Genomic DNA, 57,671 nt, shown 5'->3' on the forward strand with positions numbered 1-57,671 from the left:
GGTAATTTAGATGCAATGATTGAGTTGTTTAAGAGTGACAGTCGTTTTCACGTGGTGAGTTCACCCACGTTGAGGGTTAAATCAGCCTCAAAAGGCAATTTTAGTGTCGGCTCAGATGTTCCGGTTTTAGGGAGTGTAAAGTATGATAAGGAGGGACGAGCAGTACAATCCATTGAATACCGAACTTCCGGTGTTATTTTTGACATCACGCCGACAGTAAAGCGTGATGCGATTGATTTAAGAATCCAACAACAGTTATCGAATTTTGTGAAGACTGATACGGGCGTAAACAACTCACCAACACTAATTAAACGAGACATTGTCACGGATATTGCCGTAAAATCTGGAGAGGTTATTGTGTTAGGTGGATTAGCTGAGAATAAACAGACTGAAGGCAATACGGGCTTTTCGTTTTTACCGAAGATATTAACCGGCAAATCAACCCATTCCGAGAAAACGGATATTATTGTATTGTTGCAAGTGAAGGCAATTTAGGGGGTGTCGGGGGATGTAATCCCATGACGTAAGCGTAGCCGAAGGCTTAGCGGAACATGAGCGAAGCATTCGCTCCCTCTGTTAACCTTTAAGGATATTGAATTACCTGATGAGTGTAAATAGACCTTAACAAATCAACATACACCTTACCTTATTTAAAATAACATAATAAAACACCCACTTCGCATAAGAATGATTATGTTAAATATGCACAAAAGGTAATAAACCTCTAAATGATCTTAGAGGTTTATATTAATTCAATTTCAATGTTAATTTAGCGACTACCAAAATACTCGCATGCCAACACCAATTACTTTATCTACATTTTTAGCATTAAAGCTATAAGATTCTTTCTCAAACAGAGTATTACGATGCTCACTTTGCATGACTACATCATCATATTTTTTATTGACTACTTTACCTTCTAAAAATACTAATACGTGTTTATGTAATTGATAATCCGTACCTAATAAGAAACCATGTGATTTCTGGTTTAATGAAGTACTTTTTGAGGTCATTGAAAATAATGACGTATTTTTCACATCCTCTTTATTAAATTTAACACGTTCATATAGATAATTACCATATATTTTAGAAGCCGGTGTTATTTGATATTGAATACCTGGTGCAAAATAATAAGCTTTAAGCGTATCTGCCCCATCTCTAGCATAGCCAAATCAGAAACTAATTTTAATTTATCAATTTGATAGCCTACCGCAGCTTCATAGCCATCTTGGTGATGGTTCGTCTGCTTTTCATCCATTGCTGACTGATAATTTGAACGACCAAATCCCGCATCAATATTTAAGGTATTATCCGCGATTTTTGTTTCATAAGTTAAACCAACAGCAAACGCATTTCTGAATTCGCTAGATAATTCGATATTATTTAACTTACGTAGTTTAGTTATTACCGCAGTTTTAGTATCTTTGTTACCCAAATTATAATTAGCACTTAACACTAATCCTTCAATCGCTTTATAATCATAACGAATTACACGATTTCCTTCAGTTTTAATATATGAAGGAACAAAGCCATTCATAATCTGTTGTTTGATCTTGATCATCAGCAAGCGTTGTTTGGCGACCAAAAGTAATTTGTCCAAATTCTTTTTTTCCAAAACCAACAAAACCACGTTTAACATAAATATCACCGAATTGATCTTTACCGGTATCTTTATCTGCATGTAACTCTAATCTACCTAAAGCATAAAAACCATCATTAAATTCATGTTGGGCTGATAAACCAATACGGCTACCCGCATTACGTATCGCATGTTCTTTATCTTTTTTATCTGTATGGTTTGATTTTTTTATAGCCCCGTAATATGCGCCATTGTTCTTAGCATGAAAATAAGTGTAATCTGAAGTTTTAGTATTCTTGCTTTGTTCAATAACCAATCTAATTGAACCATCCAAATCAATTTTAGTTCCTTCTGCTTCATAAAGCGTAACTGCTGAGGCCGATGTGGCTAGACTCGTTACTGCTAATGCTACAAATGTTTTTTTCATAAAATTCACCTAATCTATAATAAATAATAAAATGCTAATAATAAAAAATGCAAAAACCTGCTTTTTCACATGATTTAATTGCGAGCGAATAGTGTCAAAATAAGCCATCTATGTCAACACGAAGACCCAAAAGTTCAAATTAATAAAAAAACTTATAAAACAAAGGGTTATAAAAAACATAATTGTTACGTAAATTATTCTTTCTATTAGATAATATTGATAATTTATTATTTTATAACCTTTATTTTAGCTATTAAATAAGACATAAAATAAAAATGTAAAATAAATTTGATTTTGTAATCATAAAAAATAAAAAACCACAAACAGTAAAACTATTTGCGGTTTAAGTAATTTAATTACAATTATATAACATTACCAATATATACGAATACCAATACCGATTGATTTTTCAGTTTTGTCGCTATATTCTTTAATTAATTCTTTTTCGTTAATTCTTGTAATTGTATGCGTATCATTATCAAATGTTTGTTCAACAATAGTTTTTGTACTATTACCAACATAATCCGTCTTCATTTGCAACATTTTACCTTCAACGAATAACAAAACATTTTTATGAGGCGTATAATCTATACCCAATAAGAAACCTTTTGATTTGCTCTTACTACTCCAAATATCATCTATATGTGAGTTTTCAAAGAGGTAGTTTCCGTATAATCTTGTTTTCTGAGTGAATTGAAATTGAAGACCAGGCGCAGCATAAAAAGAGGTGGTTTTTACTCTGCGTTCCTCATTTCTAGATTTTTCATTGGCATAACCGAAATCAGATACTAACTTAAAATTACCGATTTTATAGCCAAGCGCCATTTGATAACCGTCCCGATAATGCTTCGCTTTAGTTGATTTAGTTTGCGCTTGAGTTTTATCCGTATTATCATAATTCGAACGACCATAAGCCGTATTTAGATAAAAAGCCTTATTATTTTTCAGATTTGCTTGGTAGGTAAACCCAACACCATAGGCATTTTTCAGCTTATAGTCTAATGCTTCTCCTTTAGCGTTTTGCTTTTCGGATAAATTATAATTCGCACTAAATACTAAACCATCTACCCCAGTATAATCATAACGGATAACGCTATTCCCATCACTAGCAATATAAGATGGAACGATACCAAATTCATAACTATCTGTTTGGTAGCTATCATCGGCAATGGTTAATTGACGGCCAAAGGTCAATTGACCAACATCTTTTTGCCCTAAACCAGCAAATGCGCGTTTAATATATAAACGACCAAATTGGTTTTCATTGTTGGTTTTATTCGCTCTTATTTCTAACCGTCCGAAAGCATAGAAACCATCATCTAAATCTTGAGTAGCAGTAACCCCTAAACGGCTACCCGCATTACGATATCGTTTTGTTTTTTGCTGATTATAATAATTATTTAATTTTTTATAAGATCTTTTAATAACAGTGATAGACTGCTCACCAGTCTGCTGTTTAAGTCTTTTAGAAAAAATCTTTGCTATATTTTCTATTTCTTGAGATTCATCTATTGTTATATTTTGTTCGGCAAGCAACCTAACCGAGCCATCAAATTCGATTTTAGTACCATCGGCTTCATAAACAACTGCCGCTGAAGCTGATACACTAAATGTAGCCACTGCTAACGCAACTAAAGTTTTTTTCATTTTCATAAAGGTTACCTTTTAATATTATACAAAAATTACCTTACAAATACATAAAGCAATCTTGCTGATTGACGTCAACCATTTAACGTCAACTTAAAATTAATTCTGTCAAAATTAGTTGTTTTTGTCAATATTCTTATTGGGCTATAATCAGAATTCAACAGGCGGTTCATTGTTTTGATTTTCTAGCTAAACATCCATAATTGAATTATTACTATAAATTTCGCATAATGATTATTTGATATTAAATAAATGTTAATCCATTTTTAATAGTATTAAATTATTTTGCAAATTAAGTGTAAATACAAAAAGCTTAAATTAAGCAAAACCACTAAATATTTAATTAAATTTGTTCCATAAAATTACAAAAGTAAATTATTTTTGTGACGTACTTCACATTTTTATAATATTTTCTGTTAAACTCTTGTTTTAATTATTAATGTATTAAAATTTTTACTCTATTTATTCCCAATAACCTTAAACAGAGACCAAAATGCATAATTTTGTCAGTCAAATTCAACAAGAATTAGCTATTTTTCTTCCTTATCAGGAACAGTTGGTGACTATAAATAGTGCCTTATTTGCAAAAAAAACACAAAAAGTAACCGATTTTATGCAAGAAATTGAAGCAACTGCATTGTTATTACATCAACAACAAACTGAAGAATATTTAGACGTGTATTCAAGAAAGTTATTCCAACAATTTGAAGCTTTATATAAAGTCATGATCAAATTGAAAGTAAATAATCAAACTGAAAACATGGTATTTTGTTCATCTTTTCGATTTGAAAAAAATATCCATGCTTTACCGCCCGTTAAACGTTTAACCGAATATAAAAAAGCATTACGTGCTTTAAATGAAAAAATCAGTTGGTTAATTAAAATGAGTTACACGAATGGTAACGAGAATATTCAACAGCAGATTCAAGAAACAGAATTTCGTAAGCAGAAATGTTTGAAAGCTATTGATGAGTTAGAGGAAGAGATATTAATATTACACTTAAATAAAAAAGGGGCTTAAACCCCTTTATATTATTTATCATAGGTTTTACAAGCTTTTCGCTAGTTCTTTAATGATTTTTTGGAATTGTTGACCGCATTTTTCGTGACGTAAGCTATACTCCACAAAAACCTCCATATAACCTAATTTATCACCACAATCAAAAGCACGCCCTGTCATATGGAATGCTTCAACAGTTTCTTTTTCGATCAGCATATCAATCGCATCCGTTAATTGAATTTCATCCCCTACCCCTACAGGCGTACGTTCTAATAGATCCCAAATAGTTGCAGAGAAAACATAGCGTCCTACAATGGCAAGATTAGAAGGGGCATTCTCAATAGATGGTTTTTCAACCATTTTAGCGATTTTGGCTGTTTCTCCTGCACGAATGTTATCCGTTGCACAATCAACTATACCATAATTGCTAACATCTTCTTGTGGTACGGGTGCAACCATAATTTGACTACATTGAGTTTCTGAAAAACGTTTAATCATAGCGGCTAAATTTTCTGTTTTAGGGTTAGCGGTAAAATCAGCTAAAATAACGTCCGGTAAAACAACTGCAAATGGCTCTTTACCCACAACCGCTTTACCGCATAAAACAGCATGCCCTAATCCTTTTGCTTGTCCTTGGCGAACATGCATTAACGTAACATCATTCGGTACAATTGAACGAACTTCATCTAACAATTGGCGTTTAACACGTTTTTCCAACATTGTTTCCAATTCAAAAGAAGTGTCGAAATGATTTTCGATCGCATTTTTAGATGAGTGTGTCACGAATACGATTTCTTTAATACCGGCTGCAACACATTCATTGACAATGTATTGAATGAGTGGTTTATCTGCAATAGTTAACATTTCTTTAGGAATGGCTTTAGTAGCCGGAAGCATTCGTGTTCCTAAGCCTGCAACAGGAATAATGACTTTCATTACGTAATCCTTATACTGATTCCGGTATATTATCTGCTAATGCTTTAATTTGGTGATAAATTTCTTCACGATGAACTACAATATTTTTAGGTGCATTGACGCCCAATTTAACTTGATTGCCTCTTACACTAAGCACGGTAATTTCAATATCATCGCCAATTAATAAACTTTCACCAACTTTACGTGTTAGTACAAGCATTATACCACCTTGTTTGTAAAATATAGCAAGATCTTTCCTTGTCTTGCTAATTGAATTAAAGTTTAGAATGAATCCACTGTTTTGCAAAGGCAAGTGCAGTATCTAAATGCTGCGGTTCTGTTCCGCCGGCCATTGCCATATCCGGACGACCTCCACCTTTACCACCAACCTGTTGAGCAATGAGTCCGACAAGTTCTCCTGCATTGACTTTATTGGAAAGATCTTTAGTCACACCAACAATTAAATTAACTTTATCCGCTGATACGCTACCAAAAACAACAATAACGCTACTCAATTGATTTTTTAAATCATCGACCATCGTACGCAATGACTTACTTTCAATACCTTCTAATTTTTGAATAACAACATTAATGCCATTAATTTGAACAACTTGTTTTGCCAATTCAGCACCTGCTTGTGCAGCGAGTTTATCTTTAAAATGTTGTAATTCTTTTTCATTACGTTTTATTTTATCTTGCAATTGATAAATTTTATCTACTAATGAAAGGCTATCTGTTTTAAGTAATTCAGCACTTTGATGAATAATTTTTTGTTGATTGTGTAGCCAATTTATTGCATTTTCTGCCGTTAATGCCTCTACTCGTCTTATACCTGCTGCTACCGCACTTTCAGAAATGAGCTTAAATAAGCCAATTTCACCGGTATGTTTTACATGTGTACCGCCACATAATTCAATTGAAAAATCGGTCATTCCTACTACACGGACAACATCACCATACTTCTCACCAAACAATGCAACAGCACCTTTTTCTTTGGCCGTTTCAATATCCATCCTTTCAATAGTAACCGCGAGGTTTTGGCGAATTTGACGGTTCACAATTCGTTCAATTTCTTCTAACTGGGCTTTACTGACCGCTTGAAATTGTGAAAAATCAAAACGTAATACATTTTCAGAAACCAAAGATCCTTTTTGCACCACATGCTCACCTAATACTTGGCGTAATGCAGAATGTAATAAATGTGTCGCACTATGGTTAGCCGTAATTGCCTGACGACGTGCTATATCAACTTGTGCAGATATAATATCACCGATCGCTAAACTACCCGACACTACTTGCCCAATATGTCCGAATACTTGACCGTATTTTTGTGTATCGGCTACTGCAAATTGGCAAAATGCCGTAGTAATTAAACCACTATCGCCAACTTGTCCGCCCATTTCTGCATAAAATGGGGTTTTATCTAGAACGATAACCGCAGATTCACCTGATTGAACTTTTTCAACCGCTTGTCCGTTGCTAAATAAAGCAATTACTTTTGCTTCAGCGTTAAAGCAATCATAGCCAATAAAGGCTGTTTCAGCCTCAACTTTAATTACACTATTATAATCAGCCCCAAAATTACTGCTCGATTTTGCGCGTTCGCGTTGAGCGGTCATTTCTATTTCAAAACTCGCTTCATCAATGACAATGTCACGCTCACGGCACACATCTGCGGTTAAATCTAATGGGAAGCCATAAGTATCATACAATTTAAATGCTACTTCACCTGAAAGTGTCTGATTTTCCACTTTAGTTAACGCTTCTTCTAATAGCGCAAGGCCTCGCTCAAGTGTCCGTGCAAACTGTTCTTCTTCTGTTTTTAATGTTTTCTGAATATAACTTTGTTTATCCGTTAAAATTTCACCCGCTTGCCCCATTACTTTAGCAAGTGTAGGTACTAATTTATAAAAGAATGCTTCTTTAGCACCTAATAGGTTACCATGCCTTACTGCTCTGCGAATAATCCGGCGCAATACATAACCACGACCTTCATTTGATGGAATCACGCCATCTACAATTAAATAAGAGCACGCTCGGATATGATCTGCAATTACCCGTAATGATTTATTATCTAAATCTGCTACATGTAATAATGTTGCAACTTCTTTAATTAAGGTTTGGAAAATATCTGTTTCATAGTTTGAGTTTACATGCTGCATCACCGCAGTCATACGCTCTAACCCCATACCGGTATCAACAGAAGGTTTAGGTAACTTGGCTAATGTTCCATCTGCTTGACGGTTAAATTGCATAAAAACAATATTCCACACTTCAATGTAGCGATCACCATCTTCTTCAGCAGTGCCAGGCAGCCCTCCACAGAACGATTCGCCATGATCATAGAAGATTTCAGTACAAGGACCACAAGGCCCCGTATCTCCCATTGCCCAAAAATTATCTGAAGCGTAAGGTGCACCTTTATTATCGCCGATCCGAATAATATGTTCTGAAGGTACGCCCACGGTTTGATGCCAAATATCATAAGCCTCATCATCAGTTTCATAAACAGTCACATATAATTTTTCTTTTGGTAAATGTAACCATTTTTCTGAAGTAAGAAATTCCCACGCAAATTGAATTACATCATGTTTAAAATAATCACCAAAACTAAAGTTGCCCATCATTTCAAAAAAAGTATGATGGCGTGCTGTATAACCTACATTTTCAAGATCATTATGTTTTCCACCGGCACGTACACAACGTTGTGCGGTTGTGGCACGCGTATAAGGACGTTTTTCTAAACCGAGAAAAACGTCTTTAAATTGATTCATTCCCGCATTAGTAAAAAGTAATGTTGGATCATTTTCTGGTACTAAAGCACTACTAGGCACAACGGTATGCCCTTTGCTATTAAAAAAATCTAAAAAAGATTGTCTAATCTCTGAAGTTGTTTTCATTTACACTTTACTCTGGATGTATAAAATAAATTGTTAATTTTAACCGACTATTCTACACCTTTTTATTTCTTTTGGTAATATCAGCGCAAAAAAATAACCGCTTAAGATATTTTCATCTTGAGCGGTCAGATAAGTTGATTATTTGGTAGCCAATGAACTTAGTGGCTATTATTCATCAATTAACGGAACGACCAACATATCAACAGTAACATTATTCATTACCTGACGAGTAGAAGACATAAATTTACTCCAAAAATCTTGATGATGCCCTGTAATCAATAAATCAATTTGATGTTTAGCCACCGCTTCTTCTAAAACCTGGCTAAAGTCTCCCGTACCATTTAAACGCTGACTAACCGGATAATCAATTTTTAAGGCAAGTTCATCAAGTGCTTTCGTGGTTTCTTCAATGACACCATCTTGTACAGAAGACATATTTATATCAATTAATCCGGTATAAAGATCAGAAAAATTGACATCTACATGAATAAGTGAAAGTTTAGCACCACATTTCTCAGCCAATCCCGCACCTTTACGAAGTAAAATCAAACTTTCTTCAGAAAGATCAACTGCAACTAGAATATGTTTATACATAAGAAAAACTCCTTAAATTATCCTTGAGCCTTATAAATAGTTGAATAGTAGCATATTTTTTTCAATCAAAACTTGAACTAGATCGCATTTTTTACATAATTTAAAAAAAGAATTATTTTAACTGAATGAATAGTTAACAAATACACCTAACTTTGTTTTATTAAAGTGTATTCCGATCTTTCTTATCCCTAAAAATAGTGCTAAAATTTGCTATAAATCAAACTTTTGTCATAAATGATATCGGTATTGTTATGAAAATTATATCAGATGCAAAAAATGTATGTCGTACAGCCTGCACTATTCATTGTCAAAACTGTAGTATCAGTCAGCTTTGTTTACCATTTACATTAAATGAACATGAATTAACGCAACTTGATAATATCATTGAGCGCAAAAAACCGGTACAAAAGTCACAAATTATTTTCCAATCTGGTGATGAACTTCGTTCGATTTATGCTATTCGTTCAGGCACCATTAAAAGTTATACGATAAGTGAAAGCGGTGAAGAACAAATTACCGCATTTCATCTGCCTGGTGATTTAGTCGGCTTTGATGCTATTACGAATATGAGGCACCTTGGCTTTGCTCAGGCATTAGAAACATCTATGATCTGTGAAATTCCCTTTGATATTTTAGACGATTTAGCGGGCAAAATGCCTAAAATTCGCCATCAAATTATGCGATTAATGAGTAATGAAATTAAAAGCGATCAAGAAATGATTTTATTACTCTCAAAGATGAACGCCGAAGAAAAACTAGCTGCTTTTTTACATAATTTATCACAACGCTATGCTGAGAGGGGCTTCTCTGCACGTGAATTCCGTTTGACAATGACACGTGGCGATATCGGTAATTATTTAGGCTTAACGATAGAAACCATTAGCCGTTTGCTTGGTCGCTTCCAGAAAAGTGGTATGATTACCGTACAAGGGAAATATATCACGATTAACCATATGGATAAATTAACCGATATGGCAGGCGTAACCCGCTCGCAAATTTCTGTTACCCAATCGGCTTAAAAGCGGTCTTTTTTAATTATAAAATAAAAGCCCTTATTATTTATAATAGGGGCTTATTTATTTTCTACCTTACGAAGAATTATTTGACTAATTTTAGGTAAGTGCTTTTCTTTTTAGTATTATTACTAACGTGTACTTTAGTCCGTTCCATATATTCTATTTCACTATAATAAACTTCTTCTTGGAACATAATGCCCTCACCACTTTCCTGAGCATAAATTGCTTCTGTTGCACCAAATGGCACATAAACATCGCGCAACATACCTTGGAAACGAGCATTAAAACAGATTGCTTCATCATTAACAACATATTGACCAATTGAATGCGGTGAAATATTAAGAATAATTTTACCCTCACGAATAAATTCCTTTGGCACATCTACATCAGGATATTCAGCGTTCACCAACAAATACGGTGTATTATCGTTATCTACAATCCAATTATAATATGCGTGATATAAATAAGGACGTAATGGTTTCATTATTCTTTATCGTCCATTAGATGCTTGGGTGCGCTTCCACCAATAGATTGACTAAAACTATCACGTTGAAAAACTTTAGTCATATAGGCTTTAATTGCTTTACCTCCTGCGCCTGTGAATTGAACACCTAGATTATGCATTCGCCATAGCAATGGCGCAATATAGCAATCCACTAGACTGAATTCATCACTCATAAAATAACTAGTTGCAGCAAAAACAGAACCTAGTGCTAGCATTTCTTCCCGTAATTGGCTTAACGCTTTCTTCGCTTCTTTGGATTCGGGATTTTTATTAACAATATCAATTAAGCTATACCAATCTTGCTCAATTCTATGCATGGTCAGGCGAGATTTACCGCGTAATACCGGATAAACTGGCATTAATGGAGGGTGAGGAAAACGTTCATCTAAATATTCCATAATAATACGAGAATTGAATAGCACTAAATCACGATCAACTAATGTTGGAATATTGGCGTATGGGTTTAATTCTAAAAAATCTTCAGAAATCGTATTAGGATCAATATTTTCAAGCTCATAAGGAACACCTTTTTCTGCTAGGACGATGCGTACTTGATGGCTATAAATATCATTTTTATCTGAAAAAAGGCTCATTACTGAACGCTTATTCGCACTAATTGTCATTTTTATGCTATCTCCGATTCTGATTGCAATTTAAAACTATTTTCTAATTATAGCACACTTGCCTAAGCGTATAATAGTACAAAATAGCAGTTATCCACAATAATAAGAGATTTATTATCTCTACTTGTTTTACCTTAAATTTATAAACAATCGTTTGTTTAACATGTTATTATATTGACGTTATTTCGTGAATAATTAAAAGGATAATGAGAAATGTTACAACAAAAAGCAGAAATTGCGGTCGTAATGGGTTCAAAAAGTGACTGGGCAACAATGTCAGAAACAACACAAATCTTAGAACAATTTGATCTTGCCTATCATGTCGAAGTAGTATCGGCACATCGGACCCCCAATAAACTATTTTCGTTTGCTGAATCTGCCGAACAAAATGGCTATAAAGTAATTATTGCAGGTGCAGGTGGCGCGGCGCATTTGCCGGGTATGATTGCTGCAAAAACAATTGTACCGGTATTAGGTGTTCCGGTTAAAAGCTCAATGTTAAATGGCATGGATAGCTTATATTCTATCGTTCAAATGCCAAAAGGTATTCCAGTTGGAACATTAGCGATAGGTCCTACAGGTGCTGCAAATGCGGCACTATTAGCGGTTCAGATTTTAGCTGTTTTTCAACCTGAATTGGCTAAAAGACTTCATGCCTTTCGGCAACAACAAACTCAACTAGTATTAGATAACCCCGATCCACGTGATTAATAACTGTAAAAATATAATTTAGGAATAACCATGCAAAAAAGTGCTATTTACCCTCCAGTTTATGTATTAGGCAACGGTCAGCTTGGCAGAATGCTACGCTATGCGGGTGCTCCTTTAGATATTCAAGTAATACCACTTTCGTTTGATGCTGAACTATTTGATATTGAAGCAAATAGTATTATCACAGCTGAAATAGAGCGCTGGGATGAAACTCCCCTCACTACGCTATTAAGTAATCATAAAAATTTTGCCAATCTAGCGGTCTTTGCTACAACGGCCGATCGTTTTAGCCAAAAATCACTGTTAGATAAGATACAATTGGCAATCTCTCCTTGGCAATTAGTTGAAAGTGCTGAGCAATGGCCGGCTATTTTTGCCAATATTGGGGATAAAGTTGTCGTTAAACGCCGTACAGGTGGCTATGATGGACGGGGGCAATGGATTATTACAGCAGATAATGTTGCACAAATTACGCCTGATTTATATGGGCAAATAATTGCCGAAAAATTCATTCCATTTGATAGTGAAATTTCGATTGTTGGGGCGCGTTTCCGAGATGGCTCTATACGTTGTTATCCAATTACGCATAATTTACAACAGAATGGCATTCTGCGTTACAGTGTTTCGGATATTAATTTACCTAATCACGCTGTTTTCCAAATGCAAGCAGAAAAAATGCTCACTAATGTAATGCACCATTTAAATTATGTTGGGGTAATTGCAATGGAATGTTTTGTGGTAGGCGATAAATTATTAATTAATGAGCTTGCTCCTCGTGTCCATAATAGCGGGCACTGGACACAGTTAGGCTGTTCCATCGGCCAATTTGAATTACACTTGCGTGCGTTACTTGACTTACCAACGCCCGAACTAAAACCCATTGCTCCTAGCGTAATGGTTAATTTAATTGGTATAGCACATTCAAATCAGTGGCTTGATGTACCTTTTTCACAATTACATTGGTATGGAAAACAAGTTCGCTCAGGGCGCAAAGTAGGCCATATTAATGTAATGTATCCTTCTCGACAGATATTAATCCAATCGCTTGAGCAACTTCGACCGACACTGACTGAGGATTTTTATTCAGGACTTGATTGGGCTATTAATAAATTAAGATTTTGATACAAGCTGGCTAATTTACGGCAAATTTGATAAAAAATGCCTATTAAATCGCGAGTCACTTGCGAAAGCGTTTAATTATCCGTATAAATAAACTATTTAACATTAACACAATAACTCAGAGGGCAACAAAATGGCAATGTTCAATCATATCGATGCCGCTCCAACCGATCCAATTTTAGGTTTAAATGATGCCTTCCGAGCAGATAGTCGCAAAACAAAAACTAATTTGGGCATTGGTGTGTATATGAATGCCGATGGTCAGACACCGATTATGAATGCCGTAAAATTAGCAGAAACGCGTTTACTTGCTGAAGAATCACAAAAGAATTACCTTCCGATTGATGGTATCGCACACTTTAATAGTTATACGCAAACCTTATTATTTGGGCAAGATGCAGATGTTATTCAAACGGGACGTGTAAAAACAGCTCAAAGTTTAGGTGGCACAGGCGCATTACGTATAGCAATGGAGTTTATTAAGCGCCAAACTGACGCAAAGACTATTTGGATATCAAACCCAACTTGGCCTAATCATAATGCAATTGCTGAAGCGGTTAGCTTAACGATAAAAAACTACCGCTATTATAATCCCGAAACTAACGGCTTAGATTGGGATAATCTGTTGGCTGACTTGCAACAAGCTGAACGTGGCGATGTAGTGTTATTACACGGTTGTTGCCATAACCCGACCGGTATCGATCCAACAGCAGAACAATGGGATAAACTCGCTACACTTTCAGCTGAAAAAGGCTGGTTACCTTTATTTGATTTCGCTTATCAAGGATTAGCCAATGGCTTAGATGAAGATGCTTACGGTTTACGTGCATTTGCTAAAAACCATAAAGAATTATTAATCGCGAGTTCTTATTCCAAAAATTTTGGTTTATATAATGAACGCGTGGGCGCATTTACTTTATTAGCAGAAAATGCAGAAATCGCAAATAATGCATTTACTCAAATTAAATCAATTATTCGAGTGCTCTATTCTAATCCAGCGGCACACGGTGCTCATACCGTAACCACCGTATTGGCTGATGATCAATTACGCGCAAATTGGATCGCTGAATTAAGTGAGATGCGTGATCGGATTAAAACGATGCGAACTAAAATGGTTCAATTATTAGCTGAAAAAGGCGCGAAAAAAGATTTTTCTTTTATTTCTAATCAGAATGGTATGTTTTCATTCAGCGGTTTAACCGCTACACAAGTCGATCGTTTACGTGATGAATTTGCAATTTATGCGGTTCGTTCTGGGCGAATAAATGTAGCCGGACTTACCGATGATAATATCGAAGCGTTTTGCGATGCCGTAGTAAAAGTGCTCTAGGTAACCAGTTAAAGAACAAACCTGTAGTTGGCAAAATAGCGGTATGCGTTTTTTGCCATTATTTTTGTGCCATAATCGCTTCAATATCAGCAATTTCTTTTGGGCAACTACAGGTTAAATTCTTATTACCATATTCGGTAATTAATAAATCATCTTCAATTCTAACACCGATACCGCGATATTGTGCCGGTACATCCGCATCAATAGGAATATAAATTCCAGGTTCTAATGTCAGCACCATTCCACTTGCAAGTGTTCGATCTTTATCCATACCATAGTCGCCTACATCATGCACATCTAGTCCTAACCAATGCCCTAAACCATGCAGATAATATTGGCGCACTGCTTGTTGTGCTAATAATTCTGTAATATCTCCTTGTAAAATGCCTAAGCGGACTAAGCCTTCTGTCATAACTTGCATAGCGGCCTGATTAGCTGCTTTAAAAGAACCATTTGGCACAAGATATTGCGTTGCTGCTTTCATTGCATCTAAAACTAACTGATAAATCTCACGTTGGGCTGGCGAAAATTTACCATTAATTGGGAATGTGCGGGTAATATCACTAGCATAATAAGCGAACTCTGCTCCCGCATCAATCAACAATAGTTCGCCATCTTTTAACACTTGATTATTTTCATTATAGTGCAAAATACAAGCGTTTTTACCACTGGCAACAATAGAATTATAGGCGGGAAAACGTACACCAAAGCGGCTAAATTCATATTGAATTTCACCTTCAATTTCCATTTCATAGCGATTCGGGCGCGTTTGTTGCATTGCTCTAATATGCGCCAATGAGGAAATATGGCACGCTTGTTGGATTAAGGCTAATTCTGCCGGCGATTTAAATAACCGCATTTCAGATAGCATAGGTTGCCAATTGATGACTTCAGTAAAGACATTATTCACAAGCGGATCGCCCCAACTTTGTATGCCTTCTGCATAGTAACAAGCGGTTAAATTTTGTGTTTTTTCTGCGAAAATAAGTGATAAATCTTCTATATCAAAAGCCTTATCAACATTCAATTGTGCTGCGGCTGCATCAACACCTAGACGATAACCATGCCACGTTTCCATTAACGGATCTTTATTTCGCACAAAAATACTGCTTTCATATTGACCATTTTGCTTAATCAACAATAATGCCGCTTCGGGCTCTGCAAAACCGGTTAAATACCAAAAATAGCTGTCTGGGCGAAATAGATAGTTGCAATCAGCATTGCGACGCTTTTCCGTTTCAGTAAAGACAATAAATGCCGAATTTTTTTGCATCTGTTCAAACACGCGTTGACGGCGTGCAACAAATTCTTCTTTGGGTAACTCCGCTAAATATGAGAGATCCATTTTATTTTCCCTTATAAATTCATATAACTAACATAAGTAATCGATTTAATCTAGTCAATTGACAGGATTCGATTTTAGAATATTTTATAAAAAAGCACTCGTTAAAAAACGAGTGCCATAATTTAATCATTACAATTAACGAGATTTTTTTGATTGCGCTAATACTGAACCGGCTAATGATTTTACAGTATCAGAACAATGTTCCGAAGTAAGCACTTTTGATGCCTTTGATTCTAATTCTTTACTAGTAACTTTATCCGTATTCGTTTGGGACAACACTGAACCCGCTAATTCTTTTTCAATTTTAGAAGCATTAGGATCTTTTAAAATCTTTGCAGCTAACGATCCTAATTCTTTTGAACTATGTTTATTACTCATATATCTATTACTCCTACCTTAATTTTTTCAAGATAAAAAATAACTATTCTTCAGCTAGTTAGTAAGAGTATAGGGTTAGAAATCCTTTTTTCAAGCCTTTAGATATAAATAATTAAACTTCTAATAAAGCCATCTTCAACTGCCCTATTTTATCTCTTACTGCCACCGCTTTTTCAAATTCAAGATCTTTAGCCAATTTTTGCATTTGTTGTGTTAATTGTTTTAATTCTTTTTCTAGAGCCTGCCGTGATTTAGGCGCATTAGGAGTATAACTGGCAGATTGTTCGGCAATTTTTACCGCTTGTTTGCCTTTTTTCTGTTTATCTGTTTGTCCAATATCTAGCAATTCACGAATTTTTTTATTTAATGCTTGAGGAATGATATTATGTTCTTGATTATATTTTTGCTGTTTCTCTCGGCGACGTTCTGTTTCAGTGATCGCTTTTTGCATGGAATGGGTTATTCGATCCGCATAAAGAATGGCTTTACCATTTAAATTACGTGCGGCGCGCCCAATCGTTTGAATAAGTGAACGCTCAGAGCGTAAAAAGCCTTCCTTATCCGCATCAAGAATCGCCACCAAAGCAACTTCTGGCATATCCAATCCCTCACGTAATAAGTTGATGCCAACTAACACATCAAACATACCTATCCGAAGATCATGAATAATTTCGACCCGCTCAACCGTATCAATATCACTGTGTAAATAACGGACTCGAACACCATGCTCATCTAGATAATCGGTCAAATCTTCCGCCATTTTTTTAGTCAATGTAGTAATCAATACTCGCTCATCTAACGCTACGCGTTGCTGAATTTCAGATAACACATCATCTACTTGGCTAACCACCGGCCGTACTTCAATTATCGGATCTAACAGACCTGTTGGGCGCACTACTTGATCGATAATGTCTCCGTTCGATTTTTCTAATTCATAATTGCCCGGTGTTGCTGAAACATAAATGGTTTGCGGAGATAATCGTTCAAATTCTTCAAATTTAAGCGGTCGATTATCTAATGCCGATGGTAAGCGAAAACCATATTGTACTAATGTTTCTTTCCTTGCCCGATCCCCGCGATACATACCACCAATTTGTGGCACGGTTACATGGCTTTCGTCAATAATTAATAAACCATCTGCGGGCATATAATCAAATAATGTTGGTGGTGGTTCACCCTCCTGACGCCCAGATAAATAGCGCGAATAATTTTCAATGCCTGAACAGTAACCTAGTTCATTAATCATCTCAATATCGAATTGTGTGCGTTGTGTAATGCGCTGTTCTTCCAACAATTTATGTTCTTTAATGAAATAATCTTGACGACCCGTTAATTCATTTTTGATCTGATCAATGGCGGTCAAAATACGTTCCCTAGGCGTGACATAGTGTGTTTTAGGGTAAATCGTATAACGTGGGATCTTACCAAAACTATGACCGGTTAGCGGATCAAACAAGGATAAATTGTCAATTTCATCATCAAATAATTCTATTCGTAATGCAATTTCATCAGATTCTGCTGGGAAAATATCAATCACTTCGCCTCGAACACGAAAAGTTGAACGCTGAAAGGCTTGATCATTGCGGGTATATTGTAGTTCTGCTAGCCGAGCAAGAATGTCGTGTTGATTAATAATGGCTCCAACTTGTAAATGCAACATCATTTGCATATATGCATTTACATCACCTAAGCCATAAATAGCAGAAACAGATGCAACGACAATAGTATCGCGACGTTCAAGAAAAGACTTAGTTGCCGATAATCGCATCTGTTCAATTTGTTCATTAATCGAAGCATCTTTTTCAATAAAAGTATCACTCGCCGGCACATACGCTTCTGGCTGATAATAATCATAATAAGAAACAAAATATTCCACTGCATTTTCGGGAAAAAAGGCTTTCATTTCAGCATATAATTGTGCAGCTAGCGTTTTATTAGGTGCAAGTAACATTGCAGGTCGGTTAAGTTGTGCAATTACATTAGCAATAGTAAAGGTTTTGCCTGATCCGGTTACGCCAAGTAATGTTTGATGTGCTAAGCCATCTTGCAAACCTTCAGTTAATTTTTTAATCGCCGACGGCTGATCACCTGAAGGTGCAAAAGGGCTATGTAGAATAAAAGGTTTACCTGGTTTGCTCATAATTGAATCCTAATCCGAAAAAACGATGCGCATTGCATAAACAAGCACAAAATTATTATTGTGTGGTAAACAATTGCCAAATTGGTTTACACGTTGTTGGTAAGGTTAAACTTTTACCTAACTCAATCCAGCCTGTCGGATAATGAAAATCAGAACCCACCGAAGCATATAAATCAAATTCGCTTGCCCAACGTGCAATTAACTGTCGTTGATCAGGCCTTTGGCCACAACTAGCAACTTCTATGCCATCGCCCCCAGCTTGTTTAAAATGTTCAATTAAAGCACGAAGCCAACGAGCGGTCATTTTATAGCGTAACGGATGCGCTAAACAAATTACACCGCCTGCCTGATGGGTAACATCAATAACGTGCGATATGCTAGACCATTGCGGTTTAACATAGGCTATTTTGCCTGTGCCTAAATATTTTTTAAATGCGTGTTCAATATTACGAACATAATCTTGCTGTACTAAAAAACGAGCATAATGTGCACGGGTAACCTCACCATTCGCTAACATTTTTGCACCGTGATAAGCATTTGGAATACCTGCTTTAGCTAATTTTTCGCCAATTTCGACCGCTCTTTGCTCACGCAATACGGCATGATGCTGTAAAAGTTCAATTAATGCCGGATGATGTTCATCTATATCCAATGCCGTTAAATGAATATTTTTATTTTGCCATAATGCAGAGATCTCTACCCCACTAATTAACTGAATAGGTTGAGATTCAGCCGCTATTTTAGCTTCTTGGATACCTGCTAATGTATCGTGATCCGTTAAAGCAAGAACATCAACCTTTTGTTCAACTGCACGTAATATCAATTCTGTTGGCGTTAACATACCATCTGAAGCAGTGCTATGCGAATGTAAATCATAAATCATAGCTTAAAGTAACCCTACTCTGACAAAAAATTGACGATATGCTTCCACTTTTTTAGCCAGACTTAATGGATAAGCGCGCGAGGTAGATGGTAAACGATATAAATATAATGTTCTATCCGTTGTATAAGGATAATCAATCCATTCATTTGTTTTCGGCAATTTACTCTTTTCAGGTAATAAACTTAATAAGGTTTCCGTTGCAAGCCCGCCCGTGGTAAATAACCATTTTAACTGTGGCAATTCGGTTAATAATGCTTGCATATCAATCGCATCAATAATTTTCAGATCTTTATCTGAAGCATTACCTTTTAAACGAATGGCGGTTTGTGCAGAAGAACAAAGTGCAATGCCTTTTTCTCTTAAAAACGCTTCAATCCGCACTGGATCAAAACGTTTTTCTTGATCAACTCGAAAATGATCAAGATTCTTATAAAAAAGCAATCCCATAATCCGCCACATATCGTTTTGAAAATTTGGATAATGAAATTCCATACACCGTTTTTCACTGGTCGGTGGAAATGTACCTAACATTGCCACTGTAGCAGATTTTGGCAAAATTGCTGGAAAAGGATGATATTCTAATGGTAGATTGCGTTCAGACATTCGATAATGGTTCTCTGCAAGTTATTTAATTAATGTTTTCAACAAGTCAAGTTTTGTTGCCTTATCAATCTGTTGCTCTGCCACTTTATTTAGTTCTGCCATTAATTGGTTCTTTTGAGCAGCGCTTGGCAAAGGCAATGTACATTGTGAAAGCTGTGTCGCATAAGCGGTCAGATCTTCTAATAATTTTACTTTGTCTGCGTGATCAGCATAACGCTCAAATAAGTTTGCGATTTCCTGACTAAATTGCTCCGCTTTTGCATCAATTTGTTGATGACAATATTTCTGCCATTTAATCTGCTCTGCCCGTGTTAATGTATTTGGGAAATGCCTTGCTCGATAGTGGAATAACAACGGTTCTACACGTTTATCTGCAAATTTTAAACCATGCTCAGCGAGTTGTTCTGGTTTTAATGTACGTAAAATAGCTAAGTTGTTTTTATCCCCATTTGAAAAAAAACTGTCGTATAACGTCGTTTCTACGTTGTTTGAAGGCGCAAAAATACGCTCATCGTTGAATATTTCAATCACCTTCTCTCGAACGACTGCTTTTTGTGCTTGTAACTTAGCTAAATTTAGCAAGCATTGTGAACGATCAATCGCCAAACGCGTTGCATTTTCTGCTAGTAAGGTTTTAGCTGGCGCTAAAATTGGGCATTTGTTTAGATGAACTAACTTCAACGGCACTGGAGATTCGTGTTCAGCTAAAGCATCACGTTTAGTATATAAACGCTGTTTTAATACCTCCGCAGTATCATTTAGTAGCCCTTGTATATCACCTGATAAGTCACAGACAATCACGGCATTCTGATTCGTGGGATGCCAAGCAAGAGGTAAAATCAACGCAGTATTACCGCGATAGTTACCTAACATACCTGAGACGTGCACTAATGGCGTTAACTCGGCCGGATCAATTAATTTTTCAAGCACTTTTTTACTTCTTTTTTCAAAAAAGAAGTCAAATAATTTGCGCTGTTTTTGCTTAATTAATTTTGCTATTTCAATCGTGGCATATACATCTGCCATCGCGTCGTGCGCATTCTGATGTGCAATAGCATTTGCTTTCGTCAAATGCTCTAACTTGAAAGAAGGTTCATCTTTTTCATTTTTAGGCCACTCAATGCCGGACGGACGTAATGCATAGCACGCGCGCACTAAATCAAGTAAATCCCAACGGGAATTGCCGTTCTTCCAACAATATTCATAAGGATCATAAAAATTACGAAAGAACGTATAACGAGTCATTTCATCATCATAACGGATATTGTTATAACCAATAATGCAAGTATTAGGTTGACTAAATTCGTGATGAATACGTTGAGCAAATTCTGGTTCTGACAAGCCTTTTTCATTACAGAGTTGTGGTGTAATGCCTGTTACCATCACTGCTTCAGCTGAAGGCAAATAATCATTAGTTTGTTTACAATAAAATATTACCGGTTCACCGATAATATTAAATTCACTATCCGTACGAATACCCGCAAATTGCGCAGGTCGATCAGTTGCTGGATTTATGCCGAAACTTTCATAATCATAAAAGAAAAAAGTAAAATTGTTGTTGTTCATCGCCTTACTCAAATAACAAATCAAATGATTAATATTGTAACATAGACAAGCGGGCAAATTTGCAGGAAATTTATGCTTAATGGATCAAGCTAATCTAATTGCCGTCTGCTAATAGCGCTGATAGACAAATAAATTGCATAAAAAAAACCCGACACAAAAAATTCTGTATCGGGCGAGGTCTTACCTAAGGAAATGAAAAAAACTGCTTGAGTTCCGTCAAGTTAGTATTAAGTATGACTGACGTGATCTGATAAAGTTCAGTTAATTTGCAAAAAAAGCGGTATTTTTTTATGATTTTTATTTTCATTTGCATAAGCTGTACAAAAACAATGCAAACAAGGTTACGCCGATTAAATTTCAATCTCACACAAATTCTGATGAAAATGCCAAAAAGTCCAAAAAGTCCAAAAAATGGACAATTTCCTTTATTTCCTAACATATTCTTGTAAAATATTGAGTATTATTTTCTACATAAAACTCACAATAACGTTTGAGGTATTCAATGTCTAAATTTCCAACAGTTTCAGAAATCCTATCTGGCAAAATTGTAGTGGGTGAAAAAGTGACTGTACGTGGTTGGGTACGTACTCGCCGTGACTCAAAAGCGGGGTTATCATTTTTAACAGTCTATGATGGTTCTTGTTTTGAACCAATTCAAGTAATTATTAACAAGGACTTAGCTAATTATCAAACAGAAATATTACGTTTAACGGCAGGTTGCTCAGTAATTGTAACAGGAAACATTGTTGAATCGCCGGCAAGCGGGCAAGCGGTCGAATTACACGCACTAGAGGTAGAAGTTGTAGGTTGGGTTGATGATCCAGATACTTACCCTATGGCCGCTAAACGCCACTCTATTGAATATCTCCGTGAAGTAGCACATTTACGTCCTCGCACTAACTTAATTGGCGCGGTAGCACGTGTCCGTCACTGTTTAGCACAAGCCATTCATCGTTTCTTTAATGAACAAGGATTTTATTGGGTTGCTACACCATTAATTACCGCCTCAGATACTGAAGGCGCCGGTGAAATGTTCCGTGTTTCAACCTTAGATTTAGAAAACTTGCCACGAACAGAACACGGTAAAATAGATTATAGCCAAGATTTCTTTGGTAAAGAGGCATTCTTGACCGTTTCAGGTCAACTAAATGGTGAAAGCTATGCTTGTGCATTAAGTAAAGTCTATACTTTTGGTCCGACTTTCCGAGCAGAAAATTCAAATACGACTCGCCATTTGGCTGAATTTTGGATGGTTGAACCTGAATTCGCATTTGCAACTTTAGCAGATAACGCAAAATTAGCTGAAGATATGTTGAAATATGTATTTAAAGCGGTGTTAGAAGAACGTAAAGATGATATGCAATTTTTTGCAAAACATGTTGATAAAGAAGTCATTACACGCTTAGAAAACTTCATTACTGCACCTTTTGCTCAAGTTGATTATAGTGATGCGATTGAGATTCTCTTAAAATCTGGCAAAAAATTTGAATTTCCTGTCGCTTGGGGTGTTGATCTTTCTTCTGAACACGAACGTTTCCTTGCCGAAGAACATTTTAAATCCCCTGTCGTGGTAAAAAACTATCCAAAAGATATTAAAGCATTTTATATGCGTTTAAATGATGATGGTAAAACCGTAGCCGCAATGGACGTATTAGCACCAGGTATTGGTGAGATTATCGGTGGTTCACAACGTGAAGAACGTTTAGCTGTATTAGATGCGCGTATGATAGAAATGGGACTTAATCCTGAAGATTATTGGTGGTATCGTGATTTACGTAAATACGGAACAGTCCCGCATGCAGGCTTTGGCTTAGGTTTTGAGCGCTTAATTGTTTATGTTACCGGCTTACAAAATATCCGTGAAGTGATTCCATTCCCACGCGCGCCACGTAATGCAAATTTCTAATTTGAATGGCGTTAAATAAATTCAATATATTAGGCGAGTATTTAACTCGCCTTTTTTGATTATCAGAGATTGCAACAAATTTTTACTAAAATACCCGCTTGATTAACTGATTAATGTTTTGTTAGGTTGCTGAGCAATTTCCCTAGCCAATTTAGGCACCAAATAACCTGAGCTAATCCTTTGCAGTTCTTTATAAATAACTAATGCTTGCTGATCATCAATAAAAAAATGGCTAGCACCTTCTACTTTATCTAATAAATGCAAATAATATGGCAAAATACCTGCCGTAAAAAGCTTGTCGTTTAATGCTTTTAAGGTTTTTGCATTATCATTTATACCTTTCAATAAAACTGCTTGATTCAATACGGTTACATTCGCTTGCTTCAATAAACTAATTTTAGAAGCTAATATATCATCTAACTCATTAGCGTGGTTAATATGTGTCACTACGACTATATTCAAAGGCGATTTTGATAACCGGTCACATAATTGACGATTGATTCGATTAGGAATAACCACAGGTAAACGCGTATGGATCCGCAATGTTTTAATATGTGGAAATTGCTCGATTTGCGTTAATAACCAAGCTAACTCATTGTCTTTCGCCATCATCGGGTCGCCACCCGAAAAAATAACTTCTTCAAGCTCTTTATGATCAGCAATGTAAGCGAGCCCCTGTTGCCAAGCTAACTGGCCACTTTTGACTTCAGCATAAGGGAAATGCCTACGAAAGCAATAACGACAATTAATTGCACAACTATTTTTAATCATAAACAGCAATCTGTTTTGATATTTATGCAAAATATTAGGTGCTGGGCTATATTGTTCTTGTAACGGATCTTTGCTAAATCCTCTGGCTTGAACAAATTCATCTTGAAGTGACATGGCTTGCAAAAACAAAGGATCATAACGATCCCCTTTGCGCATTTTCACTGCGAATGGGCGTGGTACACGTAATGGAAATAACCGTCGTGCTTGAATATCCGCTTGGAATAATCCTGGGTCTAATTCCAAAAAGTGTAATAACTCTACTGGATCTTTAAATGCTTCGGCTAAATCAATCAGCCAATCGGTTTGGTCAAGTTGAGTTGACATTGCATTATCTTAAAATAAAGTAAAATAGCGTGAATATTCACGCTATCGGCTTAACAGCAATTTAACATTAAGGTAATAAGTTACATTGTAACGGAGAGCCGTTTGGATTAACCATTACAATTGGTGCTGATTGACTGCCCTGCATTGATGCTAAATATTGCACGCCCGCGATACAATAGCGACGATAGCCATCTGTTTTCTCAACTAGATACGGATCAATTTGACCGCCAATACTTTTAAATTCAGCCATTTTTGCATTATTTTGCGCAGAAGCGACCGCTGGTGTTGCGGATGTATTTGCTTCATTAGCCGTTTGCGTAGTTGTAGTGGTTTGGCTTGCTTGTGCATTTGGTGTAAGCATATCACTTAATAAATAACCTGCTGCTGCACCTGTTGCAAAACTTGCTAAACGGTTACCATTGTTTGCTGATACTGGTGCTGATTGTGTTTGAGCAGGTGTGTTAGCAAAAGTAGCATCTTTTTGTTGGTGATTCATCTTTGTAGCGGGCGCTTTTTTAGTCGCTAATGGCTTGCCTGTTACTGAAAATGATCTTCCGCCCATAGAACGACCACCTTTTGCTTCCGCAAGTGTAGCAAAAGAAAGCGCGATAATAGCTGAAAATGTAATAAGTTTTTTCATTTGGTTTCCTTAATCAATCACGATTTTACATTATAGCGTAAAAATTTTTAGAGATCTTTCGCTATTTGCTGTATTATATGGCTTTTTTGACAAGCCACAATAGTGGGTAGTTCAATTTTTGTTAATTTATTGTTAAATAATTGAGGAAACAATGGCTAGTTACAGCACTAATGACTTCAAACCGGGTTTAAAATTTATTCAAGATGGTGAACCTTGTGTAATCGTTGAAAACGAATTCGTAAAACCAGGCAAAGGCCAAGCCTTTACCCGCACTAAAATTCGTAAATTAATTTCGGGTAAAGTACTGGAAATTAACTTCAAATCAGGAACCTCTGTTGAAGCTGCCGACGTGGTAGATTATAACTACACATATTCATATAAAGATGAAGACTTTTGGTACTTTATGCATCCTGAAACGTTTGAACAAATTTCTGTTGATGCAAAAGCATTGGGTGATAATGATAAATGGTTGGTCGATCAAGCTGAATGTATCATTACCTTATGGAATGGTGCGGCGATCTCTGTTACTCCACCAAACTTTGTTGAATTAGCCGTAGTCGAAACCGATCCTGGCTTAAAAGGTGATACTGCAGGTACAGGCGGTAAACCCGCTACATTAAGCACTGGCGCTGTAGTTCGTGTGCCATTATTTGTACAAATTGGTGAGATCATTAAAGTAGATACTCGTTCAGGTGAATATATTTCCCGCGTAAAATAACTTTTAATGCAACCTAAAGCGGTTGAATTTGTTACAAATTTTGCAAAAACTCAACCGCTTGTTTTTTAAGCTCAATCCTATTTTATGCTTCATTTGATACATTACCATTACTTAATTTCAACCTATTTTAAGTAACAAACTTCCATTCCTAATAAGCCAATTGCAATTGTAAAATACCACCGATTAATCCCCTTAAATATATAGTGAATAGGTAAATTGCGACATAAATCTAACCGCTTGAGCTAGCAACCTAAAAGGTGTAGAATTTACTGTTATTTTATTCAAAAACTAGAGAAAATTATGAGCGAAGAAACTTTAACAACTGAGGTTGAAACTAGGGCCAATTTTATTACTCATATTATTGATGAAGATTTATCCAGTGGTAAGCATAATAATGTTTATACTCGTTTCCCACCAGAACCAAATGGTTATTTACATATCGGCCACGCTAAATCAATCTGTTTAAACTTTGGTATCGCTCGAGAATATCATGGCAAATGTAATTTACGTTTTGATGATACTAACCCTGTTAAAGAAGACATTGAATATGTTGCGTCGATTAAACAAGATGTTGAATGGTTAGGCTTTAAATGGCAAGGTGAGCCACTCTATGCCTCAGATTATTTTGATCAATTACATGGCTATGCCATTGAATTAATTGAAAAAGGATTAGCTTACGTTGATGAGCTATCGCAAGAAGAAATGCGCGAATATCGTGGTACGCTCACTGAAGCGGGTAAAAATAGTCCATATCGCGACCGCAGTATTGCTGAAAACTTAGCATTATTCGAGAAAATGAAAAATGGTGAGTTTAAAGAAGGTACCGCTTGTTTAAGAGCCAAAATTGATATGGCTTCTCCTTTCATTGTAATGCGAGATCCTGTTCTTTACCGTGTTAAATTTGCACATCATCACCAAACTGGCGATAAATGGTGTATTTATCCAATGTATGATTTCACACATTGTATTTCAGATGCGATTGAACGCATTACGCACTCACTTTGTACACTTGAATTCCAAGATAATCGCCGTTTATATGATTGGGTATTAGAGAATATTTCGATTGAACGCCCATTACCACATCAATATGAATTTTCACGCTTAAATTTGGAAGGCACATTAACTTCAAAACGTAAATTGTTACAATTAGTCACAGATGGAATTGTTGATGGTTGGAATGATCCACGTATGCCCACCATTTCAGGCTTACGTCGACGCGGTTATACTCCGGCTTCTCTACGTGAATTTTGTCGCCGAATTGGCGTCACCAAACAAGATAATGTTGTTGAATACGCTGCGTTAGAAGCCTGTATTCGTGAAGACTTAAATAAGAATGCTCCGCGTGCAATGGCGGTAATTAATCCTGTACGTGTAGTTATTGAAAACGTTGCTGAACCAGAAATATTAAAAGCACCAAACCATCCTAATCGGCCAGAGCTAGGCGAGCGTGATCTACCTTTTACCCGTGAAATATATATCGATGAAGCAGATTTCCGTGAAGAAGCCAATAAGCAATATAAGCGTTTAGTCTTAGGTAAAGAGGTTCGTTTACGCAATGCCTATGTTATTAAAGCAGAACGTGTTGAAAAAGATGCAAGCGGTAAAATTACTACTATTTTTTGTAGTTATGATCCTGAAACATTAGGCAAAAACCCTGCAGACGGTCGTAAAGTCAAAGGCGTTATTCATTGGGTTTCTGCGACACAAAATAAAGTTGCTGAATTTCGGATTTATAACCGCTTGTTTAATGTAGCAAATCCCGGAGATGAAGAAGATATTAATGCAGTGATAAACCCATCTTCATTAATCGCCAAACATGGTTTTGTTGAAGTTAATTTGGCAAGTGCTCAAAAAGAACAAGGCTATCAATTTGAACGGGAAGGCTATTATTGTTTAGACAGTAAAGAAGGTTCAGCCGATAACTTAATCTTTAACTTAACCGTTAGCCTAAAAGAAGGTTTTACGGCATAATTATCAAATAAGCGGTAGAAATAATCATATTTTTATTGTTTTAAATACTTTTGTTGAGGAAAAATTATGAAAAGATTAGTATTATTGGTAGTGAGTATGCTAGTCATTAGCGCATGTTCACAATCTAAAGATATCTATTTCAATGGTGCGAAAGAATCCCACTCTGGCTTAAAATATGAACCTGGAAGCAAAACCCTTTCAGTTAATTAATCTGGTCTAGAAAAAAGCGGTCAAAAAAGACCGCTTTTGTTTATTTCATATTATGCTTTTTTTGATTCATATGATTACCGTCATTATGATGCAACATTGCAACCACTACGGTTAATAACACGCCAAAGCAGGCTGAAAAAAGGTGTATTGAAATGCTAAGATTAATGCATCTTCGCCTAAACTAACTCGATAAATCGCCAATAACCGCTGAAACGGCAATACCGATCCCGATACCAACTTGTTGAACTACACTCATCATCGTTGAACCCGCATTTGAATTATCTTGGTCTAAATCTCCTACAGTTAAAGCATTAACTGCCGTAAATAATAATGACATGCAAGCACCAAAGCCACTTAATAAAATCACCAATAGCCAAAACGATGTATCTTGATCTAACCACCCCATTGCTATAATTGACAACGTCAGTGATACTGCGCTAAAGATTAACGATCTTTTATATCCCCAAATATTAAGGGCTTTCGTGACTAATGGTTTAACGACAATTGAGCTAATTGCTAACGGCGCCATTAACCATCCCGTAGTTGCAGCGTTTTGTTGTAATGCCACTTGTAGCATTAAAGGAATTAAAAAGGGAATACCTGAACCAGTTAAGCGTACTAATAAATTAGCAATCATACCAATCCTAAACGTGCGGATCCGAAATAAAGCCAATGGCAATAATGGTGTCGTTACCCGATTAGCATAAATACAGTAGAATGTGATCAGACTAATGCCTAATCCCATTATCAAAAAGGATGACAGTGCATTAGCTAAATCTTCAGAGACTAATTCCAAACCAAACGTTAATCCAACTAAACCGCTCTCAAATAATAAAAAGCCAAACCAATCTAATTTTTGCGATGCATAACGTGTATTGGGCATATATTTGCCGGCAATCACAACGCCAATCATACCAATTGGAATATTAATTAGAAAAATCCAATGCCAACTCATATAGGTCACTAGCCAACCGCCTAAAATAGGCCCAACCGCCATTGCCATTAGATTCCAAGTTGCGACTAATTCTGTTTTAGGCACAGTGCGAAAATAGTTAAACGTGCCACCGGCATCATTAATGCGCCCCCTATGCCTTGCAAAATACGGGACACGACTAACATATCTAGTGAAAATGACATTGTACAGGCGATAGAACCTAATACAAATAAAATAACGGCTAAGCGAAAAACAATTAACGCACCAAATTTATCCGCTAACCAACCACTTAGTAGAATAACCGCTGCAACCGTCAAGGCATAGCTAATAATAGCTAGTTGCATTTCAAGGGCGGATTCATTCAGGCTGGCAGAGATCGCAGGAAGTGCCGTAGTAAGAATAGTAGCATCTAGCGATTGCATAAAAAGTGCTAATGCCGCAATCCAAGCTAAACCTTTATAATGATATGTGTTAGTCATATAACCTCAAATAAATAAGCGATCAGAAATCATCATCAAATATTGACTAAATCCGACCGCTTAGATTGCAATATTATAGGCTTTTCTTGCTTATCTTATTGAATAATTAGTATTTTCGCTTCAATTCTTCCGCTAAAAAGGCTTTTTTATTAGCATGATTTTGTAAAATTTGATAATAATAATCATAGGCAAGCACATTCTGTACATAACCGCGTGTTTCAAAAAATGGAATAGCCGCGATAAATTCTGCCATATTTAATTTACCATTACTACGCGCCAACCATTTATCCACTCTATTTGCACCTGCATTATACGCGGCTGCAATCAAAATACGATTATTGGGATATTTCTCATTTAGTTCATTTAAGTGTGCAATACCTAACATAATATTTTTAAACGGATCGAGTAGATCTGCATTATGTGTGAATGGTAATCCGCGATTTTGTGCAGTTAACTTAGCTGTACTGGGTAACATTTGCATTAATCCAATCGCATCTGCTGATGATTTTGCTTGTGGGCTCCAAGCACTTTCTTGTCTAGCGATTGCCATTGCAAAGGTTTTACTGACCCCTTGTTCAGTTAAATGTAGATCGAACCATTGAGAATAGGCTTGTGGTAAACGTAACGTGAGATAATCCCACGCCTTTGCTTGAATCGTGGCTTCTACGGCTAAATCATACCAATCTTGCTGTTTAGCATAATCACTTAATGCTAATTGTTGTTCAAAGAATAATGTTTTCAACCACGCTAACCAAATGGATTTAGCATTATCAAACCGATTAATTGCTCTCCATTCACTAATATAATCTAACTTTGGTTGAAATTCCGCTAACTGTTGTTGAGTAAGTGCCGTCGCAGTTGGTAATTTAACTGTATAACTTTTAGATAATTGTTGTGCCGCTAATAGCGGATAAAAGCCACGCTCTTTGCTTAACGCTGTGAATAAATCAAACTGTTTTTGCTGATTTTGTTCTGTTTTGGCTAACCAATAACGCCATTCTGCTTTTTCTTGCGCTTTACTCGAAAGTAACGCTAACCATGGTGCTAATGGTTGTTGTTGCCAGAGTGCCATTCTAATCCGGCGTTCAATCAAGCTATCTGTTTGTATTTCTGCTAGTTGTTTATCCCGCCAAATATTAAAGTTTGGATCTTGATTGTCAAACAAACGACTAATAAACGCAATTTTCCACTCCCGCAGTTCATTCGTGCTTAACTGCCATTTATCTGCCCATGCTTGATAAGTATCAAAGTTAGGTTGTGCTAATGTTTCTGAAAGGGTTTTAATAAATTTTGGAAAAAAAGCTAATATAAGCGCTTTATTGGGTGCGGTAAGTGGTTGCATTTCAACAAAAGTTGGCAAATATTTGACATTTGCCGTTAATTTGCTGACTTCTGCCAACCAATCGCTTAACTCCGAATTTTGATGATGTTGATCCAAAATTTCAAAACCTTTTTTAGCATTTTGCTTAGCTAATTCAACCGCTTTTAATCTGATATTCTCATCGGTTTTTCTACCTTGATCCCGCCAATATTGTTCAATATCCGCACAATGCTGTGGTAATTCTGCTGTCTTTAACCACATTTTCTCAAATTGTGCCAATAAATCCTGCATCATAGTGGCTAACCAAATCGTTTTTTTACTGTCTTGCTGAGCTTCTTTATTCTGTTGTTGTGCCATAAATTGCTGATATTGCGCAGAAAAAACACGGCATTGATTATCAGCATTTTCCGGTGCAATGGTTTTCGCATGAGCTAATAATGCTGAAAATTTTTGTTGCTGATATAAACGCTCAAACATCAATTGATTTAAGCGCGTTTGATAAGGTGAGTCCGGATATTTTTGCTTGAAAGCCTGTAAATCTTCATCTGTTGCTTGCTCTAACGAGAGTTTAGTATTGAGCAATAACCACTCAGCATCAACTTTTAATGGATAATCGCCTAACACATCTATTAACTTTTTACTGAGATATAAGGCTTCAGCGGTTAATTGCTTTTGTGCGCTAGCTGCTTTTAAAATAGATTCTATTTGCAGAAAATATTCTCGTTGTTGTAGTCGTGCGGTGTGTTGTTTTTGTTTAGTCTGTAATTGATGGGCAAATTTGGCTTGCCACTCTGCTTCAAGTTGTTTTACGTCTGCCTCACTATATGTTTTTATGTGTGCTTTTTTATCAATATGCGAATGTGTCGCAACAGCAAAAGGGCTAATCATAGCTAATGTTAATAATGTCTTATTCCACATAATATTATCCAACTTATTCTTTTTCTTTAATCAATTTAGGCAGAAAAAACCGCCTGAAGTTTCCTACAAGCGGTATGATTCATTCAATTTTATGTAAAGATTATTCATCCATCACAACTTTACCAATAAAGTCTAAGTTACGATATTTTTGTGCATAATCAATACCATAACCTACAACAAACTCATCTGGAATAGCAAAACCAACCCATTCAACCGGCACAGCGACTTCTCTGCGAGACGGTTTATCTAATAATGTACAAATTGAGACTGAACGTGGATCACGCAAACGTAAAATGTCGCGAACTTTATTAAGCGTAAAGCCTGTATCAATAATATCTTCTACAATTAACACATCTTTGCCGTTAATTTCACCCTCTAAATCTTTTAAAATTTTCACATCACACGAGGATTCTGTGCTAGAACCATAACTAGACACGGTCATAAAATCAATTTCTACCGGTATATCAATTAAACGAACAAGATCCGCCATAAACATAAAAGAACCCCGTAATAATCCAACTACGACTAAATTCTGACAATTTGTTTGCTGATAATGGTTATTAATTTGTTCAGCTAATTCTGCAATACGTGTTTGAACTTCTTTACGTGAAATAAGTGATTCAATATGATGTTTTTTCATAAAAGTCTCTTTCAAAGATAAAATAGTAATTCATTCTACGGATAATGCCCGCTAAATAATAGTAAAATAAATGAGAGGTTAAAGCTGATCTAATGCTAATACATTCGTCATATCAAACAAACCTTGCGGTTGATTGGCTAACCATTGTGCTGCACACACTGCGCCTTTGGCAAAGGTCATTCGGCTTGTGGCTTTATGGCTAATTTCAACCCGCTCACCTTCATCAACAAACCAAACAGAATGTTCGCCCACTATATCACCTGCTCGAATCGTTGCAAAAACAATCTGATTAGCTTGCCGTTCATCCATAATGCCGTATCGTTCAAACACTGCATCCGTTTTTAAATCACGACCTAATGTTTTCGCAATATGTTCGCCCATTGATAATGCCGTCCCTGATGGCGCATCAACTTTATGTTTATGATGGGCTTCAATAATCTCAATATCGCAATAATTTCCCATCACTTTAGCCGCTTTTTCAAGTAATTTGAATACAAGATTAACGCCCACACTATAATTAGAAGCAAAAACAATCGCTATTTTTTGTGAGGCTTGTTTAATAGCTTGTTTGCCATTTTCATCAAAACCGGTTGTACCAATCACGATTTTTTTATCATTGGCTAAACAGAATTTCAGATACTCTAGTGTCGCCTCAGGTCGAGTAAAATCAATTAGCACGTCAAAATCAGCGGTTTTTTCTGCCAAACACGCACTAATTGTGATGCCAAGAGGAGAAATCCCTACAAGCTCCCCCGCATCTGTGCCAATTAAGCTAGAGCCTTCCCGTTCAAAAGCAGCCGTTAAACTCAAGCCTTCGGTTTGTTGAACCGCTCGAATTAAATTACGCCCCATACGACCACCCGCGCCCACAATCGCAATTCTTAACATTATCCTTTTCCCCTTATCTTGATAGCATGTATCTAAACTTAAGCGCTTGCCTATACTATACGCTATTTTTTACCCATAATAACAATATGCACGGTGATCTCTTCACGATCGTGGTAAAGATGTTTAGCCTGTAATTTAAAGCAAAGCCCTTGTTTAGTCAGTTGTTCTTCTAAATAAGCTAAACATAGTTGAACTTCATGATAACGTTTTTTCATCGGTAATTTTAAGTTGAAAATCGTTTCTCGACACCAGCCATTCATTAACCATTTGCCGATTAATTGACTGATCCGCATAGGTCGTTCTACCATATCACACACCAACCAATCCATCTGCTTCAATTTAGGCGGTTGGAATTTAAAGCCATCTTCAATACAATGTTCTATCCGCCCGGTTTCGTGTAAAGTTGCGGCGATTTTGCCATGATCGACCGCATAAACAAATAACCCTCGTTTGACTAATTGATAAGTCCAGCCTCCCGGACAGGCTCCTAAATCGACACCTTTCATTTGTTCATTAAACCGCTTTTTTTCCTGATTGATAGGAATAAACGTTAAAATGGCTTCTTCTAGCTTGAGTGTAGAGCGACTAGGTGCATCACTAGGAAATTTTAGACGAGGAATACCCATAAAAAATGGTAATTTATTGTGATTATAGGCATAACCAACATAACAACAACCAGGACGAATAAACAAAATATGTAAACTAATACAGTCTTTTACATTGTCAGAAGAAGTTAACCAACCTTCTTGCCTTAGGCTATTACGTAACGGCACAGTAAATTTACGACAAAATGTTAACAACGCTTTAGCTTCATTAGTATCAGGTGTTTCCACCAAAAGCGCTGAGCTATGTTTTGGTTGCAGTGTTTTATATTGTGCAATAATCGGTGAAATACGATCAGCCGTGGGTAAGTCTTCTAATAACTCCCCCACTACAATCATTTGACGAGCAAAAATTAACTGTTCGAATTTTATCTCACGGGCTAAACGATCTGCCTCGTTTGCTTGATAACATTCAAAAATAACATAGCCACTCTGCTCTGTTAAATTAACAAAACCCAAAACACCTAACTGAGCAGCTTTATCAGTTATTTCACCCGCAAGTTCTTTCTCAAAACCGGCACGACAATATAAAGCAAGTTTATTCATAATTTTCAAATAAAAAGATTAGTATAACGTGTTAAGCACGCTAGGTCATCTTTAAGCGATTAAATATCTCATTCTTTAAACCACAATGTCGACTATCATAACACAAGCGGTTTCTTTCTGATATTTTTTGCAAAAAGTCGTTAAATCAGACCGCATAAAACATAAAAATCCCCTAAAATTAATATTTCAGAGGATTTTTTAATAAGTTCAAGTGAATAAGTGTATTACTTATACTTGTGTATATTTAGGTTCTGTAAAAACAGTCACTTCAGGTGCTTGGCCGGTGAATTTTTCAACCTGCACTGTTGCTGTATTTGGTGAGTTACCTTGAGCTAATTTTGAGGTACCTTCATCACGCGTTAATACATTTGGTTACCATTTTTACACAATGGTTTATCTGCGGTTCCTAGATCCATTGGGTCATACCAAGCACCTTCATGCAATGCGATAGTGCCTTTAATTATGCCATATGTTACCACTGCGCCCGCTAATACTTGACCACGTTTATTGAAAATGCGGACAATATCACCATTTGCAATGCCACGTGCAGCCGCATCTTCTGTATGAATTAAGGCAGGCTCACGATCATTTACTGCATAAAGTTTACGCAAGGAAGTATAAGCTAATTGACTATGTAAACGATATTTGGAATGCGGTGTTACTAAAGCAAGCGGTTCTTCTGCGGTTGTTTTACCTGAAAATTCCTCGTGTTCCATCCACATTGGGTGGCCTTTACAGTCGTCATAATTCATTTTTGCTACCACATCAGAGAAAATCTCAATTTTACCTGATGGCGTACCTAATGGATTTAATAATGGATCTTGACGGAATTCTTGATAACGTACCCATTTTTTCGCCTTTTCAGATGCTTTAAATGTTAATGGTTTATTATCTGCCCAAAATTGTTCAAATTTAGGCATAATCACTCTATTTTTACGCGCTGCGTCAAATGCGGTTTGATAGAATGATTTTAACCAATCCATTTCTGATTTGCCTTCAGTAAATTCCGCTTCTTTACCTGCGCACTTAGCTAATTCAGCAAAAATATCATAATCATTCTTAGCTTCAAACTGTGGTTCAATGACCTGTTTCATCGGGAAGATATTCATCATTGAATAATCACCGGACATGGTTAAGTCATTGCGTTCATAACTAGTAGTTACAGGGAATACAATATCTGCCATACGTGCTGTTGGTGTCCAATGGCATTCATTAATAATAATGGTTTCTGCCACGCTTTCACTCACAGGTTAGTATTTTGATGATGGGTAAATGGGTTACCGCCCGCCCACCAAACAACTTTAATATCTGGATAAGTAACAGTTGTACCATTGTAATCAATCTTTTTACCCGGATTTAACAATGCATCAGAAATTCGTGCTACAGGGAATGAATATTTAGATGTTTCATCTAACCAAGTTTTAGCCCCTGCATCAGCTGATGGATTAGCAGAAATTGAACCTAAAATACCACCGGTTGCTGTTGGTGCGCCGCCATTTGAATAATGATAACTAAAACCAAATCCACCACCCGGTAAACCAATTTGACCTAACATTGAGGCAAGTGTTACGACCATCCAGTAACTTTGCTCACCATGGCGTTGGCGTTGAATCCCCCAACCGGTCATTAACATTGTTCGTTTGCTTTGGAAATCTAAAGCTAATTGTTTAATAACCTCAGCAGGTACGCCACAAATTTTACTTGCCCATTCAGCATCTTTTACTTGTTTATCTTCTTTTCCGAACAAATATTCCTCAAATTTTTCATAACCTGTGGTGTATTTTTTAAGGAATTCTTTATCGTGTTTATTTTCAGCAACTAAAGTGTGTGCCATACCAAGCATTAAGGCAACATCAGTCCCCGTATTCACCGGCACCCATTCAGCACCTAAAAATTCGTAACTTTCACTTTTAACTGGATCAATACAGATAACACGTTTACCGCTTTCTTTTAATTTTTTAAAGTATTCGATACCTTGTTGATCTGTTGATGTCCATGCAATACGTAATGTATTTAATGGGTTAGCAGACCATAACACGACAATGTCACTGTTTTCTAATACCACTTCCCAGCTAGTTTGCTGTTCATAAACTTCAATAGTACCAAGTACGTGTGGCATAATAACTTGAGCAGCACCCGTTGAATAATCGCCTTTTACACCGACAAAACCACCGGTAACGTTTAAATAACGTTGTAACAAAGTACGCGCCGCATGCAATGAACCTGAACTATACCAACCATAAGAACCACCAAAAATACTACTTGGGCCATGAGTATCACGCACACGTTTCTATTTCATCGCTGACTAATTCAAAGGCTTTATCCCAAGAAATACGAACCCATTCATCTCGACCACGTAAAGAAGTGTCTTTCTTGATGAACGGTTAATTTATCTTTAGCAGCATCATCAACCAAACCCACCATAATACGCTGACCTAATCCACTATAAATAACGCCTTCTGCACCAACTTGTCGCCAACCTTTAACCACGGCTACGATTTTATCGCCTTCTTCTTGCCAATTATGTAATTCAGCAAAAGGTAATAACCGAATTTCACTGCCTTCTGCTAATTTAGCAGAGGTCATGGCTAAGCTATATAAGACTTTATCTGCTGAATTAAATTTACCCCCATGTTTAGCAAGCTCACCTAAAGCCGCTGAATTATCTGCAGGCATTTCAGGCATAAAATGCGCAATGCCTTTATGGTAATCAATACAAGTTTGGTTGGTTTCTTGAGCAATTTTATGCATTTTTTGTGCCGCTTCGCGTTGTTCGGCTAATACCATCGCATCAAAACTATGGCAACTTCGACAAGCAGCAGAATCTGTCTCTTTCATATCTTGCCAAACACGTTGTGCCATTTCTAAGCGATGTTTTTCATACGCTTCTTGATCAGGAATTTTATTAGTAACAAAGGTATGCCATACATCTTTAACTGCTGCCACTTTTGCTTTAACATAATGCCAGCTATCTTGTGGAATGTGGCAATCCGCACATTCTGCCCGAATCCCTTTTCGATTAGAAAAATGCACGCTATCTTCCCATTCTGCTTGTGGATGAGTCATTGAATGGCAACTCACACAAAATTCAGTGGAATTCGTTGATTTTAGCACCGCTTGAGTACCTAATAATCATTTAACTTAACAATACAATCAAAACAAAAATCACACATAAATATATAATTTGATAAAATAATATTGCGTTATTTTATTAAGTTATTAGAATAATTATTTTTAGACTCCGAGCCTACTTTCCTAAGTCTTATTAAATTTGAGCAAATCATAATAGATATGGAAACTGTGCCAGTAATCATTGATTACAAAGGATTTTGAGAAATCAAACCTCCTCTCGTATTTAGAAAGGTGTCCTATGCAAACCATCCCAATTAAAACTATTGGCGATCCATCCTTATGCAATCTTGTTGATCGATTCCAGCGTCAATACACTTATCTAAGATTATCTATTACCGAGGTATGCAATTTCCGTTGTAACTATTGCTTGCCAGATGGCTACAGACCACCATCTCATAAACAACATTTTCTTAATTTGGTAGAAATTAAACGGCTTGCACGCACTTTTGCTAATCTTGGTACAGAAAAAATCCGAATCACGGGGGGTGAGCCTACCTTACGTAAAGACTTTCTAGAAATAGTCGAAACCATTTCACAAACAGAAGGCATTCATAAAATCTCATTAACCACTAATGGCTATCGTATGGAGCGTGATATCCATTTATGGCAACAAGTCGGTATCACCGATCTCAATATTAGCGTAGATAGTTTAGATCCAAGACAATTTCAGCTGATCACGGGCGAAAATAAATTACAATCGATCCTAAAAGGCATTGATCGTGCTTTTGAACTCGGTTATAAAAAAATTAAAGTAAATGCCGTATTAATGAAACAATACACCGCTGCCGAGCTAGATAAGTTTTTAGCGTGGATTAAACATACACCGATTCAGATGCGCTTTATCGAACTAATGGAAACCGGCGAAATGGATAATTTTTTTAAAACCCAACATTTATCTGGGCAAACCGTAATGCAACGCTTATTAGCCGAAGGTTGGCGACTGCAACCTAAAGCGGTCAATGATGGCCCTGCCAAAGTGCTAGCACACCCTGATTATCAAGGAGAAATAGGCTTAATTATGCCTTATGAAAAAAACTTTTGTGCAAGTTGCAATCGGCTCAGAGTCTCCGCCACCGGCAAATTACATCTTTGTTTATTTGGTGAAGAAGGGCTTGATTTACGTGATCTTTTATTGAGTGATGAACAACAACCTCAATTAGCCGCACGATTAAAATCTGCCTTACAAACTAAACGTGAACACCACTATTTACATATTGGTAATAGCGGTATACGCAATAACCTTGCTTCAATTGGTGGTTAAACAGCAATAATAGCCCTAATAAGCGGTCTATTATTAACTGATTTTTACTTTTGGAAAGAATATATGCATCAATTTACACATATCAACACGAATGGCGAAGCCAACATGGTTGACGTTTCAATCAAACAAGACACTATTCGCACAGCAAGCGCCGAAGCATTTGTAACAATGAACAGTGAAACATTACAAATGATTATTTCAGGCAATCATCACAAAGGTGATGTATTTGCAACCGCCCGTATTGCAGGTATTCAAGCAGCGAAACGAACTTGGGAATTAATTCCACTCTGCCACCCATTATTACTGTCAAAGATTGAAATTCAATTAGAAGTATTAACCGCAACTAATCAAGTACGAATTGAATCATTATGTAAACTAAGCGGTAAAACTGGCGTTGAAATGGAAGCACTTACTGCTGTAAGCGTGGCGGCATTGACCATCTATGATATGTGTAAAGCGGTCCAAAAAGATATACTCATTGAAAATATACGCCTATTACATAAAAGTGATGGCAAATCAGGTAATTTCAACGCGGTATAATGTTGAAAAAAGCATAAGGAAATATATGATTACAGTTTTATTTTTTGCTCAAGTGAGAGAATTAGTCAATACCGAAAAATTACAGCTATCGGCTGAATTTGCCACCGCTGAACAATTGCGTGTACATTTAAGCCAACAAGGGAAAAAATGGCAATTGGCATTAGAAAAAGACAAGTTATTAGTGGCGATTAATCAAAAAATTTTACCGCTTGATAGCCAGATTAACGCAGGTGATGAAATTGCCTTTTTTCCGCCAGTAACCGGAGGTTAGTATGCAACAAAGTGTTATTGAAGTACAACAAGCACCTTTTGATCAGCACGCCATTTATCAGTGGTTAAGTGAGCCACATAGTGTGGGTGCAACCACTATATTTGTTGGAAAAGTACGGGAAATGAATTTAGGCGACAATATCTCTGGTTTATATTTAGAGCACTATCCTGCAATGACTAAAAAAGCATTACAAGAAATTGTCAATCAGGCACGCCAACGGTGGGAGTTACAACGTATCGCCGTGATTCATCGGATCGGACAATTACACACAGATGATGAAATTGTATTAGTAGGTGTTAGCTCAGCACATCGAGGCGATGCTTATCTAGCAAACGAATTTATTATGGACTATCTCAAAACTAAAGCACCTTTTTGGAAACGTGAAACAACTGCTGAGGGAGAGCGTTGGATTGAAAGCCGTGAAAGTGATGAACAACAACTAGAAAAATGGCGATAAGGCAATCCATTCACTGCATCTTAGTATCTTTTATCAAGTTGTTTTTGTTAAAATGAACTTTTATCATTATTTTACTAAATTATATGAATCCTATCATTGATCTACAAATTGCCTCTGAAAATAGCCAAGGCTTACCTAGCGCACAACAGTTTAGCGATTGGGTCAAGCACGCTTTAACTTATGAAGCACAAACTAGCAATATCCCACTTACTGAATTAACTATTCGGATTGTTGATGAGGCTGAAAGCCATCATTTAAACTTGACTTACCGTGGTAAAGATAAACCAACCAATGTGTTATCTTTCCCTTTCGAAGTGCCTGAAGGGATTGAATTACCGTTACTAGGCGATTTAATTATTTGTCGCCAAATAGTCGAGAAAGAAGCCCTAGAACAAAAGGTTTCCCTTGATGCTCATTGGGCCCACTTAACTGTTCACGGCACCCTACATTTACTTGGCTATGATCATATCGATGAACACGAAGCAGAACAAATGGAAGGATTAGAAAGTGATATTATGCAACAACTTGGCTTTCAAGATCCTTATTTAGCTGAAAAATAATTGCAGAATAATGCGCCAGTTAGTCATTCTTTCAACAATGCCACCGACTCAAGGTGGCGTTCTGCTCAACAGCCAAAACTTCAGCAAAGCAAAACAATTCCTCGGCCAAGAATACCCTTTTGCGCTCTATGATATGCGGTCAGAAAATGGAATTTGCTTCAATTTAGAGGCCTTTGCTATTATCGTTGGCACTATCCAAGAAAATGGCACGCTCTACCTCATTTGCCCCAATTGGCATTCAGTCGAACAACAAATTGATGTTGATGCAATTCGCTGGAATGGCGGTGTTGCGATTGCTTGCCCACACTTTTTTCAACACTTTAAAAGATTAATCAACAAATTTGGCTTTGAAGTTACTTCTCGCCCCCAGCAACCATTCATAAAAACAGCCTCTAGTTATCCGACTAAATTAATACAATTTACCGATGAACAGCAAAATATTTTGCAAAAACTACCGCTTGATCCTGCCGAAATTCACATCATCACGGCAGCACGTGGGCGAGGAAAATCAACATTAGCGGGAAAACTAGCCGAACAATTTGCTAAAACTGAGCAAGTGATTTTAACTGCGCATCGTAGTTCTAGCATACAAAAAATATTACAAACTGCGAGCATAAATATTCCGTTCTTTGCGCCCGATAAACTATTAAACCTGATTGAAACAAAGCAAATATCAGCTGATCATTTACTCTTTATAGACGAAGCCGCTTGCATACCCTTGCCGATTTTACAACAGTTAGGTAACTATTTTAAAAAAGTTATCCTAACCACCACAACTCAAAATTACGAAGGTACTGGACGAGGTTTCAAACTAAAATTAGTAAAACAACTCCATCGCACCACTAAAGAATGGCAACTTTTCCAACCATTACGTTGGTCTAATCACGATCGATTAGAACAATTTACGAATGAATTGCTATTACTGAATGATGAACTAATTCCCCTCGATCAAAATAGCCAATTCTATCATTTATTAGCCAACGCTCACTATAAAACGACCGCAACCGATTTACGCCGTTTATTCGATGCTGACCAACAACTTTTTCATCAATGTTATGATAAAAATCAGCGCTTAATGGCTGGCATTTGGGCGGTAAAAGAAGGTGAATTATCCCAAGATCTAGCTGAAGCGATTTGGGCAAGCAAACGGCGTCCCGCAGGGAATTTAGTGGCACAATATTTATGTTGTCAAGGCAATCTAATTGAGGCTTGCCAATTAAAATCAATCCGTATTTCACGAATTGCGGTTCAACCTGATTTGCAAAATCAAGGCATAGGAAGCCAACTTGTCAATGACTTTATGCAAAAAATGCAAAAAAATAACAAAAACAGACCGCTTGATTTTATTTCCGTTAGTTTTGGCATTACACTACACTTACTTACGTTTTGGCGGCGCAATGGCTTTCAACTAGTACAAATTACTCCAACCAAAGAAGCTAGTAGCGGCTATCATAGTGCAATGATGCTCTATCCACTTTCCCAACAGGGTAAACAATTTGTAACTAAAGCAGTAAAACAATTTGAACGAGATTTAGCATTACAGCCTTTCTATCCCACTTTAAAAAACTGCTTAGCTATTCCAGCACACGTAGAAAATGAAATGAATCAAGATGATTGGCAAAATTTGCATGGCTTTGCTTTTGCACAACGCTCATTAGCCAATTGTTATACTAGCCTAAAACGGCTTTACATAACACATCAAGCGCAATTAACGATCCTAGCCCCACTGTTTACTCATCGTTATCCCGCTAATCAAAAAGTGTGGATCCAACAATGCAGAATAGCCATTCGGCCATTTATACAATAAAAAAAGCGAGTATAAACTCGCTTTTTTATGCCAGATTATTTATGTCGTTCTAACCATTTTCCATCAATAAAATCAACAATCCATTTTGTTGCTTTTCCCTCTTTTTCTGAGGTCACATATTGACGTTTCTCTTTACGGCTAAAGCGAATAATAGCTTGATTACCCTCTGGATCTTGCTGTGGCGCATCTGCTAAATATTGCAATTTAGCAGGTAATCGATCACGGTATAACGCTAACTCAGCGACTTTGGGTGCACGCGTTTCTCGTGATTTAGGGAAGTTATGTGCAGACATAAATACCCCACTAGCACCATCACGTAACACAAAATAAGCATCTGATTTTTCACATTTCAATTCAGGGAAATGTGTTGGTTCTTCACGTGGTGGAGCAACTTCACCATTTTTTAAAATTTTACGGGTATTATCGCAAGCAGTACAGGCCATATATTTACCAAAACGACCTAATTTTAGGTGCATATCTGCACCGCATTTATCACATTCAACAATAGGCCCATCATAGCCTTTTATTTTGAAGCTTCCTTGCTCAACAATATGGCCATCACAATTTGGATTATTACCACAAATATGTAATTTTCGTGTTGAATCAATAATATAGCTATCCATTGCAGAACCGCATTTAGGACAACGTTTGCGCGCTAATAATGCTTTTGCTTCAGATTCTTCATCAAGTACATTAAATAATTCCGCTTCTAAAATTAGGTTCATTGTCGTTTTACAACGTTCTTTAGGCGGTAATGAATAGCCTGTACAACCTAAAAAGACACCTGTAGAAGCAGTACGAATCGCCATTTTTCTTGCACAAGTTGGACAATCTATATCCGTCACAACTAAGCTATTTGGCTTCATTCCACCTTCAAGCTCATCTAATTCTGCTTTGCTCAATTGTTCAGAAAAATCACTAAAGAAGCTATTTAACGCCTCTTTCCAATTTTTATTACCCTTGGCGATCTGATCTAAGGTTTCTTCCATATTAGCGGTGAAATCGTAATTCATTAAATCACTAAAGGATTCATCTAACCGATCAGTAACAATTTCCCCCATTTTCTCCGCATAAAAACGCCGGTTTTCAGTACGCACATAACCTCGTTCTTGAATGGTCGAAATAATGGTCGCATACGTTGAAGGACGGCCAATACCACGTTTTTCAAGCTCTTTAACTAACGCGGCTTCACTGAAATGCGCAGGTGGTTTCGTAAAATGTTGGCTAGGGATTATTTCTGCTAGTGTTAATTTTTCATTCAACATCACGGCTGGTAATTCTTGATCTTCTGCCGTTTTTCCTTGTATAGGTAATACTTTCGTCCAACCATCAAAGCGTAATACACGCCCTTTTGCTTTTAATTCATAGTCGCCAGCCGTAATAGTTAAACTGGTCGAATCATATCTTGCAGGGGGCATTTGACACGCGACAAAGCGACGCCAAATTAAATCATATAAACGTTCAGCATCTTTTTCCATTCCTTTAAGATCACTCATTTTTACCCTAACATCTGAAGGGCGAATGGCTTCGTGTGCTTCTTGTGCGTTTTCCTTACTTGAGTAGAAATTTGGCTTGGCTGGCAAATAGTCTGTACCAAAGTGGTTTTCAACATACTCTCGTACCATTGTTAATGCATCTTGACTTAAATTTATTGAATCTGTACGCATATAAGTAATGTAGCCCGCTTCATATAGACGCTGTGCTAACATCATTGTTTTCTTTACCCCAAAACTTAAGCGTGTGCTGGCTGTTTGTTGCAGTGTTGACGTAATAAAAGGTGCATTCGCTTTAGAGGATGTGGGTTTTTTATCAATATCCGACACAAAAAATTCGCAACATTGTAACGCTTTTACCGCATTATCTGCTTCAGTCTGGTTTTTTGCCACAAACTTTTTGCCTTTATAGCTTGTTAAGGCTAATGGCAATCTGCCATTTTCAGCTAACGTATTGGCTAAAATATCCCAATATTCTTCCGGTTGAAACGCTTTAATTTCACGTTCACGCTCAACGAGTAATTTCACTGCAACCGATTGAACACGGCCTGCAGATAAGCCTCTAGCTACTTTTTTCCATAGCAATGGCGATACCATAAAACCGACGATACGATCTAAAAATCGCCGAGTTTGCTGTGCATTAACACGATCTAAATTGAGCTGTTCTGGCTTTTGGAATGCTTTTTGAATGGCATTTCTAGTGATTTCATTAAAAACAACTCGACTAAAATGCTCTTCTTTACCGCCAATCACTTCACGCAAATGCCAAGCAATTGCCTCCCCTTCTCTATCCAAGTCGGTCGCAAGATAAATATGGTCGGCTTTTTTAGCTAAGGATTTCAATTCGGAAACCACTTTATCTTTATCCGGTAGAATTTGATAATTTGCTTTCCAATCGTGATATGGATCAATGCCCATCCGTTTAACTAATGCCGCTCGCGCTTTATCCGCTTTTACTTTTGCTTTCTGATCGGCTGTTAAACCTTTAGTTGAGATTGGTTTGACTTTTTCCGCTTTTTCACTACCGCTTTTTGGTAAATCGCGAATATGTCCAACACTCGACTTCACTATATAATCGCTGCCTAAGTACTTATTAATCGTTTTAGCTTTAGCTGGCGACTCAACGATGACTAATGATTTTCCCATTAATGACTATCCACAAATAAAATAATGATTAAAGAAATTTATAAGATAATTTCTTATTAGTTGATATTTAATACTAATTGACTCAAAATACCGGCAACAATAGCAAGCATCTCGCTAAAATACAATATATAGATAAAGAAAATGGATAAACTAAATACGCACTCATCGCCAATAATGGTTATGGGTTACAATAAAATACTAATTATCCAATGCCAACATTAATACTTTTGACATACGTTGATAATTATAATGGCGTTGTTTTTCAACGGGTAAATCCGTTGGTTGTATTTGCACAAAACCTCGTTCTTGAAACCATTGTATTGTGTGGGTAGTTAATACAAATAATTTTTCAATATTCAATTTATAGGCGCGTCGTCTAATCGCTTCTAGTAAAATATCACCTCTCGCAGAATCACGATAATCAGGATGTACGGCAACACAAGCCATTTCTGCCATTTTCTCAGCGGGATAATGTATCAAAGCTGCGCAAGCAATTACAATACCATCACGTTCAATAATCGTATATTGGCTAATTTCCATTTCTAATTGTTCACGTGAACGTTTGACTAAAAGGCCTTGATCCTCTAACGGGCGAATTAAATTCAATAAGCCAGCAATATCAAATGATGTGGCAAGTCAGAATACATTCTGAGCTTGCTTCGGATAACTGGGTGCCAACGCCATCACGTGAAAATAACTCTTGCAACAAAGAACCATCCGTTTGATAACTGATTAAATGTGAACGTTTAATGCCAGCATGGCAAACATCTATCGCCGCTTGTAAAAAATGTGCGGCAGAATGGTGATAATCACCTTGCTGAATAAATCTTTTTAAATGTTGTTTGGCTTCACGCGGGTGAATATCTGAAATGACCTTACCCTGTTCGTCTAGTAATCCTTGGCGGTCACAAAAGGCTATTAATTTATCTGCTTTAAGTTTGATGGCTAATTGAGTCGCAATTTCTTCAAACGACAAATTAAACATTTGGCCAGTTACTGATGGCGCTATTGGACCAATCACGACAATTGCATTTTGCGCTAATTGCTGTTGAATGGCCTCAATATTAATCCGTCTAATTTTACCACTCAAGCCATAATCTACGCCATCAATCACGCCAAGCGGTTGGGCAAGAATAGCATTACTGCTGACTACATTCAGCACCGGTGAATGGGCTAACCTAAGCGATAAGCGGGAGAAAATATCATAATGTAAGCTACCCACAGCTTGTTTAATGATTTCAAGCATATTGCTGTCTGTCACACGAATATTATGATGATAACTTGAAGAAATATTATTTTGCTTTAACAAGTTTTCAATTTGACAACGGGCCCCAAATACGATTACTAACTTAATCCCTAAACTATGTAATAAACTAATATCGTTGGTAATATTAATAAAATTTGGATGTGCAGTTGCGTTACCATCAAGCATAATGACAAAAGTTTTATGTCTGTGCATATTAACGTATGGCGCTGATTGCCTGAACCATTCAATTAATTCTGTATTACGCATATTCTGGATCCTTTTTATGATCTTTATCTCAATTCACATCACTAAAAAAGCGGTTAGATTTGCAAAAACATTTACAAAATAAACCGCTTGATTCTCAGCTTTTCTGCCATAATTTTTCAAATTCCGCAAAATAATTTGGAAACGTTTTGCGGGTACATTGTGGATCTAAAATGGTCATTGCAGTATTTGAAAGTGCAATTAAAGAAAAACACATGGCTATACGATGATCATTATACGTCTCAATTTCCGCTGTTTCAAAATCGGTTAATGCAAGCGGTTGAATACGAATAAAATCTTGCCCTTCTTCGACAGTCGCACCTAATTTACGCAATTCTGTCGCCATCGCGCTTAATCGATCGGTTTCTTTCACACGCCAATTATATACATTACGAATGATCGTTTCAGTTTCGGCAAACAGTGCAACTATAGCGATAGTCATTGCGGCATCAGGAATATGATTTAGATCGACATCAATGCCTCGTAATACGGATTTTTCCGCTTGAATGAAATCTTCTCCCCAACTGATATTAGCGCCCATTTTAGCTAATACATCTGCAAATAAGCGGTCACCTTGAATAGAATTTTTACCAATGCCATTCACTTTAACTTTGCCTTTAATCGCAGCTGCCGCTAAAAAATAAGAAGCCGATGAAGCATCGCCTTCCACCCAATATTGCCCTGGTGAAAGATAACATTGCTGAGCTTGGACGAAAAAACTTTGATAATTATTATTTTGTACCACTACCCCAAAATCACGCATCATCGCGAGCGTCATATCTATATAAGGCTTGGAAACTAAATCACCCACAATCTCTATTTGCATATCAGATTCAGCCAACGGCGCCACCATCAATAATGCGGTTAAAAATTGGCTTGAAATAGAACCATCAATTTGAATTTTACCACCGGTTAAGCCTGTATTTTTAATGGCTAGCGGTGGATAACCTTGATTTTCTAAATACTCTATGTTGGCACCTGCTTGTCGTAATGCATCAACTAAATGCTGAATAGGGCGCTGTTGCATACGCGTTTCCCCCGTTAATACAACTTCCGCACGCGCTTCACCTTTTAAACATAACACGGCTGCTAAAGGACGCATTACTGTGCCGGCGTTACCTAAAAATAAAGACAAGCCATTCTGCCAAGCTAATGCTCCACCCGCGCCTTCAACTATACATTCTCGTTTATCTTGTGAAAGCGTATAACGAATCCCTAATGTTTGTAAGGCATTTAACATATGCTCAACATCATCACTCACTAATAAATTAGTCACGCGCGTCGTGCCTTTCGCTAACGCGGCTAATAACAATGCTCGGTTTGAAAGACTTTTTGAGCCGGGTAAAGTAATCTCGCCCTCAATACGCGTAATAGGATCTAACCTAATCTTTTCGATTGTATTCATACTCTTAACTGTCGCCAAAAATAGAAGTAAAGAAAAGGCTACTTAACGTAGCCTGTGCAATTAAATTGAATCAACGGTTTTCTCGTGCAAATTTTTGCATAAATTGAATTAACGCCTCAATACCATCTAATGGCATCGCATTATAAATCGAAGCACGCATACCGCCTACAACTTTATGCCCTTTTAGCGCGTGTAAACCATTTTCTGCCGCTTCCGCTACAAATTTTGCATTTAATTCGTCATTATTAGTAGTAAAGATTACATTCATTAATGAACGATTTTTGGGGGCAACATAATTATGATAAAAATGGCTGTTATCTAAATATTGGTACAATAATGCCGCTTTTTGCTGATTGCGTTGCTCAACGCTAGCTAAACCACCTTCTGCACGTAAATATTTAAAAACTAATGAACAAAGATACCAAGCAAATGTAGGCGGCGTATTAATCATTGAGTCCGCATTCACTTGCGTGGCATAATTCCAAATAGACGGGGTTGCACGCTGTGCATTACCGATTAAATCTTGCCGAATAATCACAATAGTGATGCCCGCAGGACCTAAGTTTTTTTGAGCTCCCGCATAAATTAAGCCAAATTTGCTAATATCAATATTACGTGAAAGAATATTAGAAGACATATCAGCCACTAATACCGCTTTACCGACAGTCGGAATATCCGAAATTTCAACGCCACTGATGGTTTCATTTGGACAAAAATGAACATAATCATATTGCTCAGCAATATCGCTAAAATCTGTCTGATTAACCGAAAAAACACCTGCTTCATCTTGAGTTAATATATTAAGCTGATCGACCTCACAAAAATTACGAGCTTCTTGCGCAGCACGGTTTGACCAATGCCCACTAATTAAATAAAGCGCTTTGCCTTTCTTGCCAATTAAATTCATCGGAATTGCAGCAAATTGTCCGTGAGCACCACCTTGTAAAAACAAAACTTTATAATTATCGGGTATAGCATATAATTGTCGAAGATCTTGTTCAGTTTGAGTGGCAAGCGCCATAAAAGCATTACTTCGATGACTGACTTCCATTACGGAAGTACCTTGCTGTTGCCAATTTAATAATTCTTGTTGTGCTTGTGTTAAAACAGCTTTAGGCATCATCGCAGGCCCGGCACTAAAATTATAAACGTGTTTCATCTGTACGCCTCTTATCATCTATTCCGTAACGTATTTGCCATTCTAACCAAAACAAGCATAACTTAAAAATAATTTTTAAACGCATAATAAAAAGCGGTCGAATTTGCAAAAAATTGCTTAAATCGACCGCTTGATCTACAAATATGCTAGCGTCTATTATGTTGAAGCCGTTGCTCCAAAATAACATCTAGTGTTTTTTGTTTATGTTGAATAGATTTCTCCGGCGCTGCTTTGACTAATAATACATAAATCAGATCAAGCACAAACAATTGCGACATTTTAGTACCAATTGAGTCGCCTTGCATATGCCCTTGACGATTACCATTAATTAACACGTAATCGGCTACATTCGTTATGGGTGAACGAATATGATGCGTAATCGCAATTGTTTTAGCGTGATTATTACGCGCAATTCCCAAAGCACTAATAACTTCTTGAGAATGGCCTGAGTGGCTAATACCGATCACCACGTCACCTTGACGTAATAATGATGCTTGCATATACATAAAATGATTATTAGTTACTGCATCCGTTTGCAACCCGATCCGCATTAATTTATGTTTTGCATCTTCTGCGGTTAAGCCTGAAGATCCAACGCCAAATAGAAAAATACGTTGTGCTTTCTGTAACTCTGCTACAACATTTTCAAGCTCTTTGAAGTCTAATAGATTGATGGTTTCGGCAATAACATTATTTAGACTACTTTGCAATTTAACCGCAATTTCTTTTGCTGAATCGCTTTCTGATACATCAGTATCAAAAATAGAATTACTCTCTTTTTCTTGTGTGGCTAACTCAATCGCCAAATCCAATTTAAAATCAGTATAACCTTTAAAACCTAAAGTTCGACAAAAACGAATAAAGGTTGCTTCGCCTACATCTAATTGTTTAGCCACCTCCGAAAGCGAACTTTGGTTCAAAATTGCTGGTTGGGCTAAAATAGCCGCTGCTATTTTCTTTTCCGTTTTTGTTAAACTAGTTTGTAATGCGCCTATAGTATCTAAAATTTTTCCACGTGCAGACATAGTTGTATCCTCTTAATACTATAAATAACTAGTTGGCACTTTCACCACTAATTTTCTTATTGGTAAAGGGTTACCATCAAGACTATTACCCGGCTTATGTGGCTCATAAGGCAAAAAAATCGCGAACATATTTGGCTGTAATACCACGCTATTTTTATGCTCAATTGTATTCGTTAACTGATAGTCCCCTTCTTCGTGATATTCATCATATTCTGTTAAATCAGGCTGTCTTAGGCCATATTCAATCATTTCTTGTCCATCAATTAACAATTGAATATCAATAAATTTACGATGTATTTCTGCTTTTTTATCTTCTGGTGAGCTTGTTTCAAACTCTATAACATTCATACGAATGCCGTCCATCAATTCTTGCCAACCTAACGGAAGCGTTAACAAATCAAGGGTTTGTAATTTGCGACAAAGTTTAGCGAAAATAGGCGGTAATGATGTTATACAATCTGAGCGAGATAAGTCACCTAATAGCATTTAATGTTCCTTCCTTAAATTAATAATGGAATATGGTTGTATCATTTTGCTCCATAAAATTGCAATTAATGAAAACCTACTCCAATTGAAGTAGGTTAAAAGGTTATTAATAAAATAACAAGCAATAAAAAGGAAAAATACGAACTAGATCAAATTTTAACTTAACGAAGTGATCTGCAAATATAAACCTAATGCAGCTAAATATTGCTGTTCTTCTTCTAAATCAGCTAACACTAAAGGATTTTTAGTTAAAAAATCTAAATCAAAACTTATTTGCCAGTGATTTTTTTCTGTCTTAAGCGTTAATATTTGAGGAAAAACAGCCGCTTGGCGAGAACGATTTAATAAAACGGCTAAACGAAATAAACGTAATAAGGTTAAAATATCGCGGTGTTGATAGCGATTAGTGCTACGAATATCACTGCATTTAAATGCTTTTAAGTGGAATCGCATTAAAATCGCCAATAAATGTTGTTGTTCAACATCAAACCCCGGTAAATCGCGATGTGCAATAATATAAGCTGAATGTTTATGGATACCATTATGATTGATTACAATCCCAATTTCATGTAACAAACTTGCCCATTTTAAAATACTACGTAACTCAGCAACTTGACGATGATTCCGCCAATTTTTTACTTGTTCAAATAACGCTAATGCCGTTTTTTCTACACGTTGTGCTTGCTGTTGATCAATATTGAATTGTTCTGCTAATCCTTCAGCGGTACGTTGTCGAATATCACTGACTTGAAATGCCTGTTCTAAACCATACATCACGCCTTCGCGCAATGCACCATCAGAATAACGCATTGCCTCAATTTTAAAAGTATCAAATAACGCTAATAGAATGGCTAAGCCCGGCACTAACACATCGGCGCGTTCTTCGACTAATCCTTTCATCTGAATATTATATAATGAAGTAAATTGTAAACAGCGTTCAACTAATATTTTTAACCGTGCTGTGGTAATCAAGCCATCTCGATATCCTTGTGCCACTAGCACTTTTTGCACCGTTTTCACAGTGCCTGATGAACCTAGCACATTTTCCCAACCTAATTCTCGATATTCCCAAGCTAAATCCTCAATCTTCTCAATTGCGGTTTGATACGCTTGTTCAAAATATTCGGCAGTCAATTGACCTTCAGGAAAAAATCGCTTAGCAAAGCTAACACAGCCCATATGACGACTTTCAACACGTAATGGTGAAAAATCATCTCCAACAGCGATTTCTGTTGAACCACCGCCAATATCAATGATTAATTTACGCCCTTTTTCTGGCTGAGTATGGCTAACCCCCGCATAAATTAAACGTGCTTCTTCTTGCCCAGAGATAATTTGAATAGGATAAGGAAATACTTTTGCTGCTTGTTGTAAAAATTCATCATTATTAACGGCACAGCGTAACGTATAAGTGCCGACCACTTTGACATTTTCAACGTCAAACCCCTGTAACCGGTCAGAAAACAATGATAAACAATTAACGCCTCGTTCAATCGCTTCTTGGCTTAACACTCGTTCTTCATTTAAACCATCTGCCAACCTAACTCGTCGCTTTAAACGCGACAATACTTGGATAGAACCGTTAACAATCCGTGCCACAATCATATGAAAACTATTTGAACCAAGATCAATGGCAGCAAATTCACGAGGAGAAAAATGTTGAAATTGAGAAACAGGCATAATGAGATCCTTTATAATGTAGAGGTTCAAAATAGACGAATATTAACACTTTTAACATTAACTATGTAGCCTTATTCTAGCTTTGTTATAAAACACTTTGACGAATAACCGGAAAAAGACTAGTATTTATACTAATTTGTTTGCTAATAATCCTGAAGGAGTTGAAAAATGGTCGATACTAAAAAACAATCTTTCCAAAATATGTTAGATTATGTACATCTTTATCGTTTAAAAAACAAATTACATCGTGAAACTGCTGATAACGATCGTAAAATTCGCGATAACCAAAAACGTGTATTACTCTTGGATAATTTAACTCAATATATTACTGACGCAATGAGTATCGAAGAAATTCGCGCGATTATTGCACATATGCGTGATGGCTATGAAAATCGTGTAGATGATTATATGATTCGTAACGCTGAACTTTCAAAACAACGTCGTGAAATACGTCAAAAAATGGCAGTCCATAAACAAGCGCCTACCGTAAAAACAACAGATTAATCATTTTCATTCAAGCGGTTTAATTTACTGATTATTCTATCCATTTTGCTAAAATTAAACCGCTTTTTCCTTTTTGCAAGAAAAATAGCCCATTCCTTAATCAATCCTACCTAAACAGACAAATATAATTTGACTCTTTTAAGATAAAAGAGTATTTCTATGCGCGTCCTTTGCACGAGTAAGGGAAAGTAATGATGTTCTTTATCATTGCGGGAGAGGCGCAACACTCAGGCAATTTAATCTTAGGCAACTAGGGCCGTTTGAGGATTAAATGATGGGAGTGGTTTGCCGAGGTGTGAATTCACTAGACTGGAATGAACATCGGCTGAGTCAGGTTGAATCCTATCAGCTGTCATTTAAAAGGCATTAGCTGTTTAAATGGAGTGCTCTGATTAATTGGGTCTTAACAAGCAAACCGTATAATCTACTCAAATTTCCTTTCGAATTTCCTCTAAACAACAGCATTAATCATTTTTGATTTTATATAGGAATTTCTTATTATGTCTCATTTTTCGGTTGCAAAATTTGGTGGCACAAGTGTCGCTGATTTTAATGCAATGAATGCTTGTGCAAACATTGTTGTTAAAGATAACCATACACGCGTTGTGGTCCTATCCGCTTCAGCGGGAATCACTAATTACTTGGTTGAATTAGCGAATGGCTGTGCCCCATTACGCCGTGTAGAAATTCTGCAGAACGTTCGAAGTGTCCAATACAATATTATACAACAACTACAACAACCTGAAGCTATTTCTGCAGAAATAGACCGATTACTGCAACATATCAGTGTCTTAGCTGAATCAGCAAGTGTAACAACATCTGCTACCCTAACTGATGAGTTGATTGCTCACGGTGAATTGATGTCGTCTAAAATATTTACGCAATTATTAATTGAACGAGAAATACCCGCTATATGGGTTGATGTTCGTGATGTAATCGCGACCAATAGCCACCATGGTAAAGCAATACCTGATGATAAAAAAACACAACAGCAGATAGACGCTATATTCAAACCACTGCTTGAAGCAAATAAAATCATTATTACACAAGGTTTTATTGCTCGCGATCAACAAGGAAACACCACGACGTTAGGGCGTGGTGGATCAGACTACTCTGCGGCCTTATTAGCGGAAGTATTATCCGCCAAAGACGTTTTAATTTGGACTGATGTGCCAGGAATTTATACGACAGATCCACGTATAGTACCCAATGCACAACGCATCGCCACCATCGCGTTCAATGAAGCGGCTGAAATGGCTACATTTGGTGCAAAAGTCTTACATCCTGCCACATTATTACCTGCCGTACGGAGTAACATTCCTGTTTATGTTGGATCGAGTAAAGCGCCAGAACAAGGTGGAACGTGGGTAACACGTGATCCAACATGCCGCCCGATTTTTCGAGCTATTGCGTTACGTCGTAACCAAACTTTAGTGACACTATCAAGCCTTGCAATGCTACACGCCCAAGAATTTTTAGCGAGTGTCTTTTCTATACTAGCCAAGTACCAAGTTTCAGTTGATATTATCACTACATCAGAAGTCAGCATTACTTTAACATTAGATAAAACGGATTCTACCGCATCAACTACACAAATATTATCGGACACTTTAGTTCACGAATTAAGTCAATTTTGCCATATAAAAATTGAAAATGACCTTAGCCTAATTGCAATTATTGGCAATGATCTACATTTACAACAAGGCATTGCTAAAGAATTATTTCAGATAATTGAGCCCTTTAATATTCGTTTAATTAACTATGGCGCCAGTACCAATAATATTTATATGTTAGTAAAAAATAGCGAAGCAGATCATATCTTGCTTGCTTTACACTACGACCTATTTGAATCATAAATAACAAAGCGGTCGAATTAAGAAGCTAATTCGACCGCTTGCTTGTTAAGATTAAACTCAATCACACAACCTATTCTCTTAATTTCTCAATTTCTTTTGTGAACTCTTCAATATCATCAAAACTAAGATAAACAGAAGCAAAACGAATATAAGCGACTTTATCCAACTGCTTTAGTCCATCCATAGCCAAATGCCCGACCGATTTACTAGGCACTTCCCGCTCGCCTAACGCTTTTAATTGAAAAATAATTTTACTGATCACATTGTCAACATCATCCGCATGAACCGGTCTTTTTTCAAGTGCGCGATTTAAGCTAACCTCTAATTTATTAAGATCAAAAGGCTCTCGATTACCATTATTTTTAATAATATACGGCAAAGCTAATTCAGCGGACTCAAAGGTAGTAAAACGTTCTTTACAACCAATACACTCACGACGACGGCGAATTTGATAACCATCCGCCGCTAAGCGAGAATCTATGACTTTGGTTTCTTCTGCAGTGCAAAATGGACAACGCATTATTTCTTTTCTCCCTTTTGAATAAGAAATTGCTTAAGCAAATTTTCCGCAGGTGGTGATATTTGTAAAAAAAAGCCTTGTGTTTTAATTGCCAACAAAACATCCTGATTATTTACTTGTTTAAGCGGTTTTTCTCCCGCTAAATTAAATAACATCACGAATTGTGGTTTACCAAACATTTGTAATAACTGCTCAGGAACAGTATTAAATTTATCACGTTGAGCAATATAAAGGAACATACCTTCTTTACTCATACTTTTATAAATAGCACAAAAATTAGAATTCATCACTATATACATCTCCCGTTCCCGTATAGTTATCAAATCTAGAGTATTGTCCTTGAAACGTCAATTTGACACGGCCAATTGGACCATTACGCTGTTTACCGATAATAATCTCCGCCACGCCTTTTAAATCCGATTCGGAATGATAAACTTCATCACGATAAATAAACATAATTAAGTCCGCATCTTGCTCAATAGAACCTGATTCACGTAAATCTGAATTAACCGGACGTTTATCTTGTCGTTGTTCGAGACCTCGGTTTAACTGAGAAAGGGCAACGACTGGCACTTCTAACTCTTTCGCTAAGGCTTTTAAAGAACGAGAAATTTCAGCAATTTCTAATGTACGATTATCTGAAAAATTCGGCACACGCATTAATTGCAAGTAATCTACCATAATCAAACTTAAGCCACCATTTTCTCGATAAATACGTCTAGCCCGTGAGCGAAGTTCAGTAGGCGTTAAACCGGCACTATCATCAATAAAAATATTCTTCCGTTCCTGTAAAATGGCTACCGTGCTTGAGATCTTAGCCCATTCTTCATCATCGTGTATTTGTCCTGTTCGAATTTTAGTTTGATCTACACGTGATAAAGAAGCCAACATCCGCATCATAATTTGATCAGCTGGCATTTCTAAACTAAAAATCAATACCGGTTTAGCTGGTTTTTTACGCGGGTTACCATTTTCATCTAGATCATTGTGATCTTCAATATCATGTAATGAGGCATTCTCACAAAGATTCATAGCAAATGTGGTTTTACCCATTGACGGACGTGCCGCAACAATAATTAAATCAGAGGGTTGTAATCCTGCCGTTTTCTTATTTAAATCAATAAAGCCGGTAGAAATACCGGTTACGCCACCGTTATTGCGATTTTTCGATAATAATTCAATACGGGCTAAGGTATTCAACAAAATATGATCTATTTTTTGAGGCCCCTCATTGCTAGCATGACGCTTTTCTGCAATTTCAAATACAATACGTTCAGCTTCATCTAATACGTCTTTAGCGCTTCTACCCTTTGTATGATACGCCATCTCCGCAATTTGATTACTCGCCAAAATAACACCGCGTAAATCTGATCGATCGCGCACAATATCCGCATAAGCTAATATATTTGCTGCGCTTGGCGTATTTTTAGATAATTCCGCTAAATAAGCAAAACCACCGACATCTTGTAGCACGCCTTTAGCCTTTAATGCTTGATCAAGCGTAATAATATCAATCGGTTGATTATTACGCATCAACTCCACCATATGTTCGAAAATAGTACGATGCGCATAATTATAAAAATCACTTGCTTGAATACGCTCTACTACATTATCCCAATGTTCATTACTGAGCATGATCCCCCCCAACACCGCCTGCTCAGCTTCAATTGAATGAGGAGAAATAGCAATATTTTCAACTTGTTTATCTCGCATATTTGCTTTATTTGATGGAAGGTATTCAGCCATTTAACTCAACTCTCTAAGAAATTAATCACGATAGAGAGTTAGTTTAACGGAATTTCAATAAATTTGTAGTTATTTGTATATACGCATTAGTTAAATATAGTTACCATATAAAAAAGCGGTACTATTTTGTCGAAATAGCTGACAAAAAAACCGCTTATTTACCATAAATATTACTGCTATTCGTGATCTTTTGACACATATCAAGTAAAATGTTGGCGATTTTGTATTACACAAAATCAATTAAAATATCATTCATAATGGAGATCCTCTTATGGCAATGAATAACATTTTAGGTTTATTCGCACAATCGCCACTAAAACCACTACAAAAACACTCTGTTAAAGTTACTGAATGTAGTGAATTACTTGAACCGTTTTTTGAAGCCACTTTCAAACAAGATTGGGATGAAGCAATAAAAGTAAGAGAACAAATCATTGGTTTAGAACGCCGTGCTGATGCTTTAAAACGCGAAATTCGCTTAAAACTTCCGCGTGGTTTATTTTTACCTGTCGAACGTACAGATCTATTGGAATTAGTTACTCAATTAGATAAATTAGCCAATTATTCAAGAGATATTTCTGGTCGCATTATTGGACGCCAATTAGTTATTCCAGAAGCCATGCAAGCAACATTCAGAAAATTTTTATCTCGTAGCTTAGACTCAACACGTCAGGTTCGTAAGGTATTAGCGGAATTAGATAAATTATTAGAAACAGGCTTTCGTGGACGTGAATTAAAATTTGTCAATAATATGATTTTAGAGTTAGATCAAATTGAAGATGATACCGATCAAATTCAAATTGTGTTACGCCGTACACTACGTGGTTTAGAACAAGAGTTCAATCCAATCGATGTAATATTTCTATATAAATGTATTGAACGTGTCAGTATTTTAGCTGATCAAGCACAGCGCGTAGGTTCACGTATTGAACTGATGCTGGCGAAAGCATAGGGGATCCTAATG

The 57,671-nt window shown here is 36.7% G+C and carries 49 protein-coding genes, 5 pseudogenes and 2 riboswitches (2 of these 56 cut by a window edge); of the genes and pseudogenes, 19 read left to right on the top strand and 35 right to left on the bottom strand.

Annotation, left to right across the window (positions count from 1 at the left end; translation table 11 throughout):
- Positions 1–495: pseudogene (locus BMX01_RS03565) on the top strand (type II secretion system protein GspD) (it extends 623 nt beyond the left edge of the window).
- A 281-nt stretch (positions 496–776) separates the two neighbouring features.
- Here BMX01_RS03565 and BMX01_RS07930 read toward each other — a convergent pair.
- The 4 genes from BMX01_RS07930 to BMX01_RS03575 form a co-directional block, all read right to left on the bottom strand.
- Positions 777–1,037, bottom strand: coding sequence for a porin family protein (locus BMX01_RS07930; protein WP_231098740.1), 261 nt, complete (start codon positions 1,035–1,037; stop codon positions 777–779).
- Between the two features lie 62 nt (positions 1,038–1,099).
- A complete protein-coding gene (locus BMX01_RS07935; protein WP_231098741.1) occupies positions 1,100–1,561 on the bottom strand; it encodes a porin in 462 nt (153 codons plus the stop codon).
- Positions 1,509–2,006, bottom strand: coding sequence for a porin (locus tag BMX01_RS07940; protein WP_231138587.1), 498 nt, complete (start codon positions 2,004–2,006; stop codon positions 1,509–1,511). Before BMX01_RS07940 ends, BMX01_RS07935 begins: the two co-directional genes overlap by 53 nt.
- Before the next feature lie 372 nt (positions 2,007–2,378).
- Positions 2,379–3,659 (bottom strand): porin, encoded by a 1,281-nt coding sequence (locus BMX01_RS03575; RefSeq protein WP_231087439.1) that lies wholly within the window; start codon positions 3,657–3,659, stop codon positions 2,379–2,381.
- Between the two features lie 487 nt (positions 3,660–4,146).
- Between BMX01_RS03575 and priC the strand changes: the two genes are divergently transcribed.
- Positions 4,147–4,674 (top strand): primosomal replication protein PriC, encoded by a 528-nt coding sequence (gene priC / locus BMX01_RS03580; protein WP_064083289.1) that lies wholly within the window; start codon positions 4,147–4,149, stop codon positions 4,672–4,674.
- Between the two features lie 27 nt (positions 4,675–4,701).
- Here priC and galU read toward each other — a convergent pair whose 3' ends face one another.
- The 4 genes from galU to BMX01_RS03600 form a co-directional block, all read right to left on the bottom strand.
- Positions 4,702–5,589, bottom strand: coding sequence for a UTP--glucose-1-phosphate uridylyltransferase GalU (gene galU / locus BMX01_RS03585; protein ID WP_064081879.1), 888 nt, complete (start codon positions 5,587–5,589; stop codon positions 4,702–4,704).
- Between the two features lie 10 nt (positions 5,590–5,599).
- Positions 5,600–5,788 (bottom strand): carbon storage regulator CsrA, encoded by a 189-nt coding sequence (csrA, locus tag BMX01_RS03590; RefSeq protein WP_010945285.1) that lies wholly within the window; start codon positions 5,786–5,788, stop codon positions 5,600–5,602.
- A gap of 55 nt (positions 5,789–5,843) precedes the next feature.
- Positions 5,844–8,468, bottom strand: coding sequence for an alanine--tRNA ligase (gene alaS, locus BMX01_RS03595; RefSeq protein ID WP_064081878.1), 2,625 nt, complete (start codon positions 8,466–8,468; stop codon positions 5,844–5,846).
- 168 nt (positions 8,469–8,636) lie between these two features.
- Positions 8,637–9,062 (bottom strand): universal stress protein, encoded by a 426-nt coding sequence (locus BMX01_RS03600; protein WP_064081877.1) that lies wholly within the window; start codon positions 9,060–9,062, stop codon positions 8,637–8,639.
- 251 nt (positions 9,063–9,313) lie between these two features.
- Here BMX01_RS03600 and BMX01_RS03605 point away from each other — a divergent pair, with 251 nt between their 5' ends.
- Complete coding sequence (locus BMX01_RS03605; RefSeq protein WP_064081876.1) at positions 9,314–10,081, top strand: FNR family transcription factor; 768 nt, start codon at positions 9,314–9,316, stop codon at positions 10,079–10,081.
- 79 nt (positions 10,082–10,160) lie between these two features.
- Here the strand turns inward: BMX01_RS03605 and BMX01_RS03610 are convergent, their stop codons facing one another.
- The gene (locus BMX01_RS03610; protein WP_064081875.1) at positions 10,161–10,562 is read right to left on the bottom strand and encodes a ClpXP protease specificity-enhancing factor; all 402 of its coding nucleotides are present in this window, start codon (positions 10,560–10,562) and stop codon (positions 10,161–10,163) included.
- Positions 10,562–11,206, bottom strand: coding sequence for a stringent starvation protein SspA (sspA, locus tag BMX01_RS03615; protein WP_064081874.1), 645 nt, complete (start codon positions 11,204–11,206; stop codon positions 10,562–10,564). The genes BMX01_RS03610 and sspA overlap by 1 nt, the downstream gene beginning before the upstream one ends.
- 213 nt (positions 11,207–11,419) lie before the next feature.
- On the opposite strand from sspA, the gene purE reads away from it, so the two are divergent.
- The 3 genes from purE to BMX01_RS03630 all read left to right on the top strand — a co-directional run bounded on the left by purE (position 11,420) and on the right by BMX01_RS03630 (position 14,366).
- Positions 11,420–11,917, top strand: coding sequence for a 5-(carboxyamino)imidazole ribonucleotide mutase (purE, locus tag BMX01_RS03620; RefSeq protein ID WP_064081873.1), 498 nt, complete (start codon positions 11,420–11,422; stop codon positions 11,915–11,917).
- A 30-nt stretch (positions 11,918–11,947) separates the two neighbouring features.
- The gene (gene purK, locus BMX01_RS03625) at positions 11,948–13,039 is read left to right on the top strand and encodes a 5-(carboxyamino)imidazole ribonucleotide synthase (protein ID WP_064081872.1); all 1,092 of its coding nucleotides are present in this window, start codon (positions 11,948–11,950) and stop codon (positions 13,037–13,039) included.
- 130 nt (positions 13,040–13,169) lie between these two features.
- Positions 13,170–14,366, top strand: a complete 1,197-nt coding sequence (locus tag BMX01_RS03630) for an amino acid aminotransferase (RefSeq protein ID WP_064081871.1) — start codon at positions 13,170–13,172, stop codon at positions 14,364–14,366.
- Between the two features lie 58 nt (positions 14,367–14,424).
- On the opposite strand, the gene pepP is transcribed toward BMX01_RS03630, so the two are convergent.
- The 6 genes from pepP to sbcB all read right to left on the bottom strand — a co-directional run bounded on the left by pepP (position 14,425) and on the right by sbcB (position 21,281).
- Positions 14,425–15,711, bottom strand: a complete 1,287-nt coding sequence (pepP, locus tag BMX01_RS03635; protein WP_064081870.1) for a Xaa-Pro aminopeptidase — start codon at positions 15,709–15,711, stop codon at positions 14,425–14,427.
- Between the two features lie 135 nt (positions 15,712–15,846).
- On the bottom strand, positions 15,847–16,089 hold the full coding sequence (locus tag BMX01_RS03640) for a hypothetical protein (RefSeq protein ID WP_064081869.1): 243 nt from the start codon (positions 16,087–16,089) through the stop codon (positions 15,847–15,849).
- 112 nt (positions 16,090–16,201) lie between these two features.
- Positions 16,202–18,229 carry an excinuclease ABC subunit UvrB gene (uvrB, locus tag BMX01_RS03645; protein WP_074647779.1) on the bottom strand — a complete coding sequence of 676 codons (2,028 nt, stop codon included), beginning with the start codon at positions 18,227–18,229 and terminating at the stop codon, positions 16,202–16,204.
- 55 nt (positions 18,230–18,284) lie between these two features.
- A complete protein-coding gene (locus BMX01_RS03650; RefSeq protein ID WP_010945270.1) occupies positions 18,285–19,112 on the bottom strand; it encodes a PHP domain-containing protein in 828 nt (275 codons plus the stop codon).
- A 3-nt stretch (positions 19,113–19,115) separates the two neighbouring features.
- Entirely contained in the window at positions 19,116–19,715 is a 600-nt protein-coding gene (locus tag BMX01_RS03655) for a DNA glycosylase (protein WP_064081867.1), read from the bottom strand.
- A gap of 21 nt (positions 19,716–19,736) precedes the next feature.
- The gene (sbcB, locus tag BMX01_RS03660; protein WP_064081866.1) at positions 19,737–21,281 is read right to left on the bottom strand and encodes an exodeoxyribonuclease I; all 1,545 of its coding nucleotides are present in this window, start codon (positions 21,279–21,281) and stop codon (positions 19,737–19,739) included.
- A gap of 502 nt (positions 21,282–21,783) precedes the next feature.
- Between sbcB and asnS the strand changes: the two genes are divergently transcribed.
- On the top strand, positions 21,784–23,187 hold the full coding sequence (gene asnS, locus BMX01_RS03665; protein ID WP_064081865.1) for an asparagine--tRNA ligase: 1,404 nt from the start codon (positions 21,784–21,786) through the stop codon (positions 23,185–23,187).
- A 102-nt stretch (positions 23,188–23,289) separates the two neighbouring features.
- Here the strand turns inward: asnS and epmB are convergent, their stop codons facing one another.
- Entirely contained in the window at positions 23,290–24,282 is a 993-nt protein-coding gene (gene epmB, locus BMX01_RS03670) for an EF-P beta-lysylation protein EpmB (RefSeq protein WP_064081864.1), read from the bottom strand.
- 67 nt (positions 24,283–24,349) lie between these two features.
- On the bottom strand, positions 24,350–24,922 hold the full coding sequence (locus BMX01_RS03675) for a hypothetical protein (RefSeq protein WP_064083293.1): 573 nt from the start codon (positions 24,920–24,922) through the stop codon (positions 24,350–24,352).
- 151 nt (positions 24,923–25,073) lie between these two features.
- Between BMX01_RS03675 and efp the strand changes: the two genes are divergently transcribed.
- Both efp and glnS read left to right on the top strand, forming a co-directional pair.
- Positions 25,074–25,640: an elongation factor P gene (gene efp, locus BMX01_RS03680; RefSeq protein ID WP_010945263.1), complete on the top strand. Its 567-nt coding sequence runs from the start codon at positions 25,074–25,076 to the stop codon at positions 25,638–25,640.
- A gap of 300 nt (positions 25,641–25,940) precedes the next feature.
- On the top strand, positions 25,941–27,611 hold the full coding sequence (gene glnS / locus BMX01_RS03685; protein ID WP_064081862.1) for a glutamine--tRNA ligase: 1,671 nt from the start codon (positions 25,941–25,943) through the stop codon (positions 27,609–27,611).
- Positions 27,612–27,861: 250 nt separating this feature from the next.
- Here the strand turns inward: glnS and BMX01_RS03690 are convergent.
- The 7 genes and pseudogenes from BMX01_RS03690 to BMX01_RS03730 all read right to left on the bottom strand — a co-directional run.
- Positions 27,862–29,234: pseudogene (locus BMX01_RS03690) on the bottom strand (MFS transporter).
- 106 nt (positions 29,235–29,340) lie between these two features.
- Positions 29,341–31,473: a transglycosylase SLT domain-containing protein gene (locus BMX01_RS03695; RefSeq protein ID WP_064081861.1), complete on the bottom strand. Its 2,133-nt coding sequence runs from the start codon at positions 31,471–31,473 to the stop codon at positions 29,341–29,343.
- A gap of 100 nt (positions 31,474–31,573) precedes the next feature.
- A complete protein-coding gene (gene hpt / locus BMX01_RS03700; protein ID WP_064081860.1) occupies positions 31,574–32,113 on the bottom strand; it encodes a hypoxanthine phosphoribosyltransferase in 540 nt (179 codons plus the stop codon).
- 78 nt (positions 32,114–32,191) lie between these two features.
- Positions 32,192–33,004, bottom strand: coding sequence for a 4-hydroxy-tetrahydrodipicolinate reductase (gene dapB, locus BMX01_RS03705; protein WP_064081859.1), 813 nt, complete (start codon positions 33,002–33,004; stop codon positions 32,192–32,194).
- A gap of 59 nt (positions 33,005–33,063) precedes the next feature.
- Positions 33,064–34,149 carry a 23S rRNA (cytidine(2498)-2'-O)-methyltransferase RlmM gene (gene rlmM / locus BMX01_RS03710; protein ID WP_064081858.1) on the bottom strand — a complete coding sequence of 362 codons (1,086 nt, stop codon included), beginning with the start codon at positions 34,147–34,149 and terminating at the stop codon, positions 33,064–33,066.
- A 228-nt stretch (positions 34,150–34,377) separates the two neighbouring features.
- Positions 34,378–36,521 (bottom strand): annotated as a pseudogene (locus tag BMX01_RS07995) (molybdopterin guanine dinucleotide-containing S/N-oxide reductase); the annotation flags it as partial.
- Positions 36,514–37,281, bottom strand: a pseudogene (locus BMX01_RS03730) (NapC/NirT family cytochrome c); the annotation flags it as partial. The pseudogenes BMX01_RS03730 and BMX01_RS07995, both read right to left, overlap by 8 nt.
- A 95-nt stretch (positions 37,282–37,376) precedes the next feature.
- Positions 37,377–37,531, top strand: a riboswitch (molybdenum cofactor riboswitch).
- Here BMX01_RS03730 and moaA point away from each other — a divergent pair.
- The 6 genes from moaA to BMX01_RS03760 all read left to right on the top strand — a co-directional run bounded on the left by moaA (position 37,520) and on the right by BMX01_RS03760 (position 42,177).
- Positions 37,520–38,542, top strand: coding sequence for a GTP 3',8-cyclase MoaA (gene moaA, locus BMX01_RS03735; protein ID WP_064083294.1), 1,023 nt, complete (start codon positions 37,520–37,522; stop codon positions 38,540–38,542). Its footprint overlaps the riboswitch before it by 12 nt.
- A 63-nt stretch (positions 38,543–38,605) precedes the next feature.
- Positions 38,606–39,082 carry a cyclic pyranopterin monophosphate synthase MoaC gene (gene moaC, locus BMX01_RS03740; RefSeq protein WP_064081856.1) on the top strand — a complete coding sequence of 159 codons (477 nt, stop codon included), beginning with the start codon at positions 38,606–38,608 and terminating at the stop codon, positions 39,080–39,082.
- Between the two features lie 25 nt (positions 39,083–39,107).
- Positions 39,108–39,353 carry a molybdopterin synthase sulfur carrier subunit gene (moaD, locus tag BMX01_RS03745; RefSeq protein WP_064081855.1) on the top strand — a complete coding sequence of 82 codons (246 nt, stop codon included), beginning with the start codon at positions 39,108–39,110 and terminating at the stop codon, positions 39,351–39,353.
- Between the two features lies 1 nt (position 39,354).
- Positions 39,355–39,810: a molybdopterin synthase catalytic subunit MoaE gene (moaE, locus tag BMX01_RS03750; protein ID WP_064081854.1), complete on the top strand. Its 456-nt coding sequence runs from the start codon at positions 39,355–39,357 to the stop codon at positions 39,808–39,810.
- Between the two features lie 83 nt (positions 39,811–39,893).
- Positions 39,894–40,370 carry an rRNA maturation RNase YbeY gene (gene ybeY, locus BMX01_RS03755; protein WP_064081853.1) on the top strand — a complete coding sequence of 159 codons (477 nt, stop codon included), beginning with the start codon at positions 39,894–39,896 and terminating at the stop codon, positions 40,368–40,370.
- 10 nt (positions 40,371–40,380) lie between these two features.
- Entirely contained in the window at positions 40,381–42,177 is a 1,797-nt protein-coding gene (locus tag BMX01_RS03760) for a GNAT family N-acetyltransferase (RefSeq protein ID WP_064081852.1), read from the top strand.
- Positions 42,178–42,212: 35 nt separating this feature from the next.
- On the opposite strand, the gene topA is transcribed toward BMX01_RS03760, so the two are convergent.
- The 7 genes and pseudogenes from topA to ppx form a co-directional block, all read right to left on the bottom strand.
- Positions 42,213–44,816 carry a type I DNA topoisomerase gene (gene topA / locus BMX01_RS03765; RefSeq protein ID WP_064081851.1) on the bottom strand — a complete coding sequence of 868 codons (2,604 nt, stop codon included), beginning with the start codon at positions 44,814–44,816 and terminating at the stop codon, positions 42,213–42,215.
- A 198-nt stretch (positions 44,817–45,014) separates the two neighbouring features.
- Positions 45,015–46,329: pseudogene (gene argA, locus BMX01_RS03770) on the bottom strand (amino-acid N-acetyltransferase).
- 94 nt (positions 46,330–46,423) lie between these two features.
- Positions 46,424–47,722 carry a 3-phosphoshikimate 1-carboxyvinyltransferase gene (gene aroA, locus BMX01_RS03775; RefSeq protein WP_064082994.1) on the bottom strand — a complete coding sequence of 433 codons (1,299 nt, stop codon included), beginning with the start codon at positions 47,720–47,722 and terminating at the stop codon, positions 46,424–46,426.
- 79 nt (positions 47,723–47,801) lie between these two features.
- Positions 47,802–48,890: a 3-phosphoserine/phosphohydroxythreonine transaminase gene (serC, locus tag BMX01_RS03780; protein WP_064081850.1), complete on the bottom strand. Its 1,089-nt coding sequence runs from the start codon at positions 48,888–48,890 to the stop codon at positions 47,802–47,804.
- 146 nt (positions 48,891–49,036) lie between these two features.
- A complete protein-coding gene (locus tag BMX01_RS03785) occupies positions 49,037–49,915 on the bottom strand; it encodes a MurR/RpiR family transcriptional regulator (RefSeq protein ID WP_064081849.1) in 879 nt (292 codons plus the stop codon).
- An 18-nt stretch (positions 49,916–49,933) separates the two neighbouring features.
- Positions 49,934–50,401 carry an N-acetylneuraminate anomerase gene (gene nanQ / locus BMX01_RS03790; RefSeq protein WP_064081848.1) on the bottom strand — a complete coding sequence of 156 codons (468 nt, stop codon included), beginning with the start codon at positions 50,399–50,401 and terminating at the stop codon, positions 49,934–49,936.
- 156 nt (positions 50,402–50,557) lie between these two features.
- Entirely contained in the window at positions 50,558–52,081 is a 1,524-nt protein-coding gene (ppx, locus tag BMX01_RS03795) for an exopolyphosphatase (protein WP_074647785.1), read from the bottom strand.
- A 168-nt stretch (positions 52,082–52,249) separates the two neighbouring features.
- On the opposite strand from ppx, the gene BMX01_RS03800 reads away from it, so the two are divergent.
- Positions 52,250–52,585: a DUF496 family protein gene (locus tag BMX01_RS03800; protein WP_074647788.1), complete on the top strand. Its 336-nt coding sequence runs from the start codon at positions 52,250–52,252 to the stop codon at positions 52,583–52,585.
- A gap of 205 nt (positions 52,586–52,790) precedes the next feature.
- Positions 52,791–52,982, top strand: a riboswitch (Lysine riboswitch).
- Between the two features lie 103 nt (positions 52,983–53,085).
- Entirely contained in the window at positions 53,086–54,441 is a 1,356-nt protein-coding gene (gene lysC / locus BMX01_RS03805) for a lysine-sensitive aspartokinase 3 (protein WP_064081845.1), read from the top strand.
- Positions 54,442–54,511: 70 nt separating this feature from the next.
- Here the strand turns inward: lysC and nrdR are convergent, their stop codons facing one another.
- The 3 genes from nrdR to BMX01_RS03820 are packed head-to-tail and all read right to left on the bottom strand — an operon-like array spanning position 54,512 to position 56,707.
- Positions 54,512–54,961 (bottom strand): transcriptional regulator NrdR, encoded by a 450-nt coding sequence (nrdR, locus tag BMX01_RS03810; RefSeq protein WP_010945236.1) that lies wholly within the window; start codon positions 54,959–54,961, stop codon positions 54,512–54,514.
- The gene (locus tag BMX01_RS03815) at positions 54,961–55,248 is read right to left on the bottom strand and encodes a YcgL domain-containing protein (protein WP_064082993.1); all 288 of its coding nucleotides are present in this window, start codon (positions 55,246–55,248) and stop codon (positions 54,961–54,963) included. Before BMX01_RS03815 ends, nrdR begins: the two co-directional genes overlap by 1 nt.
- Positions 55,238–56,707, bottom strand: coding sequence for a replicative DNA helicase (locus BMX01_RS03820; protein ID WP_064081844.1), 1,470 nt, complete (start codon positions 56,705–56,707; stop codon positions 55,238–55,240). Before BMX01_RS03820 ends, BMX01_RS03815 begins: the two co-directional genes overlap by 11 nt.
- Positions 56,708–56,978: 271 nt before the next feature.
- Here BMX01_RS03820 and BMX01_RS03825 point away from each other — a divergent pair, with 271 nt between their 5' ends.
- Positions 56,979–57,659, top strand: coding sequence for a TIGR00153 family protein (locus tag BMX01_RS03825; protein WP_064081843.1), 681 nt, complete (start codon positions 56,979–56,981; stop codon positions 57,657–57,659).
- Positions 57,660–57,668: 9 nt separating this feature from the next.
- Positions 57,669–57,671 carry the 5' end (the start) of an inorganic phosphate transporter gene (locus BMX01_RS03830; protein ID WP_074647791.1) on the top strand. The gene runs 1,260 nt beyond the window's last position, so 3 of the gene's 1,263 nt are visible here — the first part of the coding sequence; the start codon lies at positions 57,669–57,671; its stop codon lies off the right edge, out of view.

The sequence above is a fragment of the [Haemophilus] ducreyi genome (assembly GCF_900109315.1).
GTDB classification, from domain to species: domain Bacteria; phylum Pseudomonadota; class Gammaproteobacteria; order Enterobacterales; family Pasteurellaceae; genus Haemophilus_B; species Haemophilus_B ducreyi.

Coding starts and splice junctions, on each gene's coding strand:
- BMX01_RS03800 (WP_074647788.1), top strand. CDS start 52,250: ATGGTCGATACTAAAAAACAATCTTTCCAAAATATGTTAGATTATGTA.
- BMX01_RS03655 (WP_064081867.1), bottom strand. CDS start 19,715: ATGTCTGAACGCAATCTACCATTAGAATATCATCCTTTTCCAGCAATT.
- BMX01_RS03820 (WP_064081844.1), bottom strand. CDS start 56,707: ATGGCTGAATACCTTCCATCAAATAAAGCAAATATGCGAGATAAACAA.
- ybeY (WP_064081853.1), top strand. CDS start 39,894: ATGAATCCTATCATTGATCTACAAATTGCCTCTGAAAATAGCCAAGGC.
- ppx (WP_074647785.1), bottom strand. CDS start 52,081: ATGCCTGTTTCTCAATTTCAACATTTTTCTCCTCGTGAATTTGCTGCC.
- moaE (WP_064081854.1), top strand. CDS start 39,355: ATGCAACAAAGTGTTATTGAAGTACAACAAGCACCTTTTGATCAGCAC.
- BMX01_RS03610 (WP_064081875.1), bottom strand. CDS start 10,562: ATGAAACCATTACGTCCTTATTTATATCACGCATATTATAATTGGATT.
- epmB (WP_064081864.1), bottom strand. CDS start 24,282: ATGTCAACTCAACTTGACCAAACCGATTGGCTGATTGATTTAGCCGAA.
- pepP (WP_064081870.1), bottom strand. CDS start 15,711: ATGGATCTCTCATATTTAGCGGAGTTACCCAAAGAAGAATTTGTTGCA.
- rlmM (WP_064081858.1), bottom strand. CDS start 34,149: ATGAATAAACTTGCTTTATATTGTCGTGCCGGTTTTGAGAAAGAACTT.
- BMX01_RS03605 (WP_064081876.1), top strand. CDS start 9,314: ATGAAAATTATATCAGATGCAAAAAATGTATGTCGTACAGCCTGCACT.
- sbcB (WP_064081866.1), bottom strand. CDS start 21,281: ATGAACAACAACAATTTTACTTTTTTCTTTTATGATTATGAAAGTTTC.
- BMX01_RS03815 (WP_064082993.1), bottom strand. CDS start 55,248: ATGAATTCTAATTTTTGTGCTATTTATAAAAGTATGAGTAAAGAAGGT.
- BMX01_RS03785 (WP_064081849.1), bottom strand. CDS start 49,915: ATGTCTGCACGTGGAAAAATTTTAGATACTATAGGCGCATTACAAACT.
- BMX01_RS03675 (WP_064083293.1), bottom strand. CDS start 24,922: ATGAAAAAACTTATTACATTTTCAGCTATTATCGCGCTTTCTTTTGCT.
- csrA (WP_010945285.1), bottom strand. CDS start 5,788: ATGCTTGTACTAACACGTAAAGTTGGTGAAAGTTTATTAATTGGCGAT.
- BMX01_RS03600 (WP_064081877.1), bottom strand. CDS start 9,062: ATGTATAAACATATTCTAGTTGCAGTTGATCTTTCTGAAGAAAGTTTG.
- BMX01_RS03695 (WP_064081861.1), bottom strand. CDS start 31,473: ATGTGGAATAAGACATTATTAACATTAGCTATGATTAGCCCTTTTGCT.
- alaS (WP_064081878.1), bottom strand. CDS start 8,468: ATGAAAACAACTTCAGAGATTAGACAATCTTTTTTAGATTTTTTTAAT.
- asnS (WP_064081865.1), top strand. CDS start 21,784: ATGTCTAAATTTCCAACAGTTTCAGAAATCCTATCTGGCAAAATTGTA.
- galU (WP_064081879.1), bottom strand. CDS start 5,589: ATGAAAGTCATTATTCCTGTTGCAGGCTTAGGAACACGAATGCTTCCG.
- lysC (WP_064081845.1), top strand. CDS start 53,086: ATGTCTCATTTTTCGGTTGCAAAATTTGGTGGCACAAGTGTCGCTGAT.
- nanQ (WP_064081848.1), bottom strand. CDS start 50,401: ATGCTATTAGGTGACTTATCTCGCTCAGATTGTATAACATCATTACCG.
- BMX01_RS07940 (WP_231138587.1), bottom strand. CDS start 2,006: ATGAAAAAAACATTTGTAGCATTAGCAGTAACGAGTCTAGCCACATCG.
- hpt (WP_064081860.1), bottom strand. CDS start 32,113: ATGAAAAAACATCATATTGAATCACTTATTTCACGTAAAGAAGTTCAA.
- nrdR (WP_010945236.1), bottom strand. CDS start 54,961: ATGCGTTGTCCATTTTGCACTGCAGAAGAAACCAAAGTCATAGATTCT.
- BMX01_RS03640 (WP_064081869.1), bottom strand. CDS start 16,089: ATGAGTAATAAACATAGTTCAAAAGAATTAGGATCGTTAGCTGCAAAG.
- moaD (WP_064081855.1), top strand. CDS start 39,108: ATGATTACAGTTTTATTTTTTGCTCAAGTGAGAGAATTAGTCAATACC.
- BMX01_RS03575 (WP_231087439.1), bottom strand. CDS start 3,659: ATGAAAATGAAAAAAACTTTAGTTGCGTTAGCAGTGGCTACATTTAGT.
- uvrB (WP_074647779.1), bottom strand. CDS start 18,229: ATGAGCAAACCAGGTAAACCTTTTATTCTACATAGCCCTTTTGCACCT.
- BMX01_RS07935 (WP_231098741.1), bottom strand. CDS start 1,561: ATGATCAAGATCAAACAACAGATTATGAATGGCTTTGTTCCTTCATAT.
- serC (WP_064081850.1), bottom strand. CDS start 48,890: ATGAAACACGTTTATAATTTTAGTGCCGGGCCTGCGATGATGCCTAAA.
- BMX01_RS03760 (WP_064081852.1), top strand. CDS start 40,381: ATGCGCCAGTTAGTCATTCTTTCAACAATGCCACCGACTCAAGGTGGC.
- BMX01_RS03630 (WP_064081871.1), top strand. CDS start 13,170: ATGGCAATGTTCAATCATATCGATGCCGCTCCAACCGATCCAATTTTA.
- sspA (WP_064081874.1), bottom strand. CDS start 11,206: ATGACAATTAGTGCGAATAAGCGTTCAGTAATGAGCCTTTTTTCAGAT.
- moaA (WP_064083294.1), top strand. CDS start 37,520: ATGCAAACCATCCCAATTAAAACTATTGGCGATCCATCCTTATGCAAT.
- efp (WP_010945263.1), top strand. CDS start 25,074: ATGGCTAGTTACAGCACTAATGACTTCAAACCGGGTTTAAAATTTATT.
- purK (WP_064081872.1), top strand. CDS start 11,948: ATGCAAAAAAGTGCTATTTACCCTCCAGTTTATGTATTAGGCAACGGT.
- BMX01_RS03650 (WP_010945270.1), bottom strand. CDS start 19,112: ATGATTTATGATTTACATTCGCATAGCACTGCTTCAGATGGTATGTTA.
- glnS (WP_064081862.1), top strand. CDS start 25,941: ATGAGCGAAGAAACTTTAACAACTGAGGTTGAAACTAGGGCCAATTTT.
- BMX01_RS03825 (WP_064081843.1), top strand. CDS start 56,979: ATGGCAATGAATAACATTTTAGGTTTATTCGCACAATCGCCACTAAAA.
- topA (WP_064081851.1), bottom strand. CDS start 44,816: ATGGGAAAATCATTAGTCATCGTTGAGTCGCCAGCTAAAGCTAAAACG.
- purE (WP_064081873.1), top strand. CDS start 11,420: ATGTTACAACAAAAAGCAGAAATTGCGGTCGTAATGGGTTCAAAAAGT.
- priC (WP_064083289.1), top strand. CDS start 4,147: ATGCATAATTTTGTCAGTCAAATTCAACAAGAATTAGCTATTTTTCTT.
- moaC (WP_064081856.1), top strand. CDS start 38,606: ATGCATCAATTTACACATATCAACACGAATGGCGAAGCCAACATGGTT.